Below are 57,671 nucleotides of genomic sequence, written 5' to 3' on the forward strand. Positions count from 1 at the left end.
CTAAACGACGGCGATGATGATATTCACGTTGATGTAAAACGATAATTGGTCTAGTTATCTGATTCCTTATGATCATTAATTACTAGGCAATTTGAACTAAGCGGCACATTATGGTATAGTTCATAATGTGCTTTTTTGTTAGGGAAATGAGATTGTCAAACAGTTAATTCGGCGCGATTTATGGTACTATTCTTTCATAATAATGAAATCGTTTCCGAAGATCGGAGGGAATTAGATGCTTACTGATAGACCAAAATATGTACTTTCAATTGATCAAGGTACAACAAGTACAAGAGCAATGATTTTTGACCATAATGGTCGAAAGGTGATCGAGGCATTCAAACCAGTCAAACAGATTATTCCACATAATGGCTGGGTTGAAACTGATCCAAATGAAATTTGGACATCTGTCCTTAATGTTATTTCATCAGCTTTTATTGATGCCGGTATTCATCCGGAAGATATCTCCGGAATCGGTATTGTTAATCAACGGGAAACAACATTGATTTGGGATAAAGAGACTGGTGAACCGATTTATAATGCAATTGGTTGGCAATCCAAGCAAACGGCATCCCTGGCACGAAAATTAAAGAATGACGGCTACTCGAATTTGATTCACAAAAAGACGGGATTAATTATCGATTCTTATTTTTCAGCTACCAAGGTTCGATGGATTTTGGATCACGTCGAAGGTGCCCAGCAACGGGCTGAAAAGAGTGAATTACTTTTTGGAACCGTTGACAGCTGGTTGGTTTGGAAATTGTCCGGTGGCGAATATCATGTAACGGATTATAGTAATGCCAGTCGTACCATGTTGTTCAATATTCATGCACTGCGTTGGGATGACGATATTCTTAGACTGTTGAATATTCCGCGGGCAATTTTACCAACTGTTAAAACATCAAGTGAATTTTATGGCACCACTAAAAATTACCAATTCTACGGTATTGAAGTGCCGATTGCCGGAATTGCCGGTGACCAGTCGGCAGCCTTGATCGGCCAATTGGCATTTGATCCCGGGATGATTAAAAATACTTATGGTGACGGTGCTTTTATTATGATGAACACAGGAACCAAGCCTGAACTTTCGGATGATAACCTGTTGACCACAATCGCTTATAATATCGGCGGGAAGGTAACCTATGCGCTTGAAGGATCAATCTTTTCAGCCGGAACGGCCTTGAGTTGGCTGGCGGACAGCCTTAAATTAATCGATAATGTCCCGGAATTTCGGCAGGCAGCAATGAATTCAACCGATGACGACGAAGTTTATGTTATTCCGGCGTTTAACGGCTTGGGGGCACCGTACTGGGAACAGGATGTCCGGGGATCTGTCTTTGGACTGACCCGTGGCACGACCAAGGATGATTTTGTAAAGGCAACCCTACAATCAATTGCATACGGTACCAAGGACATTATTCAAACGATGGAAGAAGATACCCACATGCACATTCCGGCTCTGAAAGCGGATGGTGGTGCTTCTCGAAACAGTTACCTGATGCAATTTCAAGCTGATATCCTAAATATTCCGATTCAACGAGCCGCTGATGAAAATACGACGGCATTTGGTGCGGCAATTTTGGCCGGACTAGCGGTCGGATACTGGAAAGATATCGATGAAGTAAAAGCATTGGCAGAACCGGGACGACAATTTGAACCGAAAATGGATGAGAATCGACGAAATCGCTTGTACAGAGGATGGAAAGCAGCAATTGATGCCACAAGGGCATATAAATTAACAAAGATTTAAAGCGTATGGTGGAATGTGCGTTTGATCTTGCTCCATCTCATAAAAGCAGCAGCTGAATATTTCGATTATTTGGCTGCTGTTTTTGTGTGCTGAAAATTTTGATTTGGCATATGCTTCAACCTAATAGTGAGAAATCCGATGATTGTAACCGGCTGGTAGATGTTCTAAGTATAAAAGTTGAGAGAAAGTGCGGTGGGATAACATTTGGGCTTGTTTTCGAGTATACTTTTCTTGATAGGGATAGTTGACTGTCAAATATTATTTTGGTGAGGGGAAGCGTAAACAAATGTCAAAGTCTCGACTTGAAGCGTTTACTGATGGGGTTGTTTCAATTGTGTTGACACTGTTGGTACTGACAATTCAAATTCCGGACGCGCCAACGTGGCAATCGTTGTGGAAAGTTCGACTGATATTCTTTGCCTATGTTGTGTCGTTTGGATTCGTAGCTGTTATCTGGGTGGCTCATCATCGTCTGTTCCAGTTAACGGATTATGTTAACGATAAAGTTGTTTGGGCAAATATATTTTGGCTGTTTTGGTTAACGTTGTCCCCGGCAGTGACAATCTGGGTTGGACAGCATCCTTTCGATGTTGTGCCTAATTTGGCCTACGTCTTTATTTTCACAATGTGGAGTGTTTCGTTTGAAATTCTGGTGAGGGAGTTGCTGAAGATTCACCGGCCGGATTCCAAATTGGCTCGGGTGCTTCGGCATGATCGTCGGTCTCTTTATTCAGATGTGATTAACGTGTTAATTTTCATTGGCGTTTTCTTTGTGCCGATCATCGGGTTGATTGGTCGCTTCTTTGTGACGGCACTTTGGGTATTCCCATATCGAATTCCGGCAGGGGTTCCCAAGGCAGAAGTAAAGCAGGGAGAAACACCGACTATTGATGAGAAGCGTGTGCAGGAACGGCAACAGTTGGTTAAGGGGGGAATTGCCGTAGAAAAGCCAAAGAAAAAGCACAAACGATTTTTCTTAAGACATCGAAAATAAAAAATGACGTGCAGTCGTATTGAATCATACGACTAGACGTCATTTTTTTAATTTTGATTGTCACTTTTATTCTTAAGGTAGCGGGCACTGATTAGCAATTCTTTTGAACGCTGATCTGCAGGCGCATACCCCAGCTTAAACAGATGTTTAAAGTACATCATGTTGTAAATAAGCATCCAGATAATGCCGAGAAAATATTCACCGGTATAAAAGGTAATGCTGAGTGGTTGAACCAGATACATTGATAATCCCATACCGACAATGACTTCAACGCCCAGCATACAGAAGAAATTATACCAATCGGATCGAAAGACCGGTACCAGGATTTGGAAGAAGAGTGCCGTGAATGAAAGGCCAACCTTTGCAATCCTGATCTGACCGGTTTCTTTGTTAACGACCGTCGCAAAGTTAGGCGGGATTGGAATTAAATTCCGTGGGTCATTATCGTTATTGTCATTGTTATCATTATTACCATTCCCGAATGGATTTTGCATGGTAGTCTCCCTTCTTAATGGTGTTTCAAAAGGTTATTTCTTTTTAAATTTGACAACACATTCGCATCGTGATGTTTGCGGCATTAAATCAACAGATTGAATGTATTCGACATTATACTTCCGAGTTAATTTTACTAGATCTCGCGCCAAAGTCGAAGGATTACATGAAATATACACGAACTTTTTAGGCGTAATATCCAGAATGGTATCAATTAGAGAATCTGCCAATCCGGTTCGTGGCGGATCAACAATCATTGCGGTTGGGTTCCAAACATCTTCAATCCAAAGGGGCAGTAGCTTCTCAGCTTCACCGACTTCATAAAGTGCATTGACAATCCCATTCTTAATGGCGTTGGCATTTGCATCATCAACGGCATCTTTAATGGTGTCCATGCCACGAACTTCACGAACCTGACGGGCAACCGAGAGGCCAATTGTACCAACCCCGGAATAGGCATCGACTAATTTCTCCTTACCAGAGAGCTCCAATGCTTTAAAAGCCTCTTGATAAAGGACAGCTGTCATTTCAGGATTGACTTGTAGAAAGGCCCTTGCGGATAGATCGAAAGATAAATTGTTTAGAACCTCGGTAATTTTATCCTTGCCGGCCAAATGAATGGTTTCTTCACCCCAAACCAGGGATGTTTTACCTGGATTAACGTTCTGCATGACCGATACAACTTCTGGCAGATCGTGATCAATGCGTTCAAGCAATTGATGCTTTTTTAGTAATTTTTTGCTCTGCGTAATGAATGTGACCTGTGCTTCATCAGTTGCAGTGGCGGCACGAACAACGACCGTTTTGATAATGCCGGCGTTTTTTTCTTCATCATAAACTGGAATTCCCAAGTCGTCGATCATCTCAACAACGGCACGCATGACTTTCATCGTGAGCGGGTACTGTAAAGCGGACGTCTTTAAATCAACTACAGTGTGACTGCGATGCTTGTACAATCCGGCAATCACCTTTTGACCATCGCTTCTGATTTGAAAAGTGGCCTTGTTTCGATAGTGGGTTGGATCATCCATCCCGATTGTCGGTAATAATTTGTATTTTCGATAGCCTGCTGGCTTGTATTTTTCCAGTGAGTCTTTAATGACATCACGTTTAAATTCAAGTTGTTTTGGATATGCCAGATTTTCTAATTCAAAACCGCCGACTTCATTGGCATAATCATCGACTGGCTGAACACGATCTTCACTTTTTCTTAGAATTTCGATTAAGTCTGCTCGAATAAAATTGTTTAAATCTTCAGTGACTTCAACAACGACTTTTTCAGTAGGAAGTGCACCCGGCACGAAGACCAGCTTATGTTCATAATAGCCGATTCCCTCACCGTTGATGCCCAGCCGTTTAATTGTTAATTTTAATTGTTCACCTTGTTCAACGTGAACCTGTGGTTTGTTAGTATACATGAAACCTTCCTTATATCTATAGTTATTAAGTATCATAGCACACAGTAGGGGGCTTTCGCACCTGCTTGTGCTTTATTGAGGTTATTAATAAAAACAAAAAGCCCGATTCTTTTCATTCGATGTGAATGGAGAATCGGGTTTTCGTAACGGTTGATTATTTAAGGCTATTATTAAAAATGACGATTACCAGGTTGCGGTATCCGGATCGATTGCCAAACCGGCCTTGCCGTGAAACCCATCGATCGTTTTCATATCAGTATTGGATAAATTAAAATCAAAGATATCGGCATTTTCCTTGATGTACTTTTCGTGAACCGATTTTGGCAGCGGTAGGAATCCGTGTTGAAGTGACCAGCGCAAAACAACCTGAGCGGGAGTCTTGCCATATTTTCGGCCAATCGGTGCCAATTCGGGAATCTTAAAAATACCACCGGTCCCGAGTGGACTGTATGCTTCGGTTAAAATGTCATGGTTATTGTTGTAGTTAACGACGCCCGGCTGCATATCGGATGGGTTAATAAATAGCTGGTTGACCATTGGCTTTACTTTGGCTGTTTCCAGCAACGCATCCAAGTGTTTTTCACGGAAATTGGAAACACCGATCGCTTTGGCAGTACCGTTTGCATAAAATTCTTCAATGGACCGCCATGAGTCGGCATTTGCCTGCTGCCAGTTTTGACGAAAGTCGATTGGATTTGGCCAATGAATCAGATAAAGGTCAACATAATCCAAACGTAATTTTTCGAGTGAACGGCCAAATGCTTCTTTGGTAGCCTCGTAGCCATGATCGGCATTCCATAATTTGGTCGTGACGAAAAGGTCTTCGCGGCTGACACCACTATCAATAATGGCCTGACCGACGCTTTCTTCGTTACCATAGGCAGCAGCGGTATCGATGTGGCGATAGCCGGCATTTAATGCGGCCAAAACGGCGTGATAGGCCTCGTCACCGTTTGCAGACTGCCAGGTACCAAAACCTACTTGAGGGATTTTAACCCCGTTTGAAAGGGTATACGTATCAGTTAATGACATTTGTAAAGCCTCCTAGTGTTTGACTAACAACTACAGCGTTAATCGTACTGGAAAATTGACTACGCGACAAGTATCATGGATCATCATTTGATTAACGCCATTGTGAATTGCCCCTTGGCTTGTAAATTGGGACAAATACTATCATATTTTTCGGGTTAGCGGAAGGCTTCGTGTGATGGGAAATGCATGCAACGGTGATATAATTAAAGCATTAGAAAGTTGATCACTCAGCGTTACTTGGATTCAGATAATGGAAGGACGGGATTGCTTATGAGCCGAAAAGTTGCCATTGTAACCGGCGCTTCATCAGGAATTGGCAAGCAGATTGCAAAAAATCTGCACCGGAACGGGATGGATGTTTATGCCGTATCAAGAAAAGTCTACCAAATGAACGAATTGGATGACTTGGGAATTCACACGCGTCATCTTGATGTAACGGATTATGAGGAAGTGGATCAGGTTGTCAATCAAATTGCCAAGGAAACCGGTAGAATTGATGTTTTGGTTAATAATGCCGGGTTGGGCGTTTTTGGCCCGGCAGAAGAAGTTGATTTGGCTGAAGGCGAGTACGAGTTCAAAGTAAATGTGTTTGCCGCGATGAAAATGATTCAGGCTGTTTTACCATTTATGCGAAAGCAAAAGAGCGGTCGAATTGTGAATATTTCTTCGATCGATGGTAAAATTTACAATTTACTTGGAAGTTGGTATGTAGGCTCCAAATTTGCCATTGAGGGTATTAGTGATGCCTTAAGGCTTGAGTTGAAGCCGTTTGGTATAGATGTTGTCGTGATTGAACCCGGTGCTGTTAAGTCTTCGTGGAAAGATACCGCTACCGGAAAAATGGTTGAAAAGGCAGCTGAGGGACCTTATGAAAAGCTGGCACGTCTATCAGCAGACTTTTTCTCCCTTTCCTATAAGTTTGCCTCTGAGCCCAGGGTAGTTGCTAGGATGGTTGACAGGGCGGCTTTTTCAAGGCGACCGAAAACACGTTATGCGGGAGGGTCAGGTGCCAAGCCGATGCTATTCATGAGAAAAGTATTACCGGATAAATGCTTCGATTCGTTACTGACTGCACTTAGTAAATATGCCCAAAAGGTCCTGAATAAACAGACGGCGTTTAATAGGTAGTGTGCTGGTTAGAGAAGCAGTCCTAAGGTAAGTGCGCGGATCAAAGCGGTTAACGTTCGGAGTGTAAGGCGTTCATTTCGGAAATCCGGGGTTTGGATTTTTGAAATGGATCCCTTACATGCAGAACGTTGCTTTGAGGAACAGTCCTAAGAAGTGTACGAATCTAACCGGTTAGCACCCGGAATCAGTCCTAAAAAATAATTAAATTTGTATGTTATTTGTTTGCAAATCGCTTCACTATATGTAAAAATAATGGTGTTAGATATGTAAAGGAAAAATGTGAATTTCTTTCTGAGGGGAAGAATTCGGGGATGTGGCAAATTCAAGCCTTGCTGGATCCTCTTTTTTCTTGTCCTTATTGACTAGGAAAGCGATATCAATTATTCTTAAATTAAGCACAACACTAGGGGTGCCGCCAGAAGCGGTTGAGATGGATCTGCTCGATCTGGTCCCTTGGAACCTGTAAGACAATGCTTGCGTAGGGAAAGTGACAGTGAGGGTGTGAACCATCCAAAATTTTAAGGCATTTTTGAGATGGGGCACGTTTAAGATGGTTGTCTAGTATTTTGCCATCACTTAATTCAACTCTATACGTAAACAACTTTGGACTGCAGGCAATGAGGAATTGTCGCGGTCCTATTTTATTTTAAGGAGAAATACAATGAAAATTGATTTATTAAACACACTACGAGAAAAAAATCCAATTGCTTTTAACATCTCTAATTTTGTGACCGTTCAGGACGTTGCAAACGGTATTAATGCACTGGGCGCTTCGCCGATTATGTCTGAAGAGAAAAATGAGGCCGAAGCAATGGTTAAAATGGCCAACTCGGTCACAATTAATCTGGGTGCATTTACCGAGCAACAGCTCACTCAAATTGATACGGTAATGACGTTTGCCAACCAATATCATAAGCCGATCGTGGTTGATCCCGTAGCCGTTGGTGCTGTGCAATACCGTTTGGAACGCTGTAACGAGCTGCTTGCTCAAAAGCAGGTAAGCGTTATTCGAGGCAATGCTGGCGAAATTGCAGCCTTGGCAGGTGTTGAATGGCATGCTAAAGGTATTGATGCCGGTGAAGGTGCCGGGGATTTGGTTGAAATTGCTAAAAAATTGGCGAATAAATACAATTGCACAGTTGTTGAAAGCGGAAAAACCGATATCATTACAAATGGTGATGCGGTGGTTAAAGTGTTCAATGAGTCTGATTTATTCAAATTGCATGTTGGATCCGGTGATATGCTTTCAAGTACAATTGGCTGTTTTGTAGGGGTCGAAGATGATTACTTTGAAGCCGCCCAAACAGCCGTTGTGATTTTTGATGTTGCGGGTGAAGTTGTTGCTAAAGCAATGGACAAGCCGCTTGCCGGTTCATTTGGACCACAATTAATTGACGAGTTGCATTTAATCGATACGAAAACGGTTGAAAAGTATGCAAACTTTGAATAATCACATCTTTAATCAGTGAAGAATGGATAAGCAAAGGAGAAATAAAAATGGTTAACGAAACGGTTCAAGCTCTTACGATTGCAGGAACTGACAGTGGCGGTGGCGCCGGCGTTATGGCAGACATTAAGACAATGCAGGAACGTCATGTCTTCTCGGCGGCTGTGGTGGTCGCGGTTACTGCGCAAAATACTATTGGCGTTCAGGACTTTATGGCAATGCCAAAGAAAATGATTGATGAGCAATTTGCTTCAATAGCGGATGACTTAAAAATTCGGGCATGTAAAACCGGTATGTTGGCTGATGTACCGACTGTTGAAGCAGTTGTCAAAAATTTAAAAAAGTATGATTTGGGGCCGTTAACGGTTGACCCGGTGATGATTGCCAAGGGTGGTGCACGTTTGCTTTCCGAAGATGCCATTAGCACTGTACGTGAAAAACTATTGCCGCTGGCTGATATTTTAACGCCAAATCTGCCCGAAGCAGAAGAATTAGCCGGCATGAAAATTAATGATCACGATCAAATGATTCAGGCCGCTAAAAAGCTTCAAAGTATGGGTGTTAAAAACGTGTTGATTAAAGGCGGTCATCAAGTCGAATCAAAAGAATCCTCTGATTTTATTTTGCTTGAAAACGGCAATTCTTTTTGGGTCAGTTCACCAAGAGTCGACACTAAGCGGACGCATGGAACAGGAGATACACTCTCTTCATGTATCACAGCCGAATTAGCGAAGGGAAGCGATGTTGAAACGGCTATTCGCACCGGTAAGAAATATGTTCAGGCTACTATTGCAAACGGCATTCAGGTAGGACACGGGCATGGGCCGCTGAATCACTGGGCCAAGATTGACAAAGAGGGTGACGACTGATGGCAATGGCATTTAAAGTCGGTATGTTACGGGCGTATTTTATTGCCGGCACACAAGATATTAAAAAGTCAAATCTGACGTTACCAGAGGTACTTACTCAAGCTTTACAGTCAGGCATTACCGCGTTTCAGTATCGTGAAAAGGGCCCCGGATCTCTCTCGGAAGAGAAAAAGGTTGATATGGCGCATACACTTCGGAAGCTTTGCGAAACCTACAAAATTCCGTTTATCGTGGATGATGATGTTGATTTGGCACTTGAAACAGCGGCTGACGGCATTCATGTTGGCCAAAAAGACGAGCGGGTAACGAAAGTGATTCAACAAGTCGGCACAAAAATGTTTGTTGGGCTTTCCTGTGATACAAAAGAGCAGGTTGCCATTGCCAATGAAACCGAGGGTATTAGTTACATAGGAAGTGGCCCTGTGTATCCAACTGGTTCAAAAGCAGATGCCGATCCGGTGATTGGGATAGCCGGTTTAAAGAGGCTGGTTCAGTCCAGCCGGTTGCCTGTCGTTGCAATTGGTGGGATTACCGAGGAAAACATTTCTGAATTGCCACAAACAGGAGTGGCTGGTGCGTCTGTTATTTCCATGATTGCCCAAAGCAACGATATTAAGCGAGCCGTTACGAGAATGCGGGCTGTCTTCGAAAAGTAATTCCTTTGCTAAAGTCACCGGGGTACCGTATGATGAAAGTAATAAATCTCGATGATTGGCAGTGAAAAGGATGACGACTCAATCAACGCGGAGCCTCTCCGCACAATTTCGTAAGATACAGCAACAAATTGATAACAGTAAGCCGGGGAAAATTATTGCCAACACAAAATTAAACGGCAACCAGCACAAGTTTAAGGTGCAGTCTCATGGTAAGTCAATTGATTTTAGCGGTCCTGAATGGCTGGTAGATAGTTTTCGACAGGCAAGTGAAAATGGCAAGCAGCTTGAAGATAAATATCCGGCCCACAAAGAATTTTTTGAACGGATTGCCAAGCTTCATTGGACATGGATTGACCAGATGCCATTGAACTCTGAGCGCATCGACAGGCTCTTAAAGCTTGATGATCATGAGCTGAATCAAGTGTTTGTCGATACCTTGATTCGGGATTCCCACAACTTACTTAATCAAAACCTGGATGATTTGGCGGCTTCTTTGGATAATGGTCATGCCAAACAAATTAAAATTGTTAAACGACTGATTTACCAAGCACACGATAATTACATCGTTTTGTTTAATTTGCTGTTTTCAATTCTAGAAATGGTAACTGTTCAAAAATATGGTCAGTCGCGAACAGCTACCTGGAACTATAATCCGTCTCTAAATGAAATTAAACGGATAAACGAGCAAATCAAAACGGATCGGCATAAGCAGTTTGGCCGGCTACTTGAGTTGAATGAATTGGATGTTTTGTCGGGGTTATATAAATTCTTTGATTTTAACTCTTATCATTTACAAACGATGCCGTACTCCAGACATACAGTTGAACACGGTAAATTTGATCCAAATAATTATACCTTTACCGAATTCATGCAATTGGTGCTTCTTAGTAGAAATATTGCGGTTTCCTTTAAAGGAGAGAAGTAGGCCACTGATACTGTTATCTAGCCGAAACGTGCGCCAAAAAACAGCTCCCGGCCATATAAGCAATCAAATCCAATATTCAAACCCAGAATATTTGATTTGATCGCTTATATTCTGGGAGCTAATCGTTTTCTGTCGCACTCTTTTCTTCAGAAATGTTACACTATAGTTACTTGCTCGTTACATTTATTGAGTTTCAGTGAAAACGAGGGCATAAGCCTTGTACTTTTTCTGATAAATCGTTATAAATGAATGTGAGTCATGTATTTTTTATTTTACAAATTAAGGTGGGGATATGTAATGAAGGGACATTTTAAGTTTGCTGTAATGACAGCTCTCTTATTTGCGTCCGCCGGAATATTCGGAATCGCTGCTAACGCCAATGCTGACGTTATCGATGCACCCGGCTCGGCTGGCTCAATCAAACAAGTTAATGCCGGTAACGTGTTAAAAGATTATGACGAAGAGGCTCTTAACACAGTTAATAATGATACGCCTCAAGGGAATACGTCGAAGAAATACGCGAAGTATGATCTTGATCCATCAGGCTATAACTACGCTAACTCCTATTCAACAATTTCAGGTAGTTCGCAATCAAATACATTTAAGACCAAATGGTTCTTACCAGATGGTTTTAACGTTTCCAACCTGCAACACGGTAACTTCCAAAGTGTCACTATGGATGATAGCGGAAACGTTTACTTCGTTGAATCAAATGGAACCAATACAAACCAAGGGGCAATCGTTAAGTTCAATATGGCCAAGTTGCAGCAGCTTGGTGTCAACAACGATCCTTTAGCTTTGTGGCAAGCATTTGATTACTTTAACCCTTACACAACGGATGGAACGGCACATAACCAGGAATACGAAGATGCGTATAATCAAATGAAAGGGTCATTTGATCAGATTAAGACGTTAACCAATACGCTTAACCAGAATAAATCTTGGCAGAATAATCAGAATAACTACCAGAATAATGCGCAAAAGTGGTATTATTACTGGAAAAATAAGAAATCTAAGAATCAAAAAATTGTAAAATCTGCCAAGTATTCTTATGCTTCTAAACAAAAGGCCAAGAAGATTGTTAAACAGGCAACTACTAAGATGGCACAATGGATGAAGTCATATCAGATGCATAAGAAGAAGGTTGCCAACTACAACAAAAAGATCACATCCATTCAAAACCAGATCAATACTTATCAAAGTCAGGTTGATGCGGTTAAAGCACAAAATCCTGAGATGTTTAAGTATGTTGATATCGCTCAAACCGCACAATTGTCTCCAGAGGTTGACATAGGTCATGGTCAGACATTGGCTTTCAACCCACAAAACAAACACATTTATCTTGCTGAAGATAACACGTTAACCGACTTGAAGACACGGGATGATAACAACACTGTTCTTGAAATGGATCCGAATACGTTAAATCCAATTCGTGAATATAACTTCAAGATGTACCACGGTGATAGTGCCAACTTACAGTTGCATACACTTGCATTTGATAAGAGTGGTAATGCATACTGGGGTCGTAAATATGGCAAGGGATACATCTTGTTCTATGGTCGTTTAGATGAAAACGGTGTCTCCTTCCAAGCTTCACAAAACATGGTTGGAAACCGTGGTGGTACCACCAACCAAGGGATGAGTTATAATCCACAGAATGATCGGGTTTACTTTGTTTCCGATGATATTTTAACGTCTATTCCGGCTGAAAAGGTGCGGGATAGTAACTTCACTGCTAGTGATATTCACTATCAAGCATTTGATTCACAACGTGAGTTTGAAAGCTTAACGTTTGACCAGGATGGTTATGGCTACTTGTTGGCATTATGGCCGCCTGAGTTAATGCAATCAACAGCACCATTAAATTAAATACTGAATTTCCGAACTTGATGATTGAATCAGTCATTTGATAGTAATGGAATATTTTAAAAAGGTTCTTGCAACGGTAATGAAAACGTTGTAAGAGCCTTTTTAATAACAGAAATAAGTAAAAGCATTATGAATTTTATTCTAATTGTATTAAAAAATATATTGACAATGGTAATAATTCGCAAGTATACTTAGCGTATTGATTTCCGGGGGGATTTGGCAAAGCTTTATTTTGTCGGATCCCCTCTTACTTTTTAATAAATTAGAATTATTATCATAATGATGTCGTTCTAAAATAAAGGGGCTGAAAAGATGGCAGATAGTTTGGCAGCAAAAGATTTAACAGCAGGGTATGGACATAAAGTCGTGATTGATCATCAGGACATTTCAATCGCTCAGGGTCAGATTACCGGATTAATAGGTCCAAACGGAAGTGGCAAGTCGACTTTATTTAATGTATTGAATGGTTTCGAGTCGCCGATTTCAGGAACGGTGACTTTAAGCGGAAAGCCGATTTCAAGATTCAGTGCTCGCCAACGCGCACAACAGATTGCCTGTTTACCGCAGCGGACAGTTATTCCGGATGGGATTACTGTTTTTGAATTGGTTTCTTATGGACGCTATTGTCGGCAACGTGGCTTCCACCATCTGTCACAAACAGATCGAAAAGCTATTAATGACGCAATTCAGGCAGTTCACATGACCTCAAAGGCAGATGAACTGCTGACCAGTCTTTCTGGCGGTCAACAGCAGCGGGCGTTGATTGCCATGACACTTGCTCAAGACAGCTGTATCTTGATGCTTGACGAACCGACTACATACTTGGATCTGACAAATCAACTTGAGATTTTAAATCTGTTACAGGAACTAAATGCCAAGTTCCGGAAAACAATCATTATTGTGTTACATGATTTAAATGAAGCTGCCCGTTACTGTCACCGATTGGTTTGTCTGGTTGATGGTCATGTAAAGGCAACCGGCAGACCGATTGACGTTATAACAAAGGCCATTTTAGCTGATGTGTTTAAAGTTGATGGTGATATTCTTCATGATCATGGCTGCCCACAAATCATGAATTGCCATACGCTGGCAATGCCATCATGATCTTTCATAAAAAAAGAGTGTTAACCGGTTGCCTGCTGCTGGCGTTGGGGTTTGCGGTTCTGCTGGATACTTTGGGCGGTCCAAAGTGGTATGGTATATCAGAATTTTGGCGGCCTACCTCAAAATTAGCCACACAAATTCTGTGGGATGTCCGCATTCCAAGAGTGTTGGCCGCAATGCTGGTTGGCATTTTACTGGCGACTGGCGGTTTGTTGCTGCAAACAATTTCACATAATCCCTTGGCTGATCCGTCAATCATTGGTGTTAATGCCGGTGCAAATTTGGCTTTGATTGCGGGAGAATTAGCCGGACTTGCATTGACAGTTCTTAATGCTTTTTGGCTGGCGCTTATAGGTGCATTATTGGCGTTCTTGGTTGTCATCGGGCTTTCCTTAAACAAAAAAGGATTCAGCCCACTTCGATTACTACTTGGCGGCACTATTTTTTCAGGTTTTCTCAGTAGCATATCGATGGCAGTCAGTTTTATGACCAACAACACTCAACAATTTCGAGTTATTCTGGCTGGCGGTTTTAGCGGTGCCAATTATGAACAGGTCGGCTTATTGGTTCTGGTTGCGATTGTGGTGGTGGGCAGTGTCTTTTTCTTTCGAACCGAATTTACGCTGTTGGGGCTTGACCATCAAACAACCGTTGGACTGGGACTTTCTTTTAAAAAATTAATGGGGATCGCAATTGCTTTAATCGTATTAGCTGCCGGTAGTTCCGTAGCTGTAGGTGGCAACATCGGGTTTGTCGGGGTGGGCGTGCCCCAAATGGTCAATTTTGTTCATCCCGGTTCATTCAAAGCCAACGTTTTTCCGATTGCACTGTGCGGCGGCATTTTTATGCTGTTTGCCGATTTGATTTCCAAAGCAGCGGTCAGTTCTGTTGAATTACCGTTATCGGCCCTAAGTGCCATTGTCGGTGGGATCGTTTTGTTTATATTGGTGGCCTTTAAAAAGAAGGTAGTGAAATGACAAGAAGGATACGGTTAGTACTGACTTTTATGATTCTTTGCACCATTTGGATTGGGCTTTTATTGGCAGTCTTGTCATTTGGAGACATCAAATTAAATGTCGTTGAGGTCATGAAATCTTTGTTTGGACTCAGTCGGGATTTCACCACTAATTTTGTTGTTTGGCAGTTACGGTTCCCAGGCTTATTGGCATCGATTATCACGGGTGGTGAGTTGGCTGTTAGCGGTTTGATTCTGCAAATCCTGACGCATAATTCGTTGGCAGATTCCACCATCCTTGGCATTAACGCCGGTGCGAGCCTTGGTGTTGTGATTGCCATGTTTGTATCGGCTGCAGTTGGCCTTCATTTAATTTCTTCCTGGCTGTTGCTGGCAGCACTTATTGGCGGACTTACCAGTTCCGGATTACTCATGTTGGTTGGTCGGCAACAATCCGCAATTAAAATTTTATTGGCATGAGTAGCCTTAACAGCAGTTTTGAATGGTATTATTTTGATGCTTGAATTGGAAATGAACCAGTTTGATTTTGATAAAGTATTGGTTTGGTTGAATGGCAGTTTTTGGAATCTGGGTATGCCATTTTTAACGACCCAATTATTGCTTGGTATTGGTCTGATTATTCTAGTTATCTTAATGGTCCCGGCACTTAATGGGTTAACATTGGGGAGTCGTGGTGCTTATGGCATTGGTGTGAACGTTAAGGTGGCCGGTAATGTGTTGATGGGCATTGCCATTCTATGTGCAACCGGAGCGGTTTTGGTTGGTGGGGCCATTAGTTTTGTTGGCTTAATGGCACCTAACATTGCCAGAAAATTAGTAGGGCAGCGGGTGACTTATTTATTGCCGACCAGTTGGTTACTCGGCTGTTGTATTATGATGCTGGCTCAGTTTGTGGCAACCAATGCGTTTGGAAAAACAGCGTTGCCGGTTGGATTAGTTGTTTCAGCGGTTACCGTGCCGTATTTTATTTACTTGTTATTTTCAGAAAGGGTTGAATAATGATGAAAAAGAAACATACATATCTTAAGGTGTTGTCTGTTGCTATGATGGCACTTTTATTTTTGGCGGGTTGTGGAAGGGGAAATTCGGACAAGTCTGCCAATAAGGAGTCGACAAGCAGTACCAGGGTCATTCGGACTGCTTCCGGAAAAGTTAAAATTCCTACCGATCCAAAACGGATTGTGACTAATGTTTATACAGGGGATGTATTATCGTTGAGCGGTCACGTTGTGGGTGCAACGTCCATTGATTTTACGAGCCCATATATAACAAAGTCTCAAAAAAAAGGCATCACGAATCTGGGGTTAACGATGAAGCCGGAAGCGGTGCTGAAGTTGAAGCCTGATTTGATCGTGACATCCAATGAGTCAGATGTGAAGCCATTGAAAAAGATTGCACCGGTTGTGTATATTCCCTACGGCACAACGGGTAATATTGAAAAAAAGGCAACTAAGTTCGGTCAGGTCCTGAACCGACAAAAGCAGGCTCAGAGTTGGATTGCCAAATTTAAAAGCGAATCCGATAAGCAGTCACAGCGATTGAAAAAAGCGGGAATCAATCCGACTAAAACGTCAATCGGTATTTATGATATGCAGAACGGTAAATTATTCGTAGATGGCGCGAAATGGGGACGTGGCGGTCAAGCGTTGGTTACCGGACTTGGATTTAAACTGCCTGCTTCTATTCAAAAGATTGACCAAGGTGCAGGCTTTCAGCAGATTTCTTTGGAGTCGTTGAAGAAGTATTCGGCGGACTGGCTGTTCTTTACAAATACAACGAGTGGGAAATCAACGAATAAGCAGGCAATTTCGGATCTAAAATCGAATCCGGTGTGGAAGAGCCTACCGGCAGTCGAAGCGGGCCATGTTGTTCAGTTGCCGGAAAATAAAATGTATTACTTTGATCCAACTGCCGTATACCAACAATTGAAATTGGTGACGGATGCAATGGTGAAAAGTGTGCGGAGCTAAGCGGTTAACGTTCGGAGTGTAAGGCGTCGATTTCGAAAATCCCAGGCTTGGATTTTTGAAATGGATCCCTTATCAGTTATTAATGCGTCTAACAATGACGTCATAAAATTCAGTGGCCACTATTCCCAAACTTATGTATTCGCGGTACAATACATCGAGTATACGTATCTCCCGATTTAGAAGAACGGAGGAAAATATGGCTTATCTGGAATTACATGATATTCAGAAATCGTATTACCTTGGCAGTGAAGAGTTCCCGGTACTTAAGGGATTGAACCTTTCATTTGAACAAGGGGAGTTCGTTTCAATTCTTGGTGAATCAGGTGGTGGGAAAACTACCTTGATGAATATTATCGGTGGCTTGGACAGTAATTACACCGGTGATGTTGTTCTGAATGGTAATTCATTGCGACACGACACTAACAAACAGTTGGATGCCTATCGACGACAAACAATCGGTTTTATTTTTCAAAATTTTAATTTGATCAGCCATTTGACAGTTCTTCAAAATGTAATGGTGTCTCTTGAAATGACAACCTTGAGTCGTAAGCAGCAGGAAGAACGTGCCCATCAATTGTTGGAACAGGTTGGGCTGAAGGAACATGTTAAAAAATTTCCAAACCAGCTTTCGGGTGGCCAAAAGCAACGGGTCGCAATTGCCCGTGCGTTGGCTTCCGACCCTGAAATCATTATTGCTGATGAACCAACGGGGGCTTTGGACAGCCAAAACACACAGGAAATTCTTGAACTGCTTGATCAGATTGCTACGGACGGTAAATTGGTGATCACAGTTACCCATTCACAGACTGTCGCGGATTTTGGTACCCGAATTGTGCGATTAACGGACGGTAAAATCAGTGAAGATAAGCAGATTAAGGAACCGTATAAAGCTGGTAATGAAAATGAGTTAACGACGCATACTCTAAAATTCGGTGCAACCTTAAAAATGGCACTGGAAAATATGCGATACAATTTGAAACGAAATATTCTGATTATTATCGGAGCAGCGATTGGGATCTTTAGTGTGATTGTCATGCTTGGACTGGGAAATGGTGTCCAAGGATATATTAATCACGAAATATACTCGCAGGTAAATCCGAATGCGTTGCAGATTACCAAGAATGTCAGCAGCGATAATACAGACGTCAACAAGAGTAATATGCAGACAAAGGATAAGAACCGACTAGAGAAGATTAAGCACGTTAAAAACGTTCAGAACGGGTTTTACGTGCAAGGTGGCAGCCAGTTGCGATTAGGTAAACAGACAGCTGCTATTTCGTTTATGCAGACGTTTAACCCGACAATTTTGAAGAAGAGCATCACAAAAGGGGATGCGCCCAAGGGTAATGAAATCCTGCTGACTAAGGAAATTGCTGCAAAGCTAAATAAAAAGCATCCCTATTCTCTGATCGGTAAGAAGATTATTTTCTATCAAAATACGTTAAATAAGCAGAAACGACCGGTGACTTTAAGTAAAACATTGAAAGTGAGTGGGATTGCAAAGGCCAATACCGGGTCTACTTCCGTTACTTATCAAACAATGAAGTCGATTTATGGGTCAAAAAATATTAGTATTAAACCAAATTTCTTAACACTTGAAGTAACTGGCAGTGTAGAAAATGTTAAACCGGTTCAAAATAAGATTAAGGCCTTTAAAAACAGTAAGAATAAGGCGCAATATATGATTACCGGTGTTGGTGGTTTTGTTGACACTTTGAATACCTATATTAATTTAGCGGTTAATGTATTGGCGACGATTGCCGGCATCTCCTTATTGGTATCAGCAATCATGATTATTGTTGTTCTTTACATCAGTGTTTCTGAAAGAACCAAAGAAATCGGTATTTTACGTGCGTTGGGGACATCAAAGGGCAGTATTCGAAATTTATTTTTCTCTGAAGCTTTCTTCATTGGCTTGTTCTCGTCGGTGCTTGCAATTATTTTGGCAGAAGGACTGGCTGCGATTGCCAACCACATTGCCGAATCCGGCATTAATTATCAGATCATGCAAATCTCTACTGGTAATATTCTCTTCGGACTGATTATCTCAATTGCCATTTCGTTACTGGCTGCTCTGGCACCAGCAGGAAAAGCAGCAAGATTGGATCCAATAGAGAGCTTGAGCTATGAATAAGTGTGCAGAGCAAAGCGATAGTACCCGGAATGTAAGACGTCAATTTGGAAAATTCCGGTTTTGAATTTTTTAAATTGATCTCTTACATGGAGTGGTACTGCTTTGAGGAGCAGTCCTAGTATAAGTGTGCAGAGCAAAGCGGTTATCGTTCGGGGTGTAAGGCGTTCTTTTCGGAAATCCCGGGTTTGGATTTTTGAAAGGGATCCCTTACATGCAGAACGATGCTTTGAGGAGCAGTCCTAGTATAAGTGTGCAGAGCAAAGCGATTATCGTTCGGAGTGTAAAGCGTTCATTTCGGGAATCCCGGTTTTGGAATTTGAGCCGAGTTGGCTTATATGCAGGTTTGTGGTTGACGGAGCAGTCCTAAAAAGTGTGCGGATTAAAGCAGCTATCACCCGAAACCGCATATTACGGCTTTTGTAATCATTTGTAATTGGAAATTGTAAATCGATGATAGTATCATTAAAATGTAGTGTATAAAGCAAATTGAGATGATTGAGTTTGCTTACAATTCTAAGAAAAAGAATGAAGGCAAAGGAATTATAAATTATGGCTGATAAGAAGACAATTTCAGAGAAACAGAGTAACCAGCAGCATTCAAAGAAATCGAAGGGACCAAAGGAACAAGTTCGTCGAGTGATCGGCGGATTGCACATTCGACTGGAAGAAGATGGCAAGCGCACATTGGCAACTGACCATGAATTTTTCTGGAAAATCGGCAAAAAGACAGGTAATGAAGGTTCAGAACTTGTTGACGGTTTTCCCGAGTTGGGCCGAGTGGCAGTTGTTGAGACCAAATTCGGCTGGCGACCGGTGCTGGTGGTCCGTGAGCAAACAGTGACGGGAGAGGCTGCTGTGAAGGCAGCTGATGATTTACGTCATGTTAGTCGATTTACGGTAAATGATGTTCATACGTACCATTTAGTCAGACCGTTTAAAAAGTATCTAAAAGATAATCATATTCAAGATCCGCGTGACGAGAAGAACGAAAAGGCGGATAAGTAAGATCAATTAAAAATACCAGTGATGATTTGTTTTGAGTCATCGCTGGTATTTTGGTATGCTTACTAAAAGAAATTAGAATTTTTATGGAGGTTTCCTATGGGAAGATATATCGTTAATGCAAAATTACGCAAGGTTGGTGCTCAAGTGGACACGCAAACCGGCATTCACCATTTCCTGGTTGATGAGCCGGTTGCTGGTGGTGGCACAGATGCCGGTCCAAATCCGGTGCAATATTTATTGTCTGCAGTTAGCTCTTGTATGGCCATTACTGCAAATGATATTGTTAGACGGCAGCCGGAAATCAAAATTAATAAATTTGAAGTAAAAACGGCTGGTGAAACGACCAAGTATCAAGATGGTCGATCAGCAGTGACCAAAATTCAGGTCACGATACATGCTGAAACCAATTTGAATGAACAGGATCAGCACACTTTTATCAATCAAGTTATTAAGGAATGTACAGTTCATGAGACTTTAAAACATGCAGTTCCGATTGAAATTAAGCGTGTTTGACGAAATTTGAGGGATATAAGTTTTATTGTGCTGATTGAATTTTGAATAAATTGAGGGGATAAATCGTGAAAAAGATCAAATTATTTTTGGCCGGGTTGGCAACCTTCATAACGGTGGTTGTTTTATCGGGATGTGGTACTCAAAATCAGTCAAATAAACGGACACTTAACTTAATGCAGACATCCGAGCTCACCACGTTGGACAATACAAATCAGGCGACTTTACCTGAGTTCAATACGTTAACCAACATTTCGGAAGGCTTGTACCGGTTGAATAGTAATGATCAACCGGCACCTGCAATGGCAACAAAACTTGTTAAGCCGACCGATAATGGGAAGAAGTACGTTTTTCATATCCGAAAAAATGCTAAGTGGAGTAACGGCGATCCTGTGAAGGCTGAAGATTTCGAGTTTGCATGGAAGCGGGCAATGAATCCGGCTAATAATCCGGTTTATACGTACATTTTCAGTGGCATTAAAAATGCGGATGCTATCATGGCTAATAAGAAATCGTATAAGACTTTGGGGATTAGGGCGACAGGTGACAGAACACTCGTGATTACTTTGGATCATCCAATGACCTATTTCAATAAGTTGATTGCGATGCCTGTATTTATGCCGAAAGATAAGTCGTTTGTGACTAAAGTCGGCGTTAAGAAATATGGAACCAATGCGAAAAATACGGTTTCAAATGGTGCATTTAAGATTACCAAATGGACGGGAACTAATGATAGTTATCAACTTGTTCGCAATCCTTATTATTGGGATAAGAAGTCAATCAAGCTGGATCGGATCAATTATAAGACGGTCAAGGACCCTAACACTGCACATAATTTATTTCAATCCGACAAATTGGACGATGCTACTATTTCCGGTGTAACTGCTAAGAGTCTGCAAAAGAACAAAGATCTTAAGCGGGTACCGAAAGCATGGACATATTATTTGCAGGTTAACCAAAAGAGTGGGCAGCCTTTGGCCAATCAGAAACTTCGAGAGGCAATCTCACTTGTGATCAATCGAAATGAACTAACCAAAAAGGTGCTTTCGGATGGTTCGGAACCTGCAAGTAGTTTTGTCAGTCCAAAAACATCGGTTGATCCTATTACCGGTAGGGATTTCAGTCAAGAAACCAGCACCAGTGTTGAACCGAACCTTCAAAAGGCAAAGCGCTTATGGAATCAAGGCCGAAAAGAAGCTAAGATTTCCGGGACACTTAAATTATCAATTATCGGTGACGATCAGGATGTGACTCGTAATGTTGCTCAGTTTGTGTAAGGGCAAATTAATCAAAACCTGCCTAACGCAAAAGTCAGCATCAGTAATTTACCTGATAAGGCTTATCAAAATCGACGGACTAATGGTCAGTGGCAGTTAAGTCAATGGTATTGGTTGGCGGATTTTGCGGATCCAATTAATTATTTGGGTATTCTGACAACTAATAATACGATGAATCCAGGTCATTTTAGTGATAAAACTTATGATAGGCTGGTTGCCAGTGCTAAAAAAGCTGATAACCAAACCGATTATTGGCGGAATCTCAGACAAGCTGAAAATCGACTGCAGAAGTTAACCGGTGTTATTCCACTGTATTATGTAAAAGAAGATCATTTGGTTAATCCTAAGTTGTCCGGTGTTGAGTACCATGTTGCAGGATTTGCGGACTATACCAGATCAAGGTTGGCAAAATAGGACTGAGAGGAGAGCTTCGTAATTGATGAGGCACTTCTTGTATTTTGATTATTTTTACTAAAGTTATAAAAGTCATTCAAAAATAAAAAGTTAACCGGAAACTACGGAACACATAATAACGGAGAAAAATAGTTTGACCCCAGAGTGCATATTAAATAGTTACGGATTTGTGTATCATAGTTAATCCAAAAGAGTAATTAAGATAATATGATCACATACGACGGCACACATGATATAATGATTGAGTTGTAAAACATTACAAGAAGCCTCTCGCGGCGGAAAACGCGAGGGGCTTCAATTGTATCTTGTTTTATTTTAATTTTTTCTTTAAATCATCCAAACTATTCTTTAATTCTTCATTTTGCTGTTCAATTTTAGTCAAACGGACCTTTAAATCTCTATATTGGCTTTTATTCCGACCTGCAAAAAATGAGGTGATCGTACTTGTCAGCATACCGGTGAACTACTCGGTCATGAATGCCCGAGCTTCTGGGAACGCGAAGTAGTATTTAGGCTGTTACATCGGTATGCCGAAAACCTAACTTCCAGAACCTCGCTCTTTTACCATGGCTAGTTCCTAACCAATAGCTTTTAGTCCGCAATTAAGGATATTAACTGCCGCATTAATATTTAGAACACGTCCACTCCCGAATATCTAACGTTTTAGCGCCGTCATTCTGCCCGCACGCTGAACACTGACAAAATAACCGAAAGGCAGTCATGCCGTTTAGGCACGCTTACTAGTAGCTGAACCTAATCATCTTGACCAATCTTTATATGAACAATTCCAAAACCGTGTTCATCGGCGGGACTTGTAAGCCAGAGCATTTGCAAATTCCTCAATGGGACTAGTTAAAGTCTAGTTCCCCACGTGTAATGATAATTTGCATTATGCAACGAGATTTAGTCATATGCTAATCTATTTGTACTTTTTTCGATAAATATTATAGCATGTTAAGAATGCTGCTGTATACATAAATTCATAAAATAAGGAAACTTATTGGTAGGTATTTATCGTTCATTAGACGTAAAAACGGAGGCAATTCATCACGTCCTTAAAAGAACGTGTTTTCTTTCCCTATCTCATAAATAAAGCCGTTGGTTTTCAAAAAAGTATGAAATGACTTTTGAAGTTTACCGATGACACCGACCATTCGGATGAAACGAAGTAGTTTGAGCAATCGAAAAATGCGGAAAACTCTTGAGAATCGAAAGAAACTAAAGGCTGAATATAGTGGGATGATTGCCAGTAAATCAAAAATGTTGTGAATGAAAAACTCAGATTTATCTTTTGCGTAGACTAATCTTGTGAAATAATCAATTGTAAAAATGATTAAAATACCATCATTGATGACGTTCCAAGGGTCACTATTCAAACTGATTGTATTGCAAAAAATCAAGTATGGTTAGTGCAATTGAGATAATGGCAAGTATCATGATAGTTATGTTGTAAGCGATGTTGTATTTTTTCACGTTAATGCCCCCACATAACGATTTCGAGTCCTCGCATCCATTTTACCAAGTCTATAATAAAAACGTGTTAAAAAGCTCATCATTCTCGTGTTTAGATAATAAAAAAGCCGAGGCTGGATTCGCCTCGACCTTTCTGTCATTCTTTTTAAGAACTTAATTGAAACATGTTGTTGGAGAAACCCTTATAGTCACATCACTTCAGTCATTAGGTAACCTTAGACAAGGTCTTCTATATGGGATTCCGGGCTAAGATGCCCATTCATGATGATAGAAACAGCCCTTTGAACGTCATGCTTGGTGTCAAAAGCTTTGCTCATTGCGATCGTTTCGTGATCGGCGGATTTGATAAAAAACTGAAATGTTCCATTCGGGTTTTGATCAATAACAAAATACATAAATATCACGCTCCTTAAGCAATCAATTTTGAAGATGTTTTGTTATTATTCCCCTCAATAGCTCTATTATATTTTCAGAAAGGGACAATTTGTCAAATTGGTGACAGGCAATATTGCACGATTAAATTACTGCCGTGTTATGACAAATTCGCATTACTAAGTGCATTAATTGGTGAACAAGTCGCCTCTAACGGGTATAATCATAAGATTGGTGATTATTAACTAATTAACAGAAAGCAATAACTACTTTTTCATGATAAAATTTAAAAAAATGGTTGAACTTTAATCATAAGTTTTTACAATAAAGGTTGAAAGGTGAAACTTTAATCATCTTTCAGCTAGAAATAGCTCAGGCAGTAACTGATCCTGTCCGTGTTTATTTTCAACTTATTTCGTTTATAAAGGGAGGGTTGATTTTATGGCACTAAGGAAACAATTAGAGATGACTGTTTTTGGACAATTAGTTACTGGCCTTAAACCGCGACAAAGATTAAAGAAGTTGCAGAAGAAATTGCAACGCGAGAAAGGTCAGGAAACTGCAGCAGCTGCTTCTTAATTGCAAATCCCCCCAAATTTGCCAGAAGTGACGACATATAATGATTCGATGTGTTCGAGGCTCTTCTCGAGAAGGGGAGTTGGTCAGTTCTATATGAAATTAATAGTTGATTTGGTAAGCACCCGATAACCTGTGACGTTGTCGGGCGCTTATTTTTATATCTTGTTATAATTGAGAAGATGTTTCTGCCTAAACAAATCGCACTAAAAAGCATAGGATAGATATATTACATTAAATATTGGGGGAATTGAATCGATGTTGTGGTTATGGATTCATTTAATGACTTGGGTCGTATTAATAATCGTGGTTGTGCTTGGTTTGATCGCAAAATCTCATAAAGTAACCGGTTGGGCAATGACAGCACGCGTTTTATATTTGATCGCCATTATTAGTGGCGTTATTCTGTTATTGGGAACTTGGCAATACAATCCAGTACTTAGTACTATCAAAGTTATTTTAGCACTGGGTTTGATTGCATTTATTGAAATTGCGTTTGCTCGCAAGCAAGAGAATAAGTTTCATGCCAGTTTAATCTGGTGGGCACTTTTCTTTTGTATCGTAGTTGGTATTGTTGGATTGATTCTTTCACAAGGCCGACCATTTCTACATTAACTTGATTAATAAATTCAAATAAAAAATTCCGATTAAAGTCACCACATTAGTGCTCGACTTTGATCGGATTTTCTGACTTTATAAAATGAGAAAACCACCTATCGTCTTTAAAACGATAAGTGGCTTTTTATAATGGTCATCAATTAATTAAGCGTTGACCGAACCGGCAAAGCTAGGTGCAAAATATTGTGAAATAGTTTGTACTTGAACTGTCTTGCCGGGTTCCGGTGCATTAGCATATTGATTATTACCCAGGTAAATAGCGCTGTGATAAACGCCGCCTTTGCTTCCCCAGAACAAAAGGTCACCTGGTTGCGCATTTGATACGGATTCGTTTGTAGTAGCTTCTGCTTGTGCTTCAGCTGTTCGTGGCAAAGAAACGCCATTTTGTTTATAAACATATTGAACAAATCCTGAACAATCAAAGTCCTTGGTAGTTGTACCACCCCATTGATATGGAATGTTTTGAGTGGTTAATTTTTGAGCTAAGGTTGTCACACCGTCAACGGTGCCTGAATTAGTATCAGTATCAGGACTGGCGGTCGTATTGGTTGCTGCGTTTGCTTTCAGTGCTGTTGATGATTTAGCAGTCTTGGCTGATTTGGTTGTAGCTGAACTGGAAGCAGTTTTGCTTAATGATTTTGTCGTGCTTGTTTGCTTATTTGAGCTCGGACTCACATATGTACTGGTTGTTTGCTTATTCTTTCCAGTATAGGTTTTCCCCGTCGTGTATTTTTTAGCACCCGAATTTGATGATGTTGAACTTGATGCAGCAGTTGATTTACCTGGAATCGTGATTTGGGTTCCGGTAACAATTGTATTTGCGTCCTTTAAATGATTTGCTTTTGCGATTGTACTAACGGTCGTGTGGTATTTTGTAGCGATTTTATATAAGGTATCGCCTGATTTTACTGTGACCTTAGTATCGGCGTTCGCGGCGACTTGGCTTAAGGTAAAGACACTAGCCATTGAAAACAAACCTAGAGCTACTTGTTTCTTTATACTCATCAAAAATCATCTCCCCGAATTTCTTAAGACTTTGTTAAGACACCTATACCATAACATTTTTCTACGCTCGATTTGTAACAAGCTTGTTACAAATTTGGCGTTTCGATCACTAAGAAGGAATGGGCTTTGAAAGCTGAAATAGTAGTCTTAAGGAGTTCTTAAGAATTTGAGGCTGGTGAAATAGCGTGTCATTTGAAATGTTTTTGTAACATAGAAAGAGAAAAGTTATATTATTGTGATAAAAGAAATAACGCTTTCTAAATGATCAATCCACTTATATTAATTAAAAAGTAATGGGAAGACTTTTGAAATTTATATCAAGTGAGGGTGACGTAATATTGCCTATTTATCCGAAATGACATGTCAATGTTACGATTGATGCTGGAATTAAAAGAGGTTATGATAAATTTGAAGTGTGCGGATCAAAACGATTAGCATCTCGCATTACCATCAGGCAATTAAAAAGCCGGGATCTGAACTAAATATTGTGGGGCCAACACCAGAAACGGTTATTGAAGCGATTGAGTTCAAAACAGATGGTTAGGTGATCGAAGTACAGTGGCATCCAAAATTTTTATTTGAAACAATGCCAGAAGAGAAGAAACTCTTCGAGAGTTCTATACACGGCTGTAATGATCGAATACAACTTAACCAAGTTAATAATAATGATTTAAAAATGGTTGATTTTAGTAGACGGAAACGGATAGAACCACTTATGATTTAAGTTGTGTTTCTATTTGCGAAACCGCTATTAGAGCTGCATGATTAAATTGAGGGAGAAATCGGAGAATGAATTTTGCGGACAAAACAAAATTAACGCAACTCGAAAATCAAAAATTAGCGATTAAAGAAATGATTCGCTTAGTATATTCAACTTCCAGATTCGAAGATAACAAGGCAACAATTCGGGAAACCGAAACGATTATTTTGGGATCCGATGTTTATGGTCTTTCAACAAGGGACATGAAGATTATTCGGCAACTTCAAAGTGCGGTCGAATTAATAATTAGAAACAGCAAGCCCTATTCTCTGGCAGTTAGCCATGCCATTAACGGCTTGGTCGCAGAGGGCGAGTCGGTTGCTTGGGGAATGCTGCGCACTGGCAAAGTTAAAATTGGTGGGACGGACTATATTCCAATGATCCCGGTTTATGATCAGGTAGTGGCTGATCTTACCGAAATAATGATGACCGATCAATCCGCAACCTGGAAAGCCTTAAAGGTGATGCTTTATATTATGCATAGCCAGTTGTATTGGGATGGCAATAAGCGGACCGCTCTTCTATCTGCGAATTATATTTTAACTCAGAACGGTGCCGGACTCTTAATCATTGATGACGAGCATATGACGGCTTTTTATCGCCTGCTGAATGGTTATTATAATACCGGCCGTGGTGAAACGTTAATGAATTGGCTGTACGAAACTTGTATTGTAACTGATAGGGCGTTGAATACGAAAAAGGAATCATTTAACTAAAAAAGCTCCCTATCATCTACCATCCCTTCTCGGGTGGTTGATGATGGGGAGCTTTTTAGATCTAATTTTTTAAGGCTTCTTTTAAATCCAATCCGGATTTCTTAAGTGTCAGCATATTCCAAATTGTTTCCGCAATATAGGCGCCCGCTTCGACAGCAGGAATACCACCGGGATGGATATTTGAAATGACTGTTCGTCTGGCTTCAGCCATTCCGACGGTTGGTTGATAAGCGATGTAGGCACTCATTGACTTTGGTGTTACCAATCCGGGACGTTCCCCAATTAAGAGGCAGACAACTTTTGCATGGGTCAGCTCTCCCAGTTGGTCTTCAACAGCGACCCTTGAAAATCGAATAAAGGGAATCGTGTTGATTGCAATATCATGAAGCTTCAATCCCTGCTTAATGGCCGGGATGACATCACCGACGTTTGCCGTAATGGCCTCGGAGCTCAATCCATCACCGACAGCGAGTAAAACGGAGGGGCCCTTGTCGATGAGTTGAGTAACTTTGGCTGCAGCAGCTATCGATAATTGACGACCGTGATCGGGGCGGGTGAGGTATTCGGTCTCGTCTTGACACTGGGATTGCAATGGCAGCATGTTCATTGATTGAATAAACTTGGACGGTACATCCGCCCACACAGAATCCTGAGCAGCCGCATGATCGGCTCTTAGTCGTAAAACGGAACGGGTTTTGTAACGCAACCCCGCCCGGCCCATCCCGAGCCTTGCGGGAGTGGTTTCCTTTAATGAGAGGTAGGCATCTCTATTTGCTGGATGGTCAACCATTAATTGCGTGTTTAAATGGACTGAACGAATATCGATCAACTCGTTATTGGCGTTGACAGGAAGCGGTTGAACTTGTGGTGGTGTGAGTGATTGATTTTGGGCTTTAAGTACTTTCATTTACATCGACTCCTTTTCCATAAAAATTGAGGCGTCCCCTGCTTTGCTGGTTAAGCGGCCATTTTGACTAATGCCGATTTTTTCCATCCAAGTCTCAAATTCGGGAATCGGGTGAAGATTCAGCAGTTCCCTAATAGTTGCAGTTTCTTGAAAACCGGTTGATTGGTAATTGAGCATGACATCGTCTGCTTGGGGAACGCCCATGATATAAGTGCAACCGGCATTTGCCAGAAGCAACGCCAGATTTTCAATATCATTTTGATCAGCTTTCATGTGGTTGGTATAACAGACATCACATCCCATTGCCAAGCCACTGAGTTTGCCCATGAAATGGTCTTCCAGACCGGCTCTGGTAACCTGTTTGGCATCGTACAGATATTCCGGTCCAATGAAACCAACCACGGTGTTGACAATAAATGGATCAAAGTGACGGGCAAACCCGTAGCAGCGAGCTTCCATTGTGACTTGGTCGGCACCAAAATTGGCATCGGATGATAATTCAGATCCTTGACCGGTTTCAAAATACATCACGTTTTGCCCCTTGTTTTGCAACGCTTGTTTTCCTAACTGGTTAGCTTGGGCGATCAAGTGCTGATCAATTCCAAAAGCAGTGTTTGCCTTTTGCGAGCCGGCGATGGATTGAAAAATCAGCCCAGCCGGAGCACCATCTTCAATGGCCTGCATCTGGGTAGTGACGTGAGCCAAGACACAAGTTTGGGTTGGTACCTGCCAGCGGGTCACAAATTCATTGAAAGTATTAAGAATGGCGGTTACACCGGAGACGGTATCATTAACCGGGTTTAATCCAATGACGGCATCCCCGATCCCCATACTTAACCCCTCCATTGTGGAGGCCATAATGCCACGAAGATTGTCTGTAGGATGATTGGGCTGTAAACGTGATGAGAAAGTTCCGGGTCGGCCAATGGTTGTATTGGCGGTCTTTTCATTAATAATTTTTTTAGCAGCGGTAATCAAATCAAGGTTTGTCATGAGCTTACATACTCCAGCAATCATCTCGGAGGTTAACCCTTGTGAGAGGTAGTGAATTATGTCATTGGTTGTTGTCGTTGCCAATAACCATTCCCGAAGTTGTTCGAATGTCCAGCCTTTTATTTGTCTGAAAACCAACGGGTCCAAATCATCGATAATCATTCGGGTGACTTCATCATGATCGTAGTCAACAGCGGGATGTTCATACACATCATTTAGAGTCAGCTGTGACAAAACGACTTTTGCGGCGACTCGTTCCTGCATGTTGTGGGCAGCAATGCCTGCAAGGGTGTCGCCGGACTTTTCTTCGTTTGCTTTTGCCATGACGTCTTTGACGGATTTGAATTGATAATGCTTGCCGGAAAGAATTGTTTTTAGAATCATTTTGATCACTCCATTCAATTAAATGCCAATGTTTTGATGATGAGGGGAAGTGCCTGACCGTTTGCAACTGGTCGACCGATATCGATGTAGTCGCCGTCTTTGGTCGAAACGGCATCTAAGCAGACCAGTGGGTAATCTTTGGGAATATGTTCGCGAAAACAATTGCCGAAGAACAGTGCCACATTTTTCTCCATTAAAATAACCAGAGGAACTTTCATACGAATCAAGTTGGTCAACCCTGATGCCAAATCGGCGGCTTGCTTGGCGACTGCTTGGAAGCTGGTGCCGACGTGTTGCAGAGTAATTCCAATTGCTGCTAATTCTGGCAGGTCGTATAGCATGAGCCTGTCTTCAATAATCGGATTAATATCGGTGATCTTCGATTGATCAAGGCTGATCACGGGCACGTTTCTTAAAGGGAGGACATTGCTCGAATAGCGGATCGTACTGCCACTTACGGTAACGGTTTGTGAGCCTGCTCCGATAACGGTTGCCCCGATGGTCTCTGTGGGATGACCGATATGTTTAGCCTTAAAGAATGCCGAGGTCTTAATGGCGTGTCCAAGCAGGATGCCGATGTCACCATATTTGAATGGATTTGTGGGTAATTTTGAAAAGAAACAATCGGAAACACCACCTGAAAATGTGATCAGGGCGTCTTGATTAACGGGATGATTCATTGGGTCTGTTTGAAGAAGATTGTAGAAAGGCGCCGGCTGAGTACCGCCGACCATCTTGACCAAGGCCCGCACCATTTCGTTAATTAATGGCTGAAGGATGGCCGGGGTTGCAGTGTCTCCCAGGTGAATGGGGAGCGCCAGTCTTGAAATGATTCTTTGAATCTTTGGAGCAATGTATGTAATTTGACGATGATCGTTAACCCGGATAAGCCGACCCCCAATATCAAAGCAGGCGGTATCCATGCAGTTGCCATTTTTGAAGTAAGCCAGGTTGGTGGTTCCGCCACCTATATCCAGATTAATAACCGGTATTTCGGGATGTTTTTCCAGCAATGCTTGATTTGCGCCCTTGCCGGCAATGAAGCTTTCCAGCCTTGGACCTGCAGTTGCACAAACAAAATTACCGGCAAACTGGCTCAATGATTGAAGAATGCGTCTGGCATTTTGCTTACGAGCGGTTTCTCCCGTCATGATAATGGCACCCATTTTCAGATCGGCCTTATTAATCTTGGCGATTTGATACTGATGGGCAACAAATGCCTGAAGTGCCTCCTGATTGATCTTCTTTGCGTCAACTAAGGGTGTAAAGATAACCGGACTTCGATAATTGATTTGTTTATCAACGATCTGAACATGAGGCAAACTGGAGAAAGCTTCGGTATTTTGAATTGAAAGCTGCGCCAACACCAGAGATGTTGTGGTTGTCCCGATGTCGATTCCTACCGTTTGAATGGTCTCCGGCATAATGTCATTCCTTTCTTTTATGTCAAAAAATTATGACATGATTTGTTGACAAAATAGTAGACAAGTCTCATTTAATTAAAAAATAGCTTGCTATTTCTAATCTATGTCATATAATGTAACACATAAACGAACGAAATGGTATATATTTTAGGAGGATGGGCGGAAAATGATTATTTTTGGATTGATCGTCATTTTTGTCACCATCATAACGATGCTGGCAATTCTGGTAAAAGCAACAGATTCGGTTAGAAAGTGGAAACTGCAGTCTGGAAGCTTGTTTCAAATCTCAAAGTCGTTTGGTTATAAGCAAGAATTAATTCGTGATATGGGCGGCTTTTCAAATTTTGCCGTTTCGTTTTCAATTATTTCGATTTTGACCGGTGCGGTTTCTTATTATGGTTATGGTTTTAGCAATGGTGGTCCGGCAATGATGGGTATTGGCTGGCCACTTGTCACGTTCTTTGTCCTGTTTGTGGCTGCTGCAATGGCTGAATTAACATCGGCCATTCCGACTTCAGGTGCGATTTACCATTGGGCATCCATTTTGGGCGGGTCGACTTGGGGATGGTTTACCGGATGGCTAAATGTTATCGGGCAGGTAACCATTGTTGCCGGAATTGATTATGGTTGTGCGACTTTTGCTTCAAACCTTCTTTTTACCCATCCAAGTAAATCACTATTTCTGATGACTTATGCGGTGATCCTTGGCAGCCATGCTATTTTAAATCATGTGGGTATTAATATTGTGTCAAAATTGAATTCGATTTCTGCTATTTACCATGTGATTGGTGTCTTTCTAATTATTGGGGTACTGGTCGTACTTGGACCACAACATAGTGGAACCTATTTATTCCATACTTTTTCTACGACAACTTCTCAATCAATGCCTTATTGGGGTGCTTTTCTGATTGGGCTGTTGCAAGCTCAGTGGACATTAACAGGTTATGATGCCTCTGCTCATACCAGTGAAGAAACAATGAATCCTCGTATTCAAGCACCATGGGGTGTTTATCTGTCAGTTGCGATTTCTGGTATTTTTGGTTTTCTGTTACTATCACTGGTAACTGTCTCGATTAAAAATCCAACGGCGGTTGCCAATGCCGGTAATAATGCTTTTATCGTCGCAATTGAGCAAGCAGCGGGGCCGCGATTGGGAAGTGCGATGCTTTGGCTGGTCACAATTGCAATGTGGTTCTGTGGGTGTTCATCGGTAACCTCATCATCCCGGATGGTATACGCATTCAGTCGGGATGGCGGCTTGCCATTTTCAAATCAACTCAAGAAAATTTCCAGTAAATTTCACACTCCGACGATTGCCATTTGGCTGATTGTTATTCTAGCATTTCTGTTCGGAACCTCTGATGGTGTTTACGCAGCTATCGGTACGATGAGTGTCATTGGTCTTTATGGGTCTTATCTGGTACCGATTGCTTTAAAACTAAGGGCAAGACTTCTTCATGTGTGGACTAAAAAGGACGATGGTCCATGGAGCCTTGGCAGTTGGAGCGTTGCGGTCAGCTCGATTGCTTGTGGTTGGATTGTCTTTTTGATCTTACTCATGATCTTTTCACCGACCGATGTTCAGCTTACTTCAAATATGGTGTTACACTATGCGACCGGTAAAATTTTTGTGGCTGTTTTGATTGTCTTGATTATTGATTTTGTTGTTTATGCAAGACGTCATTTCACAGGCCCCAAACTGGGATCATATGAAGCACTAAATAAACAATTAACGACAGGTCAACGTGGTCAATCGTTGACACCAGAAGTTGATTCGGAAACTCGAAAAAAATAACTCGTGAAATAAAAATCGTCATTAGTTGCCTCCTATCCGAGGCAACTAATGACGATTTTTTTGATCATTAATTTTTAAAAATACCTATAATTTTATCCAACCAACCGGATGCATCTACTTGGTCTTTCAGGTCTTCAAGCGATCCGGTTACTTTTGAGGTTGTTTCTTCACCGAAATTTTGGACGTGATCGGTTACACTGGAAACGTCAAAATCTGCCAGCATATCAGTGGCGTTGGTCAGATGATTGCCGAGTCCTTCAGCGTTTTCCTGCAAAAAAGTCCGGGCTTGTTCAAGGTGGCCTGCATCGAGTAATCCTTGAAACTGACTAAATAAGTCTTCTGGTGTCATTGAACTCCTCCGTTTCTGGAAGTCATAGTGGCATCTGGCGTTAAAATATAATCTTTATGATGATAGTTTAGCATGTGGCGTATGACTGCGACAATCGAAATGACCTATTTGTGACGTGGCTTTTGCCGGTTAATGATAGGTACAAACGGTTTGGTAGAATAGGCGATTATCTTTTTACACAACCTTTACATCAAATTTACAGGATTGTGCAATTGCCGCGCTATTATCAAGGTGGAGATAGAAGTGGGGTGATGTGAAATGTTTAGGAAATTTCTATTTATCGTCACTGTTGGATTACTGTTGTTTGCCGGACTTGTCACGGTACCGTCATCGCATGCAAGCACGTTACCCGGATATTATTCATCATATTGGTACAAGCCTCGTCTTATTCACATTAAATATCCGGTCTATGTTTATCAGGTTAATCCGGAAAATTCACGGACAAACCAAAAAATGGTGTTGTTGGAGGATTCCAAGGTCCAAGCGGAAAACGATACAACTTTTGGCTGGGTTGTTAAGGCACCGTATCTGCAGCAAAAAAGAGGCTATATTTGGATTGTAAAGGGTCATTATAGCCAAGATTGGATAAAGTGGTAAGTGTTAGAATCAGCCGATTAAAAAGATCAAGGAGAAAATGGCCTTGATCTTTTTTTGTGACGACTTTTCCAAGTCGATATGCTCAAACTTTTCCTATGTTAGTGTTATAAATGTTAGTGAAAATGTTGATAGCGCTTTTTTAAAGATACGATTGATCGCATCAATGAGTCAAAGGGGGAAGAATGATGGCTGATAGTCGGGGGAAAAATCTATCTATTATTGGTGTCCTGGGGATGTTTTCATTTTTGACATCTCTGTCAGGTTCCAGCACAAATTTGGCAATTCCCAAGATTGCCATTTCAATGAATATTTCGAGTAGCGCCGCAACTTGGATTGTCCAAATCGGGCTGATTACAACGGCCATATTATTGGTGATGTTTGGCCATATTGGCGACATCTTATCAAAGAACGCCGTCTTTTTAGCCGGCGGTATTGCCTTTTTAATTGGATCGACAATTACAGGGTTTGCACCGGATTTTATCACCATTTTGATTGGCCGGGTAATTCAGGCGATTGGCGCGGCTATGATTATGGCTAATTCAATGGGGATTGTGACGCAATATTTTCCGGATAATAAACGGGCTGAAGCTTTGGCGATGATTTCCATGTTTATTTCGGTTGGGTCGATTTCCGGACCCGGAATCGGTGGTTTTATTATTTCCGTTTCGAGCTGGCGATGGATTTACTGGATTAATATTCCGTTAGGTATTTTAGTCCTTTGGCTGGGCTTTAAATTTCTGCCAATTCCCAAAGAATCCTGGGCACACATTAAAGAAGTAACCAAGGGCGCCAATTGGACAGGGCAAAACTTATTCACAATTGGCATCATTTTGTTCTTCTTAAGTGGGTCATTCTTTCAAAGTGGGCGTGATCACTTACTGATGGGGCTTGCTTTCTTCATTGTCGGTGGCGCAATCACGGTTTACTCGTTCATTCAGGATGATAAATCAAATCTGCCGTGGATTGCACCTGAGGTTCTTCGAAACAAAGGCTTCATGACATCGATTTTTGCGTTGAGTTTAGAGATGTTGGTTAATGCCATATCAAACATTTTGTTACCATTCTATCTGCAGAGTTACAACGGTATGAGTCCGTTCGCCAGTGGGCTGGTTATTATGCTCCAATCGGTCATGATGTTGATTACCACACCCTTTGCCGGCGTTCTGGCGGATAAAATTAACCGGGAGTTGATGACGGTTATCGGCTTGGCAATTTTGATGTTTTCACAAGTCGGTTATGCGTTTTTCCCGGATCATTTGGATATGATGAAGATTATTCCGCCAATTGTTTTGAACGGTATGGGCATTGCCATCTTCCTGTCACCAAATAACGCTTTGACAATGGGGATGGTTGATAAAAAGCTTTCTGGAATTGCCGGATCGTTTAATTCCTTTGCCCGGACGTTGGGAATGACAATCGGAATCAGCTTTGCATCATCGGCACTATTCTTCCAGTTGCCGGGCGTTACCCGAATTACGCCGGCGGTTGGTGATAAATTTGTTCAGGCATTCTACAATGTCTTCTGGATTGCAACAGCAATTTCCGGATTGGCACTTGCTGTGGTTTTGATAAGATATTTGAAATCAAGAAAAGAACCGGTTAAGAAAGATTCGGCTAAAGAATCAGCCTAAGAATAAGGGCTCGATAGTAAAACGCTGTTTGGAAATGAGTCTCATTTTCCAAACAGCGTTTTTTGATACAACTTGTTAGGCGAAGATGTTAAAAGTGGTTCATAAAAAAGTAGCCGGCCCATGTCAGCCGACTACTTTGTCGTGCAGTATTTTCATTTACAGTCCCGCTGCACTCGAAGACTTACGAATAAAATGACTAATACTTATTAGAGTAACATTAAAAGAGTTACTCACTTAACACTGAGTATACGAGGAAAAAATCCTGATTTCAATCATTTTCAGGATATTTTTTTGAATATGATCGCTTAATATACAATCGGGCGCTATCCGGGATGTTTAGAATCATTATCACTAGATAATTAGAATAATACTCATTTTTCTTATCGTATTGACATTTTTGGCTTTTACATTTAATATTTGTTTATCACATATACCACAATAATGTATTTAGTGGTAGGAAAACAAAAGATTTCTACATATTTAAATATTCCAAAATTATAAATTGAAAAGAGTGATCAACTATGGAAGCATTATCAGAAGCCAAACACAGAGGTGAATACATTATTATGAACGTCTTGGGTGACAAGGCAATTGTTCGCCGATTATCTGAAATGGGGATGATTTCTGGGAAGAAGGTCACAGTGATCTCTCTTTCGACGGATTCAAGCGGCATGATGATTTATTTTCAGGGCCAGCGCTTGGCCATCAGTTTGGATATTGCTGAACGAATTGTCGTACGGGATATTAAGGAAAAAGCCGGCGACAAGTTGCATTCACTGTCTGACTTGAAAATGGGCAAGACCGGAATCGTCCGGAAGATGGTCGGTGATCGAGCATTGCGCCGCAGGCTATTAGACATGGGATTAACCAATAACACCATGATTAAAGTTAATCAAATTGCACCACTTGGAGATCCGATCGAATTGATGGTTCGCGGCTATAAATTGAGTTTGCGTAAGCGTGATGCCAGTTGCGTTTTAATCGAGGAGGTGTAATGAATGGAAATGTCTTCGCTTGCATTGGTTGGAAACCCTAACAGTGGTAAAACCACATTATTTAACGCACTAACCGGTTCCAATCAACATATAGGCAATTGGCCGGGCGTGACCGTGGAACGAAAGAGCGGCCAGCTTAAGTCCGATAAGAGTATGATTGTTCAAGACCTGCCTGGTATTTATTCCCTGTCACCCTATAGTTCCGAAGAATTGGTCACCCGAAAGTATCTACTTGATGATCTTCCGAGCGAAATCTTGGATGTCGTTGATTCAACCAACTTGGAACGCAATCTTTATTTAACTCTGCAATTAATGGAAACCGGTATTCCATTGCTACTTATTTTAAACATGATGGATATTTTGAAGAAACAGCACCATCGGCGTATTAACCTCAAAAAATTATCATACATATTGGATGTCCCAGTGGTCAGCATCAGTGCGTTGAAGAAACAGAATCTGGATCAATTAACTGAAAAAATTCGGGAAAGGGATGCAGAAGATCATCAATACGCCTACCCGGAATATGATCCACGGTTAGAGTCCGCACTATCAATGATTCAGGATCAATTGACGGGCCAATTTCCAGACAACGAATTGCGATGGTATGCCATTAAAGTTTTTGAACGGGATGAAGCAGTTAGCCGGACAATGTCATTTACCGAGCAGCAGCAGCGGGAAATTGAAGCCACTATCAAGGCAACTGAAAAAATCTTTGATGACAACAGCGACAGTATTGTTGTGAATGCCAGATATGATTTTATTGCTAAAATCATTGAAATGTGTGTTGTCGATACGGATGACTTTAAGATGTCGATGAGTGACAGAGTTGATCGAATCGTCACTAATCGTTGGCTGGCACTGCCAATCTTTGTACTTGTCATGTGGGCGGTTTACTACCTCTCTATTCAAACGATCGGCACGATCGGCAGTGACTGGGTCAATAATACCTTGTTCGGCGCATGGATTCCCAACGCGATGACGAGTCTTTTGAATGCCATGGGAGTAGCAGCCTGGTTGAAAGGATTGATTGTTAACGGCATTATTGGTGGGATCGGATCAGTACTTGGTTTCCTGCCACAAGTGATGATGCTGTTTCTATGTTTGGGCATTCTTGAAGATTGTGGTTACATGGCACGAATCGCCTTTGTGATGGATCGCATCTTTCACCGTTTTAATTTATCTGGAAAATCCTTTATTCCCATGCTAATCGCAACCGGTTGCGGTGTACCGGGGATTATAGCGACTCGAACGATTGAAAGCGAAAAGGATCGCCGAATGACGATTATGTTAACTACTTTCATGCCATGCTCGGCCAAGCTAACGGTCATTGCGCTGATTAGTGGGACCTTTTTCCCTCACAACAGCTGGGTGGCACCTTCTGCTTATTTCTTGGGGATACTAACAGTGGTCTGCTCAGGGATCTTTTTGAAAAAGACAAAGTTATTTCGTGGCGCGCCGGCACCTTTTGTCATGGAATTGCCGGCTTATCATTTTCCTAAGCTGACCAATACACTTCAAAGTGTTTGGTTCCGGGCTCACGCCTTTATTATGAAAGCTGGCACGATTATCTTTCTGTCATGCGTTGTGATCTGGTTTCTTCAAAGCTTTAACTTTAGGCTGCAGATGGTCGATCAAAATCATAGTATTTTGCAAACTTTGGGGTCGCTTTTGGCACCGTTATTTGCACCACTCGGTTTTGGAGATTGGCATGCGACAGTGGCAGTGATTGCCGGCCTGATTGCCAAAGAGAACTGCGTTGGCACACTGCATATTACCTTTGCCGGCAGCAACCTCAGTTTTGCAGACGCCCTTCGCTCAACCTATTCACCAATGGCCGGATATGCGTTTCTGGCATTCAACTTATTATGTGCCCCGTGTTTTGCAGCGATCGGCACAATGTACAAAGAGTTTGGGGATGCCGGTTGGACTTGGCGGGCTGTTGGTTATCAAACGCTGGTTGCTTATATGGTCGCTACGATCATATATCAGAGTTCACAAGTCTTTTCCGCCAATTTCTCACCGGTTGGCCTGACGGTTGCGGTTCTTGCATTGGGAATGGTGGTTTATGGTTTGTTCATTAAACGTGAACGACCGGATTTGGGTATTAATGTTAGTGCTTAGTTGTTAAAAAAAGTTCGACGCAAAATGTCACGATTTGGAAGGAGTCAATCTTATGGGCACGCTTATTGTTGCAATTATTGTATTTGGGTTGGTTGGATTCACATTCTATGTCCGCTTTCTCAAGAAGGGGTCTAAGGGGAGCTGTCATGAGTGTGCAGATGTTGGCTGTCCGTTAGCTGATCGGGCCAAGATGGTTAAAAATAAACGAATAAAAACGGAATAAAATTTAAGTATATTTGAAATGCACTCGTAGTGTTACTTAAGAAGGGGTTGTCGATGAATGGAACTTATCATGGTTTTTAGTCTTTGGCTGTTCAGTGTTTTTATTGGGTTGTCGATTGAAGGGATTGCTTATTGGCGAGGAAAATTAACTTTGTCGGATGATGATTATAAGGATTTTTCCGATCGGATCACGAAGGCTAAATGAGGTGGCGTCGTTCAGAATGGATTTAGCTAAGAACAAACAAACTTATTATTAGGAGAACAGGGGGGGTAAGGGATTGATAGTCGTTGGATGATTACAAAAAGATGGCCGGAATAAATAGCTTATTCTGGCTTTTTTTATGGCATCAATAGACACGGATAAAGTATATTTGTAATAACCGTGTATACTATTAACTAGTGTACTATTAATATAAAATATGCATTGTTAGTTAATGTATTTTGATTACTTGATTTCAAAAAGACGGTAAACATTGACAAGCAATCTTTAAAAAGTATGAATAATCTTTGTGTTTTTCACCGGATATGTTATATAATAAGAGCCGTTCAGGGAATATTTTTATTAATTTGGAGGGGTAATTATGAACAAAGCACTTAAGAAAGTTACATTACTTAGTGCTGCCGTCTTAGGTCTTTCTGGCGCTGCATTTGCAGCTCAACCAGCAACTACTGCTTCTGCTAAAACAGAAACAACAGCTGTTGCAAAGGCCCATGCTAAGAAGGCAACATCTAAGAAAGCAAAAGCAGCTGCCAAGAAGAAGGCTGCTGCTAAGAAAGCAGCCGCAAAGAAGGCAGCTGCCAAAAAAGCCGCTGCTAAAAAAGCCGCTGAAAACAAAGCATCTCTAGCCGCAGCCGCATCAGCAGCTGCAGCCGCTAAAGCTGCCGAAGCTAAGAAGGTTGGTACACCAGCTACTGCTTCATCATCAAGTGTTGCAGCACCTGTTGCTTCAACTTCATCATCAGCTCCTTACGTATCAGTTGGTACTAGTCAAACTACTGTTGACAGTACTTTCAACATTGAAGGTTACAGTCAAGCTACTGGTGGTAAGCAAGTTGCTCATGCACAATGGACAATTCCTCTATGGAACGGTAACGTTAACTGGAATAATGCCGTTAACACATTCAACCGTGATCGTACTGTAATGGGTAACAAGAATGATGTTATTCCTGCAAACACCTTGAAAGCTGCTTTGAAGAATGACGGCTTCAACCAAGTTTACATGAAGATCACACCAACTATCTTACCTCGTCTTGCAGGTGGATGGCTTGATAATGTTGACTCATTGACTGGTGTTTACATGAAGTTCAACTTGGATACTGACAGTATTCCAAATAATGTTCACTATGGTGACACTGTTCGCTTAGGCTACACTGTTGATGATTCAGCATTGTACACCAAGTCTGCTGGTGACACTAAGAATGAAAATTCAAGTGCCAATGCTGATGGTTACATCGGTATGACTATCTATCGTCAATGGGTAAAGACCATTCTTGATATGTATGTTGTTAACCCATACCTATAATGATTAGTTAGTTTAATAAAAAAAGGCATTTCCTTTGGGAAATGTCTTTTTTTGATCCTTAAAAAGGAAGCTGCGCATCACTGCAGCTTCTTTTGGAGGACGGCATCTTTGAGGGGGGAGATGTCTTTTTATTTGAAGGGATAATCATGAAATTTGTTAAGAAATCAATTCATTATTGGAGGGCAATTATTTAATGACTCATTTATGGGTGGCATCACTTCTTTCAATTAGTATTGATATTTGAAGTCGCAACTCTCTGGATGTGTTAACTTCTTATTTGATTGTCTATATCATATAAGAGCTGGCTTAACTCAAGCTTAAAACTAGAAATAAAATGAAAATTAATTGCGGAATTGCCAGTTTTTCTAGTCTGTTGACCATTCAGAGGCAGCAAAAAAGCCGTTATCATTTATCTCGATAACGACCTTAGCCTATTTGTAATGAAAAGAGTGACTAATTGTTGGGACTTTCACTGTTGAATTTTTGATATAGTTTCTCGAAATTGTTCGTGCCAAGTCCGGTTGCTTGATTGTAAAGGGTTCCCGGCTGACCGGTATAGTACAGATTATTGTTATTATTTGCGTCATCCAATACGTTGAACGGTGTGTCGGATTGTTGAGCAAATTTATAAATCTGTGGGTTCCAGAAACCGATTGGTGTGCTGCGGTCACCGTTCATAACGGCATTTGCTGCAGCCATTTGTGGTGAAGTGTAGCTGGTACCGCCACCGACCATCCAAATTTTGGATGGTTTAATTGAAAGGCTTTTGCCTTTTATGGAAGCCTGATTTCCAGAGAGGTAGGTTGCATATCCAGTCTGGGTATCGGCATTTCCAGAGACATCCGGCAGATTTCTTGAGTGACCGGTTCCGGTAATGACTTTGGGATTCTTGTTGATGGTGTAGCGACCATTGCCGACATACTTCAAAGCTTCAATCGCTCTGAAAGTATTTACACCGGGAACACCCAGTTGATAGCGTGGTGTTGGATTCAGAGCTGAGAAACCGCCGCCACTGCCTGGGAAGACACCCGCTTTGATTTCTGCGGGGCTCACACTATAGGTATCGCCCCAAGCACGTTCTTTGGTCACCTTGATGAGCTTATTGTGAAGAATTTTGGTGTACGGTAACGTTGTACCACCAACAATCACTTGATACGGTGAAGTTGAAACAACGTGATTTTCTTTACCGGTTGGTGATTCGCTTCGTCCATAATCACCACTGGCTCGAAAGACAGAAATGCCCTGAGCAGCAGCTTGCTCCAACATGAGGTTATAAGCATGATTATATTGTTTTAATGTTGAACTGTGATCCGACCATTCGGAATTGGTTTCGACACTTGGACCAAAGCTGGTACTGATTTGTTTATCATCATTATCAGAAATAGCTGACATAAATGCCGTGTAGTGGGCAGAAGGTGTCGTTGTTGCATAATTGCTTGGTTCTGCAATATAAACGTCAATGTTTGCTTTTGGCGCAACCGAACTGGCCGATTGAACGTCCAAAGAGGCTTCCAGTTGACCGGGTGTCATCAGCCTGCCCGAAATTTTTTGAACGGCCTTTTCACCACCAACTGTATAGATTCGATGAATTCGGCTGGTATCTGTATTAACCCCGGTCTGTTCCCAGTACGTCTTGATATCGCCAATCCGAAAATCGGCATGTGAAATAATCCCGATCCGTTGGCCTTGTCCTTGCATCCCTTTATCGTAAAGGTTATTTAATTGGTAACGGTCAGCGAACTTAAGCGCACCGTATTTTTTAGAAAACGCATTGCCGGTGACATTAGTGTTTGGCTTGTTATCGCTGACGGGAACATCAGCGCTTTTTAAAATTGACGGGGTATAAGCTGCTTTTTTGGTCGATTTCTTTTTGACGGGTGTTTTCTTGACTGCTTTTTTGGTCTTGGGTTTTGGTGCGTAAACACCAATTACTGCAACCACTTGCTTGGACAGCTTACCTGGCAGTTTATAGGTTGTTTTTGACTCATGACCCTTTTCTTTGACATATTTAGCTTTAAAGGCCTTATTAACATTAGCCTTGGTGCCCCGAATCTTTAAGGACAGATTACCGGGGTACGTATAAGTTCTTAGATGATATCGATTTAAATAGCTTTTAAATGATGATAGATAGCTATCGGATTGACCAAATTTTTGAGCAAATTCACTTGGTGACAGATACTTATGATAGTTGGCTGAATTTGGATCAACCGTATCATAAACGTAATTGGTTAAGTCGGTTTCGTTGGATGCTTTAAAAGCAACGTTAACGACGGTTGATCGATTGTCTGCTTTCTTGGCTTTGGCATTAGCGGTAAAACCAGTTCCCAGAACCAGAAAACCGCTTAAGGTCGCAATAATAAGTTGTTTTCCCCTCAAAATAATCACTCTTTTCCTAAAATGATCTAGTTTAATTATAACAGTCTCATTTATTGAATACGCCAGATGTGTTTTGTGATTTTGGTTCAATCGATAAAATGAGGTTGGAAAATCAACTTCTCGATTTCCCAACCTCATTTAAATCATATTCACTTGTTTCTCGGATATTGGTTTAATTAGCAGTGCCTTCACTATTGAACTTGGCATTTAGCTTTGCAAAGTTAATGGTTCCAAGCCCGCTAGCCTGATTATAGAGCTTGCCGGGTTGACCAGTGTAATAAAGATTATTACTTGTTGTGTCAGCCAAGACGTTGAACGGACTATCGGTTTCCTGGGCGAATTTGTAAATTTGGGGATTCCAAAAGCCGATTCGAGTTGACCGGCCGCTATTCATAACGGCACTTGCGCCGGCCATTTGTGGTGTTGTGTAGCTGGTACCGCCACCGATCACCCAAATTTGATAGGGCACTCGAACAACTTTTTTGCCTTTCTTAGTCGGCTGAGTGCCATTAATGTAGGTCGCATACCCGGTTTGTGGATCAGCATTTCCGGAAACGTCCGGGAAGTTTCGGCCGTGGCTAACCCCAGTGATCACTTTCGGATTCTTGTTAATGGTAAACAGGCCCTTGCAAATGTACTTTAAAAGTTGGATGGCGCGGAAAGTGTTAACACCGGGAACTCCTGCCTGATAACGAGGTGTTGGATTTAATGTTGAGAAGCCACCGGCACCACCGCCGGGGAAAAAGCCCTTTTGCAGTTGAGTGGGACTGGCAGTGTAAGTATCGCCCCAAGCGCGTTCCTGGTTAACTTTGATGAGTTTATTATGGATAATCCTGGTGTATGGCAAAGTTGTGCCGCCAACCAAGACCTGATAAGGGGATGTTGATACGGCGTTTGTCTGAGCAGCTTGTGCTTCATCATAAGGACCATGGTCGCCACCAGCCCGAAAAACGGTAATACCTTGTGCGGCAGCCTGTTCCAACATCAGATTGAATGCGTGATTGTATTGAACAAGGTTGGCACTTTTATCGTCCCAACCATTTTTGGCTTCATCACCAGGTGAAAAACTAGTGCTGATTTGGTTATCTGCGTTGTTAGAAATTGCCTGCATAAAAGCAGTGTAGTGGGCAGAAGAATTTAAGGTTGCACCGCTTGGTGCCAAATCAATATAAACGTCAATATCGGCTTTGGGAGCAACTGAACTTGCCGATTCAACGTCCAGTGTTGTTTCGACTTGAGCCATATTAAACTGTGAGTTCGAAAGAGCTGTCACATTCTTTTGCTTTCCGGCAACGGCAATTCTGTGAAGGCGTCCAGTGTCTGTATTGACGCCAACCTGCTGCCAATATTTTTTGACGCTGCTGTTTCTAAAGTCGGTGTGGGCAACAAGTCCGATACGCTGTCCCTGACCTTCCAAGCCCTGGTTATAAAGGGTGTTTAGTTGGTAGCGGTTCGCAAATTTAGCCGGACCGTATTTTTTGGAGAAGGCGTTACCGGAAAATGCGGTATCGGGTTTGGTACCGCTTGTAGGAACGTTGACGTTACTTGAAAGTGATTTTGTATAAGCTGACTTTTCCCTTGACGATTGTTTCTTGGTTGTCTTTGGATTGGATGCATAGACACCTATGACGGCGACTACTTGCTTGGATAAGCGTCCGGGTAAGCTGTAACTGGTCTTGTCATGATTTACATACTTGGCTTTGAATGCCTTGTTGACGTTGGCTTTTGTCCCGGTAACTTTTATGGACAGGTTGCCCGAATAAGCCGAGGCCTTCACGTGATACTTGGTCAAATACTTTTTAAACGCTGCGATATAATTGGTTGACTGTCCAAACTTTTGTGCAAATTCGCTTGGTGTTAAATACTTGTGAAAATTGGCAGAATTTGGATCAACCGTGTCATAGACGTAGTTGGTTAGGTCGGTTTCATTGCTGGGCTTTAACGCCACGTTAACAACGGTCGGCCGGTTATCGGTTTTCTTGGCCTTGGCGTTAGCTGTCAAGCCGGCTCCCAGAACCAGAAAACCGCTTAAAGTTGCGATGATAAGGTGTTTTCCCCTCAATATACTCACTCTTTTCTGTAAATAATCTTATTCGCATTCAATTATAGCAGTCCTGTAACCTGTGAAGTCGTTTGATGCCCTTGGACATTTAAAGTTAGGTCAACACTAAATTAAGGGCATCACACAAACTAAAAAACGGTCCGATACAGAGGAAATGTATGGGATCGTTTTTGAATTATTTAACGTTGGCTTCTTGATCAAACTTGCGAGATAGTTTATCGAAATTGATGGTGCCCAGACCGGTTGCCTGATTATAGAGTTTGCCGGGTTGACCGGTATAATAAAGGTTATGGTTGTTCGTTCCGTCTAAAACGGTAAAAGGTGAATCAGCCTGCTGAGCAAATTTGTAGATTTGGGGATTCCAAAAGCCGATGGAAGTTGTTCGGCCACTGTTCATGACAGCGTTAGCCGCCGCCATTTGGGGGGAAGTGTAGCTGGTTCCGCCGTCCATCATCCAAACTTTTTTGAGAACCGAATGAAGTTTGTTTTGTTTGAACCTCACTTGATTACCGGAGAAATAAAGCGCATATCCGGTTTGGATGTCGGCATTTCCTGCCACATCGGGTAGGTTACGGCCGTTATTAATACCGGTAATGATTTTGGGGTGCTTACTAATGGTGTATTTGTGGTTCTTATGCTGAGTCTTTAAAAGCTCAATGGCTCTGAAAGTGTTAACACCGGAGATACCTTGCTGGTATCTTGGTGTTGGGTTTAGGGCGGAAAAACCGCCGCCACTGCCTCCAATCTTACCGGCTTCAATTTGAGCCGGAGTGGCAGCGATGTTGCTGCCCCAAGCACACTCTTTGGCAACGGTGACCACTTTATGATTAATGGTTTTTGTGTAAGGCAGAGTTGTTCCGCCAACAATAACCTGGTAGGGTGACGTTGAAAAAGCGTGATTTTCTTTGGCAAGCGTCACGTCATCGCGAGGACCGTTGTCCCCACTGGCTCTGAAAACGGTGATGCCCTGGGCGGCTGCCTGTTCCAGCATTAAATTAAATGCGTGGTTATATTGGGCCATTGTTGCACTGTAATCATGCCAACGACTCTGGACTTCGGCGGTTGGTGCGAAGCTGGTTGAAAGTTGTTGATCGATATTGTCTGAAATTGCCTGCATAAATGACATGTAGTGGGCGGTTGGCGCATTGGTGAGATCATCGGTACTGTCACCGATGTAGAAGTCGATATCGGCTTTGGGAGCAACCGAACTTGCGGCCTGAACATCCAGTGTGGCTTCTATTTGTGCCCCGTTTACGGCAAAATCCAACCGTTTTTGAACATCTTTTCGACTATCAACGGTATAGATTTTGTGAATGTGACTTAAATCATTGTTTACGCCGGCTTGCTTCCAGTAGGTCGTTAAATCGCTATTGTGGAAATCTCCGCTGGAAATAATGCCGATGCGTTGGCCCTGTCCTTTGAGACCTTTGTCATAGAGGGCAGTTAATTGATACTGCTTGGCGAACTTTAATGCCCCGTATTTTTTTGAAAAACGATCTCCGGAAAGGGTTGTGTCCGGTTTGGTGTCGTCGGTTTGGGTGGGACTGCTGACGGAAGAGGACTGAAGTTGAGTCAATGCTTTCTTGCTGTGTGATTGACGATTGACCGGTTTGTTAACAGTCGGCTTGGATTGATAGAGACCCATGACGGTTAATACGTGATTGGATAATTGAGCCGGCAATTTATAGGTGGTCCGTGATTTGTGAGTCCTTTTTTCCGTTACGGATTTGGCATTGAAGGCGCGGTTAACGTTATTTCGCGTACCGGACACTTTCAATGACAAATTTCCGCCGTAAACATCCGCATTGACGTGATATTTTTTTAAATACGTTTTAAAGGCGGCTACATATCGGTCGGATTGGCCGAACTTTTGGGCAAATTCACCGGGGCTCAGATAGTGATGAAAGTATTGCGAGTTTGGATCAACTGTGTCGTAAACATAATTTGTTAGGTTGGTTTCGTTTGTTGGTTTAAAAACGACATTGGCAATCGTAGGGGCGTTATCGGATTTTGCGTTTGCCGTCAGTCCGTGTCCCATTGCCAGAAAGCTCAAGCCGCTTAAAACTGCAATCATAAAGTGTTTTCTTTTCAATGTCGTAACCTTTCTTTGATGATGGATAATAGTACCTGTTTTTAGCTCATATATATAGTTGTAAAGCTTTGTCATTAAATTATTTTCCAACGCCCAACAGTGAGGCCAGAATGTAAAGTCCCCAGATGTGAAGTGGGTAAAAGCCGTAGAAAAAGCCTTTCATGCTCTTGCCGAGCTGACCATTATAGAATGAGAGCGGAATAATGGAAAATACCATCATCCACTGCATATTTGAGAGCAGATTGGTAAAGTTGAACCCTGTTGATAAAAGTGCAAAACAGGCAATGGCAATCATTTGCCAACTCCGATGGTTTCTAACCAGATATAATACCGGTCCCAGATAAAGGAAAAAGGAGTTTTCAGCGGAGAAGGGCGTCGGCGCAGCTAACATCAGATAGGTTGTGTAATCAGCCATTTTTCCCTGCATGAATGTGAGAAGAAGTACACCCAGTACTAAGGGAAGCATAATGAGAAAGAAACCGAATGACGCCTTGGACAATTGATGGTTTTTGAAGCCGTCTGCGAGCATTTGAATGCCATACATGGTCAGGACACCTATAAACAGATCGCCAAAAATGTTGTTAATCAGGACCAAATTGCCAACACTGAAAAAATGACCAACAACGAAATTACCGATACCCATAATCCAAAAGCCGATTAATAAGCGTAGCAAATATCGCTTTTTATTATGGGTGTGTGTAAAGCCCTCGACACTTAAAAACATAAAAATGGTTGCGACCGGCCGACCGAACATATCGACCCAGGTCGGAACACCAGCTGCCGAAAACATCTCATGGATGTGATCAATAAACATCAACGTAATGCCGAGAATTTTGATGTCAAAGCTGGTTAATCCTCTCTTCTTGATACCTTCTAATAACATAGTGTTCCTCCAGATGATTGAATGTTGTACCTTGCTAGTTAATTATTCTAGTAACTAACCTGATTTAATTAAGATATCGTAATCGGTATAAATTGTCAATTATTTTTTTGAAAAGTTTTAAAACACCTTTGACTGAATCATCAACAAAAGAAGTGAAACCAAAGGCCATAAACCGGCCCTTAGTTTCACTTCTTTTGTTTAAAACGATGTAATTTATGAGATAGGGCAAGAAAACACGTTCTTTTAAGGACGTGATGAGTTGCCCCGTTTTTACGTCTAATAAACGATAATTACCTGCCAATAAATTTCCTTGTTTTTATGAATCTACGTATACAGCAGCACTCCTAATATGCTATAACGTTTATCTGAAAAAGTACAAATAGATTAATCTATGACCAAACTTCATTGCATAACGCAAACTACCATTACGAGTGGGGAATAGGCTTTAACCAAACCCGTTGAGAAAATTTTCAAACGTCTGGTTGACGAAACCGCCGATGAACCTGGTTTTAAAATTGTTCATCTGAAGATGATCAAGATGTTCAGGTCCAACTACTAGTAAGCGTGCCTAAACGGCAGTCCTTATATGACGTTTGTGTAGATATTCTTTAAACATTGAGAGATAGGCATTTGGTTCACCAAATTTTTGCGCAAATTGTTTTGGCGTTAGATAGTGATGATAGTTGATCGAATTGGGATCAACCGTACTATAAACATAATTGGTTAGATTAGTCTCGCTTGTTGGCTTAAATGCAATGTTGACAACAACTTGATGAGTGTTGGACACGGCTTTTGCTTTGGAAGTTAGGCCGATACTTAGAAATAGCAAGCTGCTTAGTGCAGCGATGATGAATTGGTTTCTTCTCTTCAAAATAGATGGACTCTTTCTTACTGAATACTTCTTGGTTTGTATGGCTTTTATTGATTAGTCACTGAACACGACTTGACCATTTTCGGAAACGGTTCCGTTCACAAATCCGGCTAATGGTCGATGTCCATCCTCTGGATCAACCACGGCACCGTGTTTATTTTTTGGATGCTCCAGTTGATCCAGATAAACTTTTCCGCGGCTGGTTAGCCACTCGTCTCCCTGCAGCGAAACGGTAAAGTATTTTCGTGGAAAGGTTTGGTAGACTTCGATATTCAGCATGACGTCATGAATAGCGTCCAGGTTTTCAAGCTCCTTTAAAATATCTGTGTCAGCATACTTGGCTTTCTTGGCTGATTCAAAGAGCATTTTCAATCGCTGTTGACCGGGTTGACCCGTATCTTTTGCTAAAAAAGACAGGATAAATAGCTTGCGTTTTTCGTGAATATTTAACTTTGGTCCTAATAATCCCATGATGATCATTCCCTCACAATTCAAATTAATTAAATAGACAACTCCATCATAGGGCAATTTGGAAAATTGAGGGTAGAAAAACAGTTATTAGACTAAATAGCGACAGTTGTCTTTAAATAAATTTTTCAAAAGACCCCATTTATTTTACGACGCATAACAGAGCATAAATGGTTATAATTGACAGAAGAGGTGATAGCCAATGATCCATATTGTGACGGATTCAACCGCTCAGCTAACGGACAAAGAAATCGAAAATAACCATATTACGGTTGTGCCGTTAGCGGTAACTTTGGAAGGGCAGCATTATCAGGACGGGGTCGATGTCAGTCGGGCAGAATTTTCACGGCGCCTGAGAGAAGACCAGCAGTTTCCCAAGACCAGTCAGCCATCTTTGGGCCAGTTTGTGGAAACGTATCAAAGAATTGCCAAACCAAATGACCAAATCTTGTCAATCCATATCGGCTCGGTTTTGAGTGGAACAGTCCAAACTGCCCAGATGGCAGCCGAACAGGTGCCGGCACAGGTTGGCGTCTTGGACAGTGGCCTAACCGATCGTGGATTAGCGTTCGTTGTCTTGAAGGCCGCCGAACTCATTCAAACTGAGCATGACTTGGCAACGATCATGGCGGAGCTTAAAGCATACATGAACAAAATTACATTAACCTGCTTTGTCAATAGCTTGGACTACTTGGTGAAGGGCGGTCGTGCCAATCGGGCTATTGGGTTTGTGTCAACGTTGATCAAACTCAAGCTGGAATTGGGGATGCCGAACGGCGAACTGAAGGTTCTTCATAAGTCGCGCGGTGAAAAGGGGATGCAAAAGATGATCGACCAGGTAACAGCAGACATTATCAATCATCCTCAAATAACCCGTGTCGGCCTGTCTTACGTTGACAGCCATGCGGATACGGATAGGATTGAGGCATTCTTAAAGAAAAAACGACCAGACTTGGAAATCGTCAATCGTTTAACCAGCCCGACAATTATGACGCACGTTGGGCCAAATGGGTTTGCAGTTATTTTTGTTTGAAAATCAGCTGCCGTCACAAAGAATCTCCAGAGAAATTATCTGGTATTTAAGTGAAATCCTTAAGGTGGAATCGACTATACTGATTCAATGTTGTCAAAGTTAGGGTAGGGCTTTTATTTTTGACTCGTTTTAAATCAAAAGGCAACGGTTAACTTCAATTAAGAAGTGACCGTTGCCTTTTAATATTGATTGTTAAGTTGTTAGAATCGGATTATTTAATAGAAGCCTTGCTCCAATCCCATTGTGGTGCAGTTGGGAAGAATTGAACACCTTTAACTTTGGACTTCATCAATGCTGATTGTCCCTGTTGGGTTAATGGCACAATTCCTTGATCATTCATCAAAATCTTTTCGGCTTTTATCATATCGTTCCAACGAGCAGTTTCATTGTTGGCATCCTGATTTTCCGATTTCTTGATCAGAGCATCATATTGAGCGTTCTTCCACTTACCATTGTTGTAAGTGTTGGTTGATGTGAAGAGATCGAGGAAGTTGCTTGGATCAGGATAATCAGCGATCCAACGGGAAATAACGATATCAAATTGACCGTTTTGTGAACGTGAGAGGCGGGTCTTAAATGGAATGTTTTGGTTGGTAATCTTTAATCCGGGTAATTTGGTCAATTGACTTTGAACAAATTCAGTGATCTTCTTTGACGTATCGTCGTCATCCGACATTAATGTCAAAGAAACGGATTTCTTGCCAACTTCTTTTAAGCCCTTGGCCCATAGCTGTTTGGCTTCAGCATCGTTATTTGTAACGGCGTCTTTGACGTAGGCTTCATCTGCAAAGTCTTTGCCATTCTTCTTGTTCATGCCGGCTGGAACATAGCCCTTTGGCAATTGTGAACCATCGGCCAATACTTTATTAACCAATTGATTTCGGTTGATAATCAATGAGAATGCTTTTCGAATATTCTTGTTTTTGAACATTGGCAGACGTTTCTCGTTCATTTCCAGGTATTGAGTAGAAGCCTCTTTGTAGGACTTGTAGTCTTTGTCGTTCTTATACTGTTTAACCTGGGTACTGTTCAATGTTGTGAAGTCTAACTTGCCGCTTTCGTAACTGTTAAGGGCGGTTGACGGATCCTTGATAACCTGAACGTTCATTGTTTGAAGCTTAACGTTTTTGGCGTTCCAATAGCTCTTGTTCTTAACAAGCTTCATTGTATCGTTGGTACCGGTCCAACCTTTGAGAACAAATGGGCCGTTATAGCCGTTCTTGGTTGAGTTGGTGCCGTAACTTGAACCATACTTTTCAACAACCGATTGTTCTTCTGGGAAGTAGTAGCTTTGTGCCACCATGAATTTGAAAAAGCTTTGTGGCTTGATCAAATGAACAACCAGCTTGTAGTTACCCTTTGCTTCAACACCCAGTTTAGTTGGTGACATCTTGCCGGCGTTGATCTTGTTGGCATTTTCGATGTTCGCAAAAATATAGGCATATTGAGAAGCGGTCTTAGGTGTTACCGTTCGACGCCATGAGTAAACGAAATCTTTGGCGGTAACGGGTTTGCCATCGTTCCATTTGGAATGACGGAGATTAAACGTCCAGGTCTTGCCATCCTTGGAGATTGTATAGTTCTTGGCAACACCGGGTGAAACCTTGCTATTGCCCATTCGAAGCAGGCCCTCATTCGTATCGTTTTCAATCTGTGACGAATACAAGTCCGTCATTTTTGAAGCATCCATTGTGGAAATATTGGCTGGCAGCATCCAGTTCAGTGTTTGTGCTTTGGAACCGGATTGTGATGATTTACTTCCACAACCTGCGAGCACAAGTGCTGAAAGAATGGCCACCCCACCAATCTTCACTAATGATTTCAATTTCATTGTGATGCACGTCCCTTCGACATGTAAGATTTATTAACGTTACTCATTTTAAATTAAAAACAAATTAAAAGCAACCCATTTCTATATAATCTGATATAGCAACGTTTTCGGAGGATTGGAGTTGGCCGACATGTCATTAGTATGTTAATTTTAAACTTTGTATGGCTTGCTTTATCATTTATAACTCATCAGATTTTATTTTAAGTAGATTCTAAGAAGAGTAGTCAATTACCTGTCCAACAGTTGAATTGACATCTTACTAAAAAGCCGGAGTCCGACGAAACGACTCCAGCTTTGGCACTGATAAACAGCGACTGGTTTTAATGATTAGCTGTAGATTCGGTTAAGTGCATCTGCAAGCGAAGTGACTTCCTTTGGCTGGTTACTTGTCCCAAAGGAAACGCTGATGTAATGGCTAGCTTGTTCCGGTGTTAATTTCTCTGAGCTCTCGAAAATAGTCATTAATTATTGAATAAACAGCAGTATACTTAAGACATCTTTTATACATATCTGGAGGGGTATTATGAGAAAATGGTTGGTTGGATTACTTTGTATCGTTGGGTTATCAATGGGCTTTATGGGAAGTGCGATAAAACCACAGTCATCGCAAGCAGCTTCACATTCGTTACGTTATTTTCCGAGTGCGTTGCGTCATACCTGGTATCATTATGACGGCCATGGTAGGTATGATCGAGTAACATTTGGCTATAAGCATTATCGTGAGCAAAATTATTATGATGGATGGACAGTTTATCATGGCAAAATCCATTATCGAAATTTAAAAACAACTCATATTAGTCATCACCCCAATTGGACATTTGCGACACCGTTTTATATCCACCATATGCATTGGGTTAACATTTATGGATGGAATCAAACAGCCGGGGATGGAGAGTACTACGGTGTGAAGGTACGTCATTATCACGGCCATCGTATTCGGGTCATGAGCGAAGCAAATGGTGCTGGCATATGGACATACCAACATTATTACGCAACCCGAAAAGTAGCCAGAACTTTGGGTAATAAACATTTCAAGGGTGTTTCATATGATGGATGATAAAGTATCCGGGTAAATAAACTTGGTGTTCATTGAAAGACTACGATCGATGAGTTAATTATCAGTATGGATGATAACTTTGATAGTCATTAAAAAGGGGATTGTTTAGATGAGATTATATGACGGGAAACATTTGCACATTATAGCAAAGATGCATAAGAATACGAGAAAAGAAAGGATTGAAGCTTTGATCGGGTATGGCATTTTTGCGTTACTGCTTGTTTGGTGGTTCGGCAAAAAGGTGGGTGGCAATTCAGCTGATAATTAAATCGATTAACACGGATTGCCTGATAACGACTGGTGTCGAACGTTTGAAATCCTGAGTAACAGGAAGCACTTGATTGTACATTTTAAGTAGCATGAAAAGAGTGTGAAGTTAGAGTGTTCGCTGAAAGCTTACGCTATTTGAAAAAGAAAAACTTGGGATTAAATAAAATTGTATAAGAAAAGAGCAAGAAATCATTTAGTATTGAAAAGATAGCCAAAATGATTTCTTGCTTTTTTGATAAAGCAAATAACGGGTTAATCATCATTTAAAAACGTCACTAATACTATCAAACGTATGAATAATGTCCTCCTGTGAAGGCGGATTCCCAGTTTCGATCACATACTCAATGACGGAAAGGATAATTGCCGGAAAGACATTTTTCTCCAATGGCAGGGGTTCATGACCGAGTAAGGTCGGCAGATACTGGCGAAAGCGTTTCTTTAATTCGTTTTCTAACGTGTAGTCACTGTATTCAATCGAAAATAGTGCCGCTGCCGTTTCCCGATTCTCGGCCCAAAAAGTATTGGTCTGGGGAAATAGTAATGGGATTCGGCTTGTCAGATCCAGTTTCTTTAAATTTGCAGCGACGTAATGTTTGTATAGGTCGTCGTATTTTTGAACTAATTCTTTGATCATTGCTTCGGTTAACTGATACTTATCTTGATAGTGGTAGTAAAATGTCTGTCGGTTAATTAAAGATTCCTTGGCAATATCGCCGACAGTGACATTTTTAAAGCCTTTTTCATTGACTAATTTAATAAAAGCCGTTTGGATATCACGCTTTGTGCGAAGCTTCTGTAAGTCCCTTGGCATGTTTACACCTACTTTTGACAATTTTAGACATTCTGTCGTATAAGCAGACAATACACTAACAACTAGCTAATAATCAACCAATTGGCAGTGCTTTGGCCATATTCAATGATGCTTAAATCCCCTAGAATAACAAGTGAATTAAGTTACTGAATTTTTAGGAGGTTAACAACTATGACCGATTTAAATCAATTAAAAGTATATCGACCATCTTTAGACTACATCGATGATGGCAAAGAGCATGGTGTTTTAAGCAAATTCGAACCAGGAACCCGGATCTTACCAAAAGGATATCAGGTAAGCGACAAATTCAAACCGCTCGATTGTGACATTGTGTTTGAGAAAGATGTGCCAATTAAATTGCGTGACGGTGTGACGATTTATGCCGATGTCTTTCGACCGAATACGAATGAAAAGGTACCGGTCATCATGGCTTGGAGCCCTTATGGAAAGAGTGCTGGAACTGCGCCGAGGTATGAAAATATTTTTGGCATCATCGGCTTGAAAAATAACATTGTTTCCGGACTGGAAAAGTTCGAAGGGCCGGATCCGGCTTATTGGTGCCAACAGGGATACGCAATCTGTAATCCTGATGAACGTGGGATTGCCCACTCTGAAGGTGATGCATCAATGATCGGTACGCAGGAAGGTCGCGACAGCTATGATGTTATTGAATGGTTGGCTGCCCAAAGCTGGTGTACCGGTAAAGTAGCGATGAGTGGCACGTCATATTTGGCATTTTCCCAATGGTTCATTGCTGCCGAACAGCCACCACATTTAGCAGCGATTAATCCAACGGAAGGTTTGAGCGATGGTTATCGAGATATGGCCATGCGTGGCGGTATTCCGGATGAGGATTTCGTTCGGCGAATTCAAGCCAACTACGTAAACGTTGACGATAATCAGCATGAAGACGTTACGGCGGAAATGAAGAAGTACCCCTTAATCAATCATCCGGTTTGGCAGGATAAAATTGTTAAATTTGATCAAATTCAAGTGCCAACATACTTGGTTGCCAGTTATGGAAATACGCTTCATACAAATGGCACTTTCCGTGCTTGGCGTCAGATGGGGTCGAAGCAAAAGTGGCTGCGAATTCACAATAGTCAGGAATGGCCGGATTATTACGACGCAATGAATACCGAGGATCGCAAACGGTTCTTTGATTATTTCTTAAAGGACGTCCAAAACGGCTGGGAAGAGACGCCTAAAGTCAGATATGCCATGCTGGATATGGCTGGTGGAGATGAGACCAACATTGCTGGGGATGAATTTCCACCAAGCTACGTTGACTATCAAAAATTTCATTTGGATGGTGTGACCCGGGAACTGAGGGATCAAGTGACTAAAAAAGATGTTTCGGTAACCTATACACCGGAAATGGGACCGGGAAAGGCCTCGTTTATTAAACAATTCAGTCAAAGAACTGAAATGATTGGTTATCCAAAGGTACATCTGAATGTCCAGGCAAAGGATGCCGATGATATGGAACTGTTTGTCGTCATGCAGAAATTAGACCAGTACGGCAATCAGCTTTCGGAATTTGTGGTTCCAAATCATGGTGCGATGATGCATGATTTCACGGATAATGGCGGTACCGTCATGAAATATAAGGGACCGGATGGCCGATTACGGGTGTCTGTTCGTCATCTTGATGAAGCACAATCAACGGACGCTATTCCAGTGCACAGTTTTGATCGGGTTGAAAAGTTGAGCCCTAATGAAGTTGTTCCGGTTGATATTGTATTGATGCCAATGGGGATGGTCTTCAACCCCGGTGAACAGTTGAGATTGGTGATCAGCGCAAAAAATGAAGCCGGCTCGATCGTGCCATGGTCGGTGGCATACGAATCCAAGAACAAGGGCCGTCAGGTTATTCACTGTGGTGGTGAGTATGATTCTTATTTGCAGGTACCGGTTAAGCTTGGGTAGGAAAAATTAGCGGTCAGCCAAATGACCAATCATTATTTAAGTATAAAAGCCACTCGAAAATTGAAATCGAGTGGTTTTTATTATCCTTATTTGATGCCTAAATTGATCTGGAGCGCTTATGCAAGCATTAATGAAAAGTTGGTTTTACTCTTGATGCCTAAGTCATTCAGGAGATGTCTTTTTAACACCTTGATTTTCCTCCCATTCAAGGGGCAAGGCGGTATTAATCCCAATTGGAACTAAAAGCTGGCCTTTGGAGTGTTCAATTGTTCGTAGATCTGATGTGTCTGTAAATCTGCAATTTTGTAATCTTCTTTAGCTAATGAATAGCCTTCAAGTGATATGGTGTGTTATCAAAGAGTATCGTTGCTAAAGGTTATCGAAGCAAACTTTAGATCAGGAAGGTTGACTTCGACTTGGCTTTCTAATTGAAAGTTAATAATACGTAATATGGATAAGACCATGGTTTAATTCGTCATCGCAATGTTTAATACCCAAACGTTGTTATCAATCAATTATTTTGTGGCTTTTGTGCTGAATAATTTTTTTGATATTTAACGGGACTAAATGCCGCTCATTAACGTAATTGAAGCTTTAATAGTATAAATCTATCCATAAGTAAGTATTTATTTTCTTATTTAACATTACGCAACGTAGATGTATACTAAAAAATATCAATTTGAACTCAATTGTGGAGGAATGATTATAATGGTTGACCGATTTAAGGTTAAAAATGGCAAAGAAGATTCAGTTGGCGAAAAAGAAAAAGTATTAACGATGGATGACCAAATTGATGCATTAGCTAAAAGTATTCGTCATTTTGCGATAACTAAGCAATTAAATTTCTTGATTGGTTCAGGGGCTTCAGCTGATGCCATTCCTCTTATGAATGACGATAAGTATAAACCTAACTCTAATCAGTTACAGGAATTAAATAAATCTGAAGATCCTGATGCAGAAAAAAAGTTTTGTTTGAAAAGTTTATTTGCTAAGACTATGGATGTTTCTAAACGCATAATCTCAGGTGAGTTAGTTGGCAAAGAGAAGGATACTCAAAGTATGTACGATAAGTTTCTCCAGGCGGTTATAACCATTTTAAATCTATCTAATTCCAGGCGAGGACCTAAAAATGTGAATTTATTTACAACTAATTATGATTTGTTTATTGAGAAATCAATTGACAATGTAGCTGGTACTAATAGATTTATTTTTAATGACGGAGCTAGTGGATATTTCGAACGGTTTTTAGATAGTTCAAATTATAATCGGGTAGTAGCATATAGAGGTTTAACTGATAATTATCTAAATGAGATGCCTTCAATTTCACTCATTAAGCCACATGGATCAATGAATTGGTCTAATAGTGATAATAAAATTCAAGTATTAAATACAATTTCTCAGGATCCATTTTTGGTAAAACCTACAGGCTTTGAAAATAAAGAAACTTTTCTAAGTAATCATTTTTATGACATGTTGCGAATATTTCAACTTGAACTAGATAAATCTGAGTCAGTCATGTTTGTTATTGGCTTCTCTTTTCAAGATAAGCACATAGCC

At 41.4% G+C, this 57,671-nt stretch carries 49 protein-coding genes, 2 pseudogenes and 1 riboswitch (1 of these 52 running past the window's edge); of the genes and pseudogenes, 33 read left to right on the forward strand and 18 right to left on the reverse strand.

What is annotated here, in order from left to right:
• Positions 1–235 precede the first annotated feature (235 nt).
• Together glpK and HMPREF0519_RS03550 are read left to right on the forward strand one after the other, a co-directional pair.
• The gene (gene glpK, locus HMPREF0519_RS03545) at positions 236–1,750 is read left to right on the forward strand and encodes a glycerol kinase GlpK (RefSeq protein ID WP_003634723.1); all 1,515 of its coding nucleotides are present in this window, start codon (positions 236–238) and stop codon (positions 1,748–1,750) included.
• A gap of 286 nt (positions 1,751–2,036) precedes the next feature.
• A pseudogene (locus HMPREF0519_RS03550) lies at positions 2,037–2,585 on the forward strand (TMEM175 family protein); the annotation flags it as partial.
• A gap of 206 nt (positions 2,586–2,791) precedes the next feature.
• Here HMPREF0519_RS03550 and HMPREF0519_RS03555 read toward each other — a convergent pair.
• From HMPREF0519_RS03555 to HMPREF0519_RS03565, 3 genes are all read right to left on the reverse strand, one after another.
• A complete protein-coding gene (locus HMPREF0519_RS03555; RefSeq protein ID WP_003557631.1) occupies positions 2,792–3,238 on the reverse strand; it encodes a hypothetical protein in 447 nt (148 codons plus the stop codon).
• 33 nt (positions 3,239–3,271) lie between these two features.
• Positions 3,272–4,690 (reverse strand): 23S rRNA (uracil(1939)-C(5))-methyltransferase RlmD, encoded by a 1,419-nt coding sequence (rlmD, locus tag HMPREF0519_RS03560; RefSeq protein WP_003634729.1) that lies wholly within the window; start codon positions 4,688–4,690, stop codon positions 3,272–3,274.
• A gap of 147 nt (positions 4,691–4,837) precedes the next feature.
• A complete protein-coding gene (locus tag HMPREF0519_RS03565) occupies positions 4,838–5,686 on the reverse strand; it encodes an aldo/keto reductase (RefSeq protein WP_003634731.1) in 849 nt (282 codons plus the stop codon).
• A gap of 270 nt (positions 5,687–5,956) precedes the next feature.
• Between HMPREF0519_RS03565 and HMPREF0519_RS03570 the strand changes: the two genes are divergently transcribed.
• The 15 genes and pseudogenes from HMPREF0519_RS03570 (at position 5,957) to HMPREF0519_RS14285 (ending at position 21,970) form a co-directional block, all read left to right on the forward strand.
• Entirely contained in the window at positions 5,957–6,814 is an 858-nt protein-coding gene (locus HMPREF0519_RS03570) for an oxidoreductase (protein ID WP_003634733.1), read from the forward strand.
• Positions 6,815–7,209: 395 nt separating this feature from the next.
• Positions 7,210–7,317, forward strand: a riboswitch (TPP riboswitch).
• A gap of 158 nt (positions 7,318–7,475) precedes the next feature.
• A complete protein-coding gene (thiM, locus tag HMPREF0519_RS03575; protein WP_003634735.1) occupies positions 7,476–8,264 on the forward strand; it encodes a hydroxyethylthiazole kinase in 789 nt (262 codons plus the stop codon).
• 47 nt (positions 8,265–8,311) lie between these two features.
• Positions 8,312–9,130, forward strand: coding sequence for a bifunctional hydroxymethylpyrimidine kinase/phosphomethylpyrimidine kinase (gene thiD, locus HMPREF0519_RS03580; RefSeq protein WP_003634736.1), 819 nt, complete (start codon positions 8,312–8,314; stop codon positions 9,128–9,130).
• The gene (thiE, locus tag HMPREF0519_RS03585) at positions 9,130–9,786 is read left to right on the forward strand and encodes a thiamine phosphate synthase (protein ID WP_003634738.1); all 657 of its coding nucleotides are present in this window, start codon (positions 9,130–9,132) and stop codon (positions 9,784–9,786) included. Before thiD ends, thiE begins: the two co-directional genes overlap by 1 nt.
• A 70-nt stretch (positions 9,787–9,856) precedes the next feature.
• Positions 9,857–10,711 (forward strand): hypothetical protein, encoded by an 855-nt coding sequence (locus tag HMPREF0519_RS03590; RefSeq protein WP_003634740.1) that lies wholly within the window; start codon positions 9,857–9,859, stop codon positions 10,709–10,711.
• A gap of 297 nt (positions 10,712–11,008) precedes the next feature.
• Entirely contained in the window at positions 11,009–12,580 is a 1,572-nt protein-coding gene (locus tag HMPREF0519_RS03595) for a hypothetical protein (RefSeq protein ID WP_040472649.1), read from the forward strand.
• A gap of 312 nt (positions 12,581–12,892) precedes the next feature.
• On the forward strand, positions 12,893–13,684 hold the full coding sequence (locus tag HMPREF0519_RS03600) for an ABC transporter ATP-binding protein (protein WP_003634744.1): 792 nt from the start codon (positions 12,893–12,895) through the stop codon (positions 13,682–13,684).
• Positions 13,681–14,661 (forward strand): FecCD family ABC transporter permease, encoded by a 981-nt coding sequence (locus tag HMPREF0519_RS03605; RefSeq protein ID WP_003552136.1) that lies wholly within the window; start codon positions 13,681–13,683, stop codon positions 14,659–14,661. Before HMPREF0519_RS03600 ends, HMPREF0519_RS03605 begins: the two co-directional genes overlap by 4 nt.
• A gap of 29 nt (positions 14,662–14,690) precedes the next feature.
• Positions 14,691–15,659, forward strand: a pseudogene (locus HMPREF0519_RS03610) (FecCD family ABC transporter permease).
• The gene (locus HMPREF0519_RS03615; RefSeq protein ID WP_003634750.1) at positions 15,659–16,630 is read left to right on the forward strand and encodes an ABC transporter substrate-binding protein; all 972 of its coding nucleotides are present in this window, start codon (positions 15,659–15,661) and stop codon (positions 16,628–16,630) included. The pseudogene HMPREF0519_RS03610 and the gene HMPREF0519_RS03615 overlap by 1 nt, the downstream one beginning before the upstream one ends.
• A 196-nt stretch (positions 16,631–16,826) precedes the next feature.
• Positions 16,827–18,764 (forward strand): ABC transporter ATP-binding protein/permease, encoded by a 1,938-nt coding sequence (locus tag HMPREF0519_RS03620; protein ID WP_003634752.1) that lies wholly within the window; start codon positions 16,827–16,829, stop codon positions 18,762–18,764.
• 549 nt (positions 18,765–19,313) lie between these two features.
• Positions 19,314–19,769, forward strand: coding sequence for a DUF5839 family protein (locus HMPREF0519_RS03625; protein WP_003634757.1), 456 nt, complete (start codon positions 19,314–19,316; stop codon positions 19,767–19,769).
• A 96-nt stretch (positions 19,770–19,865) separates the two neighbouring features.
• Entirely contained in the window at positions 19,866–20,282 is a 417-nt protein-coding gene (locus tag HMPREF0519_RS03630) for an OsmC family protein (RefSeq protein WP_003557665.1), read from the forward strand.
• Between the two features lie 65 nt (positions 20,283–20,347).
• Positions 20,348–21,556, forward strand: a complete 1,209-nt coding sequence (locus HMPREF0519_RS03635; RefSeq protein WP_003634759.1) for a peptide ABC transporter substrate-binding protein — start codon at positions 20,348–20,350, stop codon at positions 21,554–21,556.
• A 114-nt stretch (positions 21,557–21,670) separates the two neighbouring features.
• Positions 21,671–21,970, forward strand: coding sequence for a hypothetical protein (locus tag HMPREF0519_RS14285; protein WP_003634760.1), 300 nt, complete (start codon positions 21,671–21,673; stop codon positions 21,968–21,970).
• Between the two features lie 1,055 nt (positions 21,971–23,025).
• On the opposite strand, the gene HMPREF0519_RS13255 is transcribed toward HMPREF0519_RS14285, so the two are convergent.
• Positions 23,026–23,370 carry an ion transporter gene (locus tag HMPREF0519_RS13255; protein ID WP_318630591.1) on the reverse strand — a complete coding sequence of 115 codons (345 nt, stop codon included), beginning with the start codon at positions 23,368–23,370 and terminating at the stop codon, positions 23,026–23,028.
• 288 nt (positions 23,371–23,658) lie between these two features.
• On the reverse strand, positions 23,659–23,838 hold the full coding sequence (locus HMPREF0519_RS03640; RefSeq protein WP_003557672.1) for a YegP family protein: 180 nt from the start codon (positions 23,836–23,838) through the stop codon (positions 23,659–23,661).
• Between the two features lie 418 nt (positions 23,839–24,256).
• On the opposite strand from HMPREF0519_RS03640, the gene HMPREF0519_RS13825 reads away from it, so the two are divergent.
• Together HMPREF0519_RS13825 and HMPREF0519_RS03645 are read left to right on the forward strand one after the other, a co-directional pair.
• Entirely contained in the window at positions 24,257–24,394 is a 138-nt protein-coding gene (locus HMPREF0519_RS13825) for a hypothetical protein (protein ID WP_003557674.1), read from the forward strand.
• A gap of 255 nt (positions 24,395–24,649) precedes the next feature.
• On the forward strand, positions 24,650–25,006 hold the full coding sequence (locus HMPREF0519_RS03645; RefSeq protein ID WP_003634764.1) for a DUF1516 family protein: 357 nt from the start codon (positions 24,650–24,652) through the stop codon (positions 25,004–25,006).
• 147 nt (positions 25,007–25,153) lie between these two features.
• Here the strand turns inward: HMPREF0519_RS03645 and HMPREF0519_RS03650 are convergent, their stop codons facing one another.
• Positions 25,154–26,014: a C40 family peptidase gene (locus HMPREF0519_RS03650; RefSeq protein WP_003634767.1), complete on the reverse strand. Its 861-nt coding sequence runs from the start codon at positions 26,012–26,014 to the stop codon at positions 25,154–25,156.
• Positions 26,015–26,803: 789 nt separating this feature from the next.
• Here HMPREF0519_RS03650 and HMPREF0519_RS03660 point away from each other — a divergent pair.
• A complete protein-coding gene (locus HMPREF0519_RS03660) occupies positions 26,804–27,490 on the forward strand; it encodes a Fic family protein (RefSeq protein WP_003634770.1) in 687 nt (228 codons plus the stop codon).
• 61 nt (positions 27,491–27,551) lie between these two features.
• Here HMPREF0519_RS03660 and eutC read toward each other — a convergent pair whose 3' ends face one another.
• From eutC to HMPREF0519_RS03675, 3 genes are read right to left on the reverse strand one after another with little or no spacing between them, the layout of a single operon-like run.
• The gene (gene eutC / locus HMPREF0519_RS03665; RefSeq protein ID WP_003634771.1) at positions 27,552–28,397 is read right to left on the reverse strand and encodes an ethanolamine ammonia-lyase subunit EutC; all 846 of its coding nucleotides are present in this window, start codon (positions 28,395–28,397) and stop codon (positions 27,552–27,554) included.
• A complete protein-coding gene (locus HMPREF0519_RS03670; RefSeq protein ID WP_003634773.1) occupies positions 28,398–29,774 on the reverse strand; it encodes an ethanolamine ammonia-lyase subunit EutB in 1,377 nt (458 codons plus the stop codon).
• Between the two features lie 14 nt (positions 29,775–29,788).
• The gene (locus HMPREF0519_RS03675; RefSeq protein WP_003634775.1) at positions 29,789–31,198 is read right to left on the reverse strand and encodes an ethanolamine ammonia-lyase reactivating factor EutA; all 1,410 of its coding nucleotides are present in this window, start codon (positions 31,196–31,198) and stop codon (positions 29,789–29,791) included.
• Between the two features lie 166 nt (positions 31,199–31,364).
• Between HMPREF0519_RS03675 and HMPREF0519_RS03680 the strand changes: the two genes are divergently transcribed.
• Positions 31,365–32,993 carry an amino acid permease gene (locus HMPREF0519_RS03680; RefSeq protein ID WP_003634777.1) on the forward strand — a complete coding sequence of 543 codons (1,629 nt, stop codon included), beginning with the start codon at positions 31,365–31,367 and terminating at the stop codon, positions 32,991–32,993.
• 67 nt (positions 32,994–33,060) lie between these two features.
• On the opposite strand, the gene HMPREF0519_RS03685 is transcribed toward HMPREF0519_RS03680, so the two are convergent.
• The gene (locus HMPREF0519_RS03685; protein WP_003634780.1) at positions 33,061–33,342 is read right to left on the reverse strand and encodes a hypothetical protein; all 282 of its coding nucleotides are present in this window, start codon (positions 33,340–33,342) and stop codon (positions 33,061–33,063) included.
• A gap of 258 nt (positions 33,343–33,600) precedes the next feature.
• Here HMPREF0519_RS03685 and HMPREF0519_RS03690 point away from each other — a divergent pair, with 258 nt between their 5' ends.
• The 7 genes from HMPREF0519_RS03690 (at position 33,601) to HMPREF0519_RS03710 (ending at position 40,431) form a co-directional block, all read left to right on the forward strand.
• Entirely contained in the window at positions 33,601–33,939 is a 339-nt protein-coding gene (locus HMPREF0519_RS03690) for a hypothetical protein (RefSeq protein ID WP_003557695.1), read from the forward strand.
• A 185-nt stretch (positions 33,940–34,124) separates the two neighbouring features.
• The gene (locus tag HMPREF0519_RS03695) at positions 34,125–35,570 is read left to right on the forward strand and encodes an MFS transporter (RefSeq protein ID WP_190870483.1); all 1,446 of its coding nucleotides are present in this window, start codon (positions 34,125–34,127) and stop codon (positions 35,568–35,570) included.
• A 521-nt stretch (positions 35,571–36,091) separates the two neighbouring features.
• Positions 36,092–36,565, forward strand: a complete 474-nt coding sequence (locus HMPREF0519_RS03700) for a FeoA family protein (RefSeq protein ID WP_003634782.1) — start codon at positions 36,092–36,094, stop codon at positions 36,563–36,565.
• A 9-nt stretch (positions 36,566–36,574) separates the two neighbouring features.
• On the forward strand, positions 36,575–38,686 hold the full coding sequence (gene feoB / locus HMPREF0519_RS03705; protein WP_404803324.1) for a ferrous iron transport protein B: 2,112 nt from the start codon (positions 36,575–36,577) through the stop codon (positions 38,684–38,686).
• Between the two features lie 52 nt (positions 38,687–38,738).
• The gene (locus HMPREF0519_RS13260; protein ID WP_003557702.1) at positions 38,739–38,909 is read left to right on the forward strand and encodes a FeoB-associated Cys-rich membrane protein; all 171 of its coding nucleotides are present in this window, start codon (positions 38,739–38,741) and stop codon (positions 38,907–38,909) included.
• Positions 38,910–38,966: 57 nt separating this feature from the next.
• Positions 38,967–39,113: a hypothetical protein gene (locus HMPREF0519_RS13830; protein ID WP_003557704.1), complete on the forward strand. Its 147-nt coding sequence runs from the start codon at positions 38,967–38,969 to the stop codon at positions 39,111–39,113.
• Between the two features lie 376 nt (positions 39,114–39,489).
• Positions 39,490–40,431: an acid shock protein gene (locus HMPREF0519_RS03710; RefSeq protein WP_003634784.1), complete on the forward strand. Its 942-nt coding sequence runs from the start codon at positions 39,490–39,492 to the stop codon at positions 40,429–40,431.
• 453 nt (positions 40,432–40,884) lie between these two features.
• Here the strand turns inward: HMPREF0519_RS03710 and HMPREF0519_RS03715 are convergent, their stop codons facing one another.
• The 6 genes from HMPREF0519_RS03715 to HMPREF0519_RS03745 form a co-directional block, all read right to left on the reverse strand.
• Positions 40,885–42,816, reverse strand: coding sequence for a S53 family peptidase (locus tag HMPREF0519_RS03715; protein WP_040472689.1), 1,932 nt, complete (start codon positions 42,814–42,816; stop codon positions 40,885–40,887).
• Between the two features lie 163 nt (positions 42,817–42,979).
• A complete protein-coding gene (locus tag HMPREF0519_RS03720; protein WP_003634786.1) occupies positions 42,980–44,878 on the reverse strand; it encodes a S53 family peptidase in 1,899 nt (632 codons plus the stop codon).
• A gap of 166 nt (positions 44,879–45,044) precedes the next feature.
• Entirely contained in the window at positions 45,045–46,943 is a 1,899-nt protein-coding gene (locus HMPREF0519_RS03725) for a S53 family peptidase (protein ID WP_040472690.1), read from the reverse strand.
• A gap of 97 nt (positions 46,944–47,040) precedes the next feature.
• Complete coding sequence (locus HMPREF0519_RS03730; protein WP_003634788.1) at positions 47,041–47,844, reverse strand: TraX family protein; 804 nt, start codon at positions 47,842–47,844, stop codon at positions 47,041–47,043.
• Positions 47,845–48,412: 568 nt separating this feature from the next.
• Complete coding sequence (locus HMPREF0519_RS03740) at positions 48,413–48,715, reverse strand: protease pro-enzyme activation domain-containing protein (protein ID WP_003634789.1); 303 nt, start codon at positions 48,713–48,715, stop codon at positions 48,413–48,415.
• A 54-nt stretch (positions 48,716–48,769) separates the two neighbouring features.
• A complete protein-coding gene (locus tag HMPREF0519_RS03745) occupies positions 48,770–49,186 on the reverse strand; it encodes a hypothetical protein (protein ID WP_225429129.1) in 417 nt (138 codons plus the stop codon).
• A gap of 199 nt (positions 49,187–49,385) precedes the next feature.
• Here HMPREF0519_RS03745 and HMPREF0519_RS03750 point away from each other — a divergent pair, with 199 nt between their 5' ends.
• Positions 49,386–50,216 (forward strand): DegV family protein, encoded by an 831-nt coding sequence (locus tag HMPREF0519_RS03750; protein WP_003634790.1) that lies wholly within the window; start codon positions 49,386–49,388, stop codon positions 50,214–50,216.
• A gap of 211 nt (positions 50,217–50,427) precedes the next feature.
• Here the strand turns inward: HMPREF0519_RS03750 and HMPREF0519_RS03755 are convergent, their stop codons facing one another.
• A complete protein-coding gene (locus HMPREF0519_RS03755; protein ID WP_003557727.1) occupies positions 50,428–52,047 on the reverse strand; it encodes a peptide ABC transporter substrate-binding protein in 1,620 nt (539 codons plus the stop codon).
• 523 nt (positions 52,048–52,570) lie between these two features.
• Between HMPREF0519_RS03755 and HMPREF0519_RS03760 the strand changes: the two genes are divergently transcribed.
• Together HMPREF0519_RS03760 and HMPREF0519_RS13835 are read left to right on the forward strand one after the other, a co-directional pair.
• Positions 52,571–53,104 carry a hypothetical protein gene (locus HMPREF0519_RS03760; protein ID WP_003557731.1) on the forward strand — a complete coding sequence of 178 codons (534 nt, stop codon included), beginning with the start codon at positions 52,571–52,573 and terminating at the stop codon, positions 53,102–53,104.
• Between the two features lie 109 nt (positions 53,105–53,213).
• Entirely contained in the window at positions 53,214–53,372 is a 159-nt protein-coding gene (locus tag HMPREF0519_RS13835) for a hypothetical protein (RefSeq protein ID WP_003557733.1), read from the forward strand.
• A gap of 261 nt (positions 53,373–53,633) precedes the next feature.
• On the opposite strand, the gene HMPREF0519_RS13055 is transcribed toward HMPREF0519_RS13835, so the two are convergent.
• Entirely contained in the window at positions 53,634–54,185 is a 552-nt protein-coding gene (locus HMPREF0519_RS13055; protein ID WP_003634793.1) for a TetR/AcrR family transcriptional regulator, read from the reverse strand.
• Between the two features lie 171 nt (positions 54,186–54,356).
• On the opposite strand from HMPREF0519_RS13055, the gene HMPREF0519_RS03770 reads away from it, so the two are divergent.
• Positions 54,357–56,114, forward strand: coding sequence for a CocE/NonD family hydrolase (locus tag HMPREF0519_RS03770; protein WP_003634794.1), 1,758 nt, complete (start codon positions 54,357–54,359; stop codon positions 56,112–56,114).
• Positions 56,115–56,891: 777 nt separating this feature from the next.
• Positions 56,892–57,671, forward strand: partial view of an SIR2 family protein gene (locus HMPREF0519_RS03775; protein ID WP_040472692.1) — the 5' portion only. The gene runs 255 nt beyond the window's last position; 780 of the gene's 1,035 nt are visible here — the first part of the coding sequence; its start codon is at positions 56,892–56,894; its stop codon lies off the right edge, out of view.

Source organism: Lentilactobacillus hilgardii DSM 20176 = ATCC 8290, from assembly GCF_000159315.1.
Classification (GTDB): Bacteria; Bacillota; Bacilli; order Lactobacillales; family Lactobacillaceae; genus Lentilactobacillus; species Lentilactobacillus hilgardii.

Excerpts from the sequence above, each read along its gene's own strand:
- thiE (WP_003634738.1), top strand. The coding sequence starts at position 9,130 with ATGGCAATGGCATTTAAAGTCGGTATGTTACGGGCGTATTTTATTGCC.
- HMPREF0519_RS13825 (WP_003557674.1), top strand. The coding sequence starts at position 24,257 with ATGGCACTAAGGAAACAATTAGAGATGACTGTTTTTGGACAATTAGTT.
- HMPREF0519_RS03625 (WP_003634757.1), top strand. The coding sequence starts at position 19,314 with ATGGCTGATAAGAAGACAATTTCAGAGAAACAGAGTAACCAGCAGCAT.
- HMPREF0519_RS03680 (WP_003634777.1), top strand. The coding sequence starts at position 31,365 with ATGATTATTTTTGGATTGATCGTCATTTTTGTCACCATCATAACGATG.
- rlmD (WP_003634729.1), bottom strand. The coding sequence starts at position 4,690 with ATGATACTTAATAACTATAGATATAAGGAAGGTTTCATGTATACTAAC.
- HMPREF0519_RS03690 (WP_003557695.1), top strand. The coding sequence starts at position 33,601 with ATGTTTAGGAAATTTCTATTTATCGTCACTGTTGGATTACTGTTGTTT.
- HMPREF0519_RS03670 (WP_003634773.1), bottom strand. The coding sequence starts at position 29,774 with ATGATTCTAAAAACAATTCTTTCCGGCAAGCATTATCAATTCAAATCC.
- HMPREF0519_RS03685 (WP_003634780.1), bottom strand. The coding sequence starts at position 33,342 with ATGACACCAGAAGACTTATTTAGTCAGTTTCAAGGATTACTCGATGCA.
- HMPREF0519_RS03745 (WP_225429129.1), bottom strand. The coding sequence starts at position 49,186 with ATGGGATTATTAGGACCAAAGTTAAATATTCACGAAAAACGCAAGCTA.
- HMPREF0519_RS03645 (WP_003634764.1), top strand. The coding sequence starts at position 24,650 with ATGTTGTGGTTATGGATTCATTTAATGACTTGGGTCGTATTAATAATC.
- HMPREF0519_RS03760 (WP_003557731.1), top strand. The coding sequence starts at position 52,571 with ATGAGAAAATGGTTGGTTGGATTACTTTGTATCGTTGGGTTATCAATG.
- HMPREF0519_RS03605 (WP_003552136.1), top strand. The coding sequence starts at position 13,681 with ATGATCTTTCATAAAAAAAGAGTGTTAACCGGTTGCCTGCTGCTGGCG.
- HMPREF0519_RS03675 (WP_003634775.1), bottom strand. The coding sequence starts at position 31,198 with ATGCCGGAGACCATTCAAACGGTAGGAATCGACATCGGGACAACCACA.
- HMPREF0519_RS03710 (WP_003634784.1), top strand. The coding sequence starts at position 39,490 with ATGAACAAAGCACTTAAGAAAGTTACATTACTTAGTGCTGCCGTCTTA.
- HMPREF0519_RS03630 (WP_003557665.1), top strand. The coding sequence starts at position 19,866 with ATGGGAAGATATATCGTTAATGCAAAATTACGCAAGGTTGGTGCTCAA.
- HMPREF0519_RS03755 (WP_003557727.1), bottom strand. The coding sequence starts at position 52,047 with ATGAAATTGAAATCATTAGTGAAGATTGGTGGGGTGGCCATTCTTTCA.
- HMPREF0519_RS13055 (WP_003634793.1), bottom strand. The coding sequence starts at position 54,185 with ATGCCAAGGGACTTACAGAAGCTTCGCACAAAGCGTGATATCCAAACG.
- HMPREF0519_RS03620 (WP_003634752.1), top strand. The coding sequence starts at position 16,827 with ATGGCTTATCTGGAATTACATGATATTCAGAAATCGTATTACCTTGGC.
- HMPREF0519_RS03600 (WP_003634744.1), top strand. The coding sequence starts at position 12,893 with ATGGCAGATAGTTTGGCAGCAAAAGATTTAACAGCAGGGTATGGACAT.
- HMPREF0519_RS03725 (WP_040472690.1), bottom strand. The coding sequence starts at position 46,943 with ATGATTGCAGTTTTAAGCGGCTTGAGCTTTCTGGCAATGGGACACGGA.
- HMPREF0519_RS03730 (WP_003634788.1), bottom strand. The coding sequence starts at position 47,844 with ATGTTATTAGAAGGTATCAAGAAGAGAGGATTAACCAGCTTTGACATC.
- HMPREF0519_RS03650 (WP_003634767.1), bottom strand. The coding sequence starts at position 26,014 with ATGAGTATAAAGAAACAAGTAGCTCTAGGTTTGTTTTCAATGGCTAGT.
- HMPREF0519_RS03640 (WP_003557672.1), bottom strand. The coding sequence starts at position 23,838 with ATGTATTTTGTTATTGATCAAAACCCGAATGGAACATTTCAGTTTTTT.
- HMPREF0519_RS13260 (WP_003557702.1), top strand. The coding sequence starts at position 38,739 with ATGGGCACGCTTATTGTTGCAATTATTGTATTTGGGTTGGTTGGATTC.
- HMPREF0519_RS03555 (WP_003557631.1), bottom strand. The coding sequence starts at position 3,238 with ATGCAAAATCCATTCGGGAATGGTAATAATGATAACAATGACAATAAC.
- HMPREF0519_RS03590 (WP_003634740.1), top strand. The coding sequence starts at position 9,857 with ATGACGACTCAATCAACGCGGAGCCTCTCCGCACAATTTCGTAAGATA.
- HMPREF0519_RS03700 (WP_003634782.1), top strand. The coding sequence starts at position 36,092 with ATGGAAGCATTATCAGAAGCCAAACACAGAGGTGAATACATTATTATG.
- thiD (WP_003634736.1), top strand. The coding sequence starts at position 8,312 with ATGGTTAACGAAACGGTTCAAGCTCTTACGATTGCAGGAACTGACAGT.
- HMPREF0519_RS03660 (WP_003634770.1), top strand. The coding sequence starts at position 26,804 with ATGAATTTTGCGGACAAAACAAAATTAACGCAACTCGAAAATCAAAAA.
- HMPREF0519_RS03695 (WP_190870483.1), top strand. The coding sequence starts at position 34,125 with ATGGCTGATAGTCGGGGGAAAAATCTATCTATTATTGGTGTCCTGGGG.
- thiM (WP_003634735.1), top strand. The coding sequence starts at position 7,476 with ATGAAAATTGATTTATTAAACACACTACGAGAAAAAAATCCAATTGCT.
- HMPREF0519_RS03770 (WP_003634794.1), top strand. The coding sequence starts at position 54,357 with ATGACCGATTTAAATCAATTAAAAGTATATCGACCATCTTTAGACTAC.
- HMPREF0519_RS13830 (WP_003557704.1), top strand. The coding sequence starts at position 38,967 with ATGGAACTTATCATGGTTTTTAGTCTTTGGCTGTTCAGTGTTTTTATT.
- HMPREF0519_RS03750 (WP_003634790.1), top strand. The coding sequence starts at position 49,386 with ATGATCCATATTGTGACGGATTCAACCGCTCAGCTAACGGACAAAGAA.
- HMPREF0519_RS03565 (WP_003634731.1), bottom strand. The coding sequence starts at position 5,686 with ATGTCATTAACTGATACGTATACCCTTTCAAACGGGGTTAAAATCCCT.
- HMPREF0519_RS03570 (WP_003634733.1), top strand. The coding sequence starts at position 5,957 with ATGAGCCGAAAAGTTGCCATTGTAACCGGCGCTTCATCAGGAATTGGC.
- glpK (WP_003634723.1), top strand. The coding sequence starts at position 236 with ATGCTTACTGATAGACCAAAATATGTACTTTCAATTGATCAAGGTACA.
- HMPREF0519_RS03615 (WP_003634750.1), top strand. The coding sequence starts at position 15,659 with ATGATGAAAAAGAAACATACATATCTTAAGGTGTTGTCTGTTGCTATG.
- eutC (WP_003634771.1), bottom strand. The coding sequence starts at position 28,397 with ATGAAAGTACTTAAAGCCCAAAATCAATCACTCACACCACCACAAGTT.
- HMPREF0519_RS13835 (WP_003557733.1), top strand. The coding sequence starts at position 53,214 with ATGAGATTATATGACGGGAAACATTTGCACATTATAGCAAAGATGCAT.
- feoB (WP_404803324.1), top strand. The coding sequence starts at position 36,575 with ATGTCTTCGCTTGCATTGGTTGGAAACCCTAACAGTGGTAAAACCACA.
- HMPREF0519_RS03595 (WP_040472649.1), top strand. The coding sequence starts at position 11,009 with ATGAAGGGACATTTTAAGTTTGCTGTAATGACAGCTCTCTTATTTGCG.